This is a genomic window from Pseudomonas sp. p50(2008), from assembly GCF_015351605.1.
Classification (GTDB): Bacteria; Pseudomonadota; Gammaproteobacteria; order Pseudomonadales; family Pseudomonadaceae; genus Aquipseudomonas.
The window spans coordinates 57,480-113,127 of the sequence record NZ_JACMYF010000011.1 but is presented as its reverse complement, the minus strand read 5'-3'; the positions used below and the strand labels follow the sequence as shown (position 1 = coordinate 113,127).

57 protein-coding genes (2 of these 57 only partly in view) are annotated in these 55,648 nt (G+C 60.2%); 32 read left to right on the top strand and 25 right to left on the bottom strand.

Features of this window, described 5'->3' with window-relative positions; genetic code table 11:
• Positions 1-306: the start of a response regulator gene (locus H7698_RS27570; protein ID WP_162439511.1), read on the bottom strand. 435 nt of this gene lie to the left of the window's left edge; 306 of the gene's 741 nt are visible here — the first part of the coding sequence; the start codon lies at positions 304-306; the stop codon falls past the left edge of the window.
• 306 nt (positions 307-612) lie between these two features.
• Here H7698_RS27570 and H7698_RS27565 point away from each other — a divergent pair, with 306 nt between their 5' ends.
• The 3 genes from H7698_RS27565 (at position 613) to H7698_RS27555 (ending at position 2,595) form a co-directional block, all read left to right on the top strand.
• The gene (locus H7698_RS27565) at positions 613-876 is read left to right on the top strand and encodes a DUF2790 domain-containing protein (protein WP_162439512.1); all 264 of its coding nucleotides are present in this window, start codon (positions 613-615) and stop codon (positions 874-876) included.
• A 43-nt stretch (positions 877-919) separates the two neighbouring features.
• Complete coding sequence (locus tag H7698_RS27560; RefSeq protein ID WP_194693484.1) at positions 920-1,216, top strand: hypothetical protein; 297 nt, start codon at positions 920-922, stop codon at positions 1,214-1,216.
• Positions 1,217-1,383: 167 nt separating this feature from the next.
• Positions 1,384-2,595, top strand: a complete 1,212-nt coding sequence (locus tag H7698_RS27555) for a cytochrome c biogenesis protein DipZ (protein WP_194693483.1) — start codon at positions 1,384-1,386, stop codon at positions 2,593-2,595.
• A 118-nt stretch (positions 2,596-2,713) separates the two neighbouring features.
• On the opposite strand, the gene H7698_RS27550 is transcribed toward H7698_RS27555, so the two are convergent.
• Positions 2,714-3,175, bottom strand: a complete 462-nt coding sequence (locus H7698_RS27550; RefSeq protein ID WP_194693482.1) for a GNAT family N-acetyltransferase — start codon at positions 3,173-3,175, stop codon at positions 2,714-2,716.
• Positions 3,176-3,273: 98 nt separating this feature from the next.
• On the opposite strand from H7698_RS27550, the gene H7698_RS27545 reads away from it, so the two are divergent.
• Entirely contained in the window at positions 3,274-3,603 is a 330-nt protein-coding gene (locus H7698_RS27545) for a hypothetical protein (RefSeq protein WP_194693481.1), read from the top strand.
• 25 nt (positions 3,604-3,628) lie between these two features.
• Here the strand turns inward: H7698_RS27545 and H7698_RS27540 are convergent, their stop codons facing one another.
• Positions 3,629-5,197, bottom strand: coding sequence for a polymorphic toxin type 44 domain-containing protein (locus tag H7698_RS27540; protein ID WP_194693480.1), 1,569 nt, complete (start codon positions 5,195-5,197; stop codon positions 3,629-3,631).
• Between the two features lie 65 nt (positions 5,198-5,262).
• On the bottom strand, positions 5,263-6,237 hold the full coding sequence (locus H7698_RS27535; protein ID WP_162439516.1) for an AraC family transcriptional regulator: 975 nt from the start codon (positions 6,235-6,237) through the stop codon (positions 5,263-5,265).
• Between the two features lie 190 nt (positions 6,238-6,427).
• On the opposite strand from H7698_RS27535, the gene H7698_RS27530 reads away from it, so the two are divergent.
• Both H7698_RS27530 and H7698_RS27525 read left to right on the top strand, forming a co-directional pair.
• Positions 6,428-6,697: a DUF4242 domain-containing protein gene (locus H7698_RS27530; protein WP_162439517.1), complete on the top strand. Its 270-nt coding sequence runs from the start codon at positions 6,428-6,430 to the stop codon at positions 6,695-6,697.
• Positions 6,698-6,732: 35 nt separating this feature from the next.
• Positions 6,733-7,545: a class I SAM-dependent methyltransferase gene (locus H7698_RS27525; protein ID WP_194693479.1), complete on the top strand. Its 813-nt coding sequence runs from the start codon at positions 6,733-6,735 to the stop codon at positions 7,543-7,545.
• Between the two features lie 69 nt (positions 7,546-7,614).
• Here H7698_RS27525 and pcsA read toward each other — a convergent pair whose 3' ends face one another.
• On the bottom strand, positions 7,615-8,337 hold the full coding sequence (gene pcsA, locus H7698_RS27520; protein ID WP_162439519.1) for a phosphatidylcholine synthase: 723 nt from the start codon (positions 8,335-8,337) through the stop codon (positions 7,615-7,617).
• A 357-nt stretch (positions 8,338-8,694) separates the two neighbouring features.
• Between pcsA and H7698_RS27515 the strand changes: the two genes are divergently transcribed.
• From H7698_RS27515 to ligD, 4 genes are all read left to right on the top strand, one after another.
• A complete protein-coding gene (locus H7698_RS27515) occupies positions 8,695-9,420 on the top strand; it encodes a tellurite resistance TerB family protein (RefSeq protein ID WP_194693478.1) in 726 nt (241 codons plus the stop codon).
• Between the two features lie 389 nt (positions 9,421-9,809).
• Positions 9,810-11,192, top strand: a complete 1,383-nt coding sequence (locus H7698_RS27510) for an iron-containing redox enzyme family protein (RefSeq protein WP_194693477.1) — start codon at positions 9,810-9,812, stop codon at positions 11,190-11,192.
• Between the two features lie 10 nt (positions 11,193-11,202).
• A complete protein-coding gene (locus tag H7698_RS27505; protein ID WP_194693476.1) occupies positions 11,203-12,195 on the top strand; it encodes a methyltransferase in 993 nt (330 codons plus the stop codon).
• A 3-nt stretch (positions 12,196-12,198) separates the two neighbouring features.
• On the top strand, positions 12,199-14,871 hold the full coding sequence (ligD, locus tag H7698_RS27500) for a DNA ligase D (RefSeq protein WP_194693475.1): 2,673 nt from the start codon (positions 12,199-12,201) through the stop codon (positions 14,869-14,871).
• Between the two features lie 2 nt (positions 14,872-14,873).
• On the opposite strand, the gene H7698_RS27495 is transcribed toward ligD, so the two are convergent.
• A complete protein-coding gene (locus H7698_RS27495) occupies positions 14,874-15,659 on the bottom strand; it encodes a transporter (RefSeq protein WP_235992973.1) in 786 nt (261 codons plus the stop codon).
• Between the two features lie 169 nt (positions 15,660-15,828).
• Here H7698_RS27495 and H7698_RS27490 point away from each other — a divergent pair, with 169 nt between their 5' ends.
• Complete coding sequence (locus tag H7698_RS27490; RefSeq protein ID WP_194693473.1) at positions 15,829-17,091, top strand: OmpP1/FadL family transporter; 1,263 nt, start codon at positions 15,829-15,831, stop codon at positions 17,089-17,091.
• An 88-nt stretch (positions 17,092-17,179) separates the two neighbouring features.
• Here H7698_RS27490 and H7698_RS27485 read toward each other — a convergent pair whose 3' ends face one another.
• The 3 genes from H7698_RS27485 to potE form a co-directional block, all read right to left on the bottom strand.
• A complete protein-coding gene (locus H7698_RS27485) occupies positions 17,180-17,581 on the bottom strand; it encodes a hypothetical protein (RefSeq protein WP_162439526.1) in 402 nt (133 codons plus the stop codon).
• 160 nt (positions 17,582-17,741) lie between these two features.
• Positions 17,742-20,027: an Orn/Lys/Arg decarboxylase N-terminal domain-containing protein gene (locus tag H7698_RS27480; protein ID WP_194693472.1), complete on the bottom strand. Its 2,286-nt coding sequence runs from the start codon at positions 20,025-20,027 to the stop codon at positions 17,742-17,744.
• Positions 20,027-21,433 (bottom strand): putrescine-ornithine antiporter, encoded by a 1,407-nt coding sequence (potE, locus tag H7698_RS27475; RefSeq protein WP_194693471.1) that lies wholly within the window; start codon positions 21,431-21,433, stop codon positions 20,027-20,029. Before potE ends, H7698_RS27480 begins: the two co-directional genes overlap by 1 nt.
• Before the next feature lie 185 nt (positions 21,434-21,618).
• Between potE and H7698_RS27470 the strand changes: the two genes are divergently transcribed.
• Both H7698_RS27470 and H7698_RS27465 read left to right on the top strand, forming a co-directional pair.
• Positions 21,619-21,948, top strand: a complete 330-nt coding sequence (locus tag H7698_RS27470; RefSeq protein ID WP_162439529.1) for a hypothetical protein — start codon at positions 21,619-21,621, stop codon at positions 21,946-21,948.
• A gap of 157 nt (positions 21,949-22,105) precedes the next feature.
• A complete protein-coding gene (locus H7698_RS27465; protein ID WP_194693470.1) occupies positions 22,106-22,759 on the top strand; it encodes a peroxiredoxin in 654 nt (217 codons plus the stop codon).
• Between the two features lie 104 nt (positions 22,760-22,863).
• Here the strand turns inward: H7698_RS27465 and H7698_RS27460 are convergent, their stop codons facing one another.
• The 6 genes from H7698_RS27460 to H7698_RS27435 form a co-directional block, all read right to left on the bottom strand.
• Entirely contained in the window at positions 22,864-23,385 is a 522-nt protein-coding gene (locus tag H7698_RS27460; RefSeq protein WP_194693469.1) for a cytochrome C, read from the bottom strand.
• A gap of 353 nt (positions 23,386-23,738) precedes the next feature.
• Positions 23,739-24,260 carry a methylamine dehydrogenase light chain gene (locus H7698_RS27455; RefSeq protein WP_194693468.1) on the bottom strand — a complete coding sequence of 174 codons (522 nt, stop codon included), beginning with the start codon at positions 24,258-24,260 and terminating at the stop codon, positions 23,739-23,741.
• 18 nt (positions 24,261-24,278) lie between these two features.
• Complete coding sequence (gene mauD, locus H7698_RS27450; RefSeq protein ID WP_194693467.1) at positions 24,279-24,905, bottom strand: methylamine dehydrogenase accessory protein MauD; 627 nt, start codon at positions 24,903-24,905, stop codon at positions 24,279-24,281.
• Between the two features lie 3 nt (positions 24,906-24,908).
• Entirely contained in the window at positions 24,909-25,448 is a 540-nt protein-coding gene (locus tag H7698_RS27445) for a MauE/DoxX family redox-associated membrane protein (RefSeq protein ID WP_194693466.1), read from the bottom strand.
• Positions 25,449-25,460: 12 nt separating this feature from the next.
• Positions 25,461-26,609 (bottom strand): amine dehydrogenase large subunit, encoded by a 1,149-nt coding sequence (locus H7698_RS27440; RefSeq protein WP_194693465.1) that lies wholly within the window; start codon positions 26,607-26,609, stop codon positions 25,461-25,463.
• 226 nt (positions 26,610-26,835) lie between these two features.
• Positions 26,836-28,314: an ATP-binding protein gene (locus H7698_RS27435; protein WP_194693464.1), complete on the bottom strand. Its 1,479-nt coding sequence runs from the start codon at positions 28,312-28,314 to the stop codon at positions 26,836-26,838.
• A gap of 260 nt (positions 28,315-28,574) precedes the next feature.
• On the opposite strand from H7698_RS27435, the gene H7698_RS27430 reads away from it, so the two are divergent.
• The 9 genes from H7698_RS27430 to feaR all read left to right on the top strand — a co-directional run bounded on the left by H7698_RS27430 (position 28,575) and on the right by feaR (position 36,581).
• Complete coding sequence (locus H7698_RS27430; protein WP_194693463.1) at positions 28,575-29,738, top strand: acyl-CoA dehydrogenase family protein; 1,164 nt, start codon at positions 28,575-28,577, stop codon at positions 29,736-29,738.
• 25 nt (positions 29,739-29,763) lie between these two features.
• Positions 29,764-30,135, top strand: a complete 372-nt coding sequence (locus H7698_RS27425) for a hypothetical protein (RefSeq protein ID WP_162441144.1) — start codon at positions 29,764-29,766, stop codon at positions 30,133-30,135.
• Positions 30,136-30,138: 3 nt separating this feature from the next.
• Positions 30,139-30,609, top strand: coding sequence for a nuclear transport factor 2 family protein (locus tag H7698_RS27420; protein WP_194693462.1), 471 nt, complete (start codon positions 30,139-30,141; stop codon positions 30,607-30,609).
• On the top strand, positions 30,606-31,751 hold the full coding sequence (locus H7698_RS27415; protein ID WP_194693461.1) for an amidase: 1,146 nt from the start codon (positions 30,606-30,608) through the stop codon (positions 31,749-31,751). Before H7698_RS27420 ends, H7698_RS27415 begins: the two co-directional genes overlap by 4 nt.
• A 23-nt stretch (positions 31,752-31,774) precedes the next feature.
• Complete coding sequence (locus H7698_RS27410; RefSeq protein ID WP_194693460.1) at positions 31,775-33,058, top strand: aromatic ring-hydroxylating oxygenase subunit alpha; 1,284 nt, start codon at positions 31,775-31,777, stop codon at positions 33,056-33,058.
• On the top strand, positions 33,055-33,555 hold the full coding sequence (locus tag H7698_RS27405) for an aromatic-ring-hydroxylating dioxygenase subunit beta (protein WP_194693459.1): 501 nt from the start codon (positions 33,055-33,057) through the stop codon (positions 33,553-33,555). The genes H7698_RS27410 and H7698_RS27405 overlap by 4 nt, the downstream gene beginning before the upstream one ends.
• 10 nt (positions 33,556-33,565) lie before the next feature.
• Complete coding sequence (locus tag H7698_RS27400; RefSeq protein WP_194693458.1) at positions 33,566-34,306, top strand: SDR family NAD(P)-dependent oxidoreductase; 741 nt, start codon at positions 33,566-33,568, stop codon at positions 34,304-34,306.
• Positions 34,307-34,558: 252 nt separating this feature from the next.
• Positions 34,559-35,509 (top strand): PDR/VanB family oxidoreductase, encoded by a 951-nt coding sequence (locus H7698_RS27395; RefSeq protein WP_194693457.1) that lies wholly within the window; start codon positions 34,559-34,561, stop codon positions 35,507-35,509.
• A gap of 151 nt (positions 35,510-35,660) precedes the next feature.
• Positions 35,661-36,581, top strand: a complete 921-nt coding sequence (gene feaR / locus H7698_RS27390) for a transcriptional regulator FeaR (RefSeq protein ID WP_194693456.1) — start codon at positions 35,661-35,663, stop codon at positions 36,579-36,581.
• A gap of 195 nt (positions 36,582-36,776) precedes the next feature.
• Here feaR and H7698_RS27385 read toward each other — a convergent pair whose 3' ends face one another.
• A complete protein-coding gene (locus H7698_RS27385) occupies positions 36,777-37,406 on the bottom strand; it encodes a response regulator transcription factor (protein ID WP_194693455.1) in 630 nt (209 codons plus the stop codon).
• Between the two features lie 259 nt (positions 37,407-37,665).
• On the opposite strand from H7698_RS27385, the gene hpaC reads away from it, so the two are divergent.
• Together hpaC and H7698_RS27375 are read left to right on the top strand one after the other, a co-directional pair.
• Complete coding sequence (gene hpaC / locus H7698_RS27380; protein ID WP_162440370.1) at positions 37,666-38,178, top strand: 4-hydroxyphenylacetate 3-monooxygenase, reductase component; 513 nt, start codon at positions 37,666-37,668, stop codon at positions 38,176-38,178.
• A 634-nt stretch (positions 38,179-38,812) separates the two neighbouring features.
• On the top strand, positions 38,813-39,127 hold the full coding sequence (locus H7698_RS27375) for a DUF6124 family protein (protein WP_194693454.1): 315 nt from the start codon (positions 38,813-38,815) through the stop codon (positions 39,125-39,127).
• 192 nt (positions 39,128-39,319) lie between these two features.
• Here the strand turns inward: H7698_RS27375 and H7698_RS27370 are convergent, their stop codons facing one another.
• Positions 39,320-40,642 (bottom strand): hypothetical protein, encoded by a 1,323-nt coding sequence (locus tag H7698_RS27370; protein ID WP_194693453.1) that lies wholly within the window; start codon positions 40,640-40,642, stop codon positions 39,320-39,322.
• A 281-nt stretch (positions 40,643-40,923) separates the two neighbouring features.
• Between H7698_RS27370 and H7698_RS27365 the strand changes: the two genes are divergently transcribed.
• Together H7698_RS27365 and H7698_RS27360 are read left to right on the top strand one after the other, a co-directional pair.
• Entirely contained in the window at positions 40,924-41,313 is a 390-nt protein-coding gene (locus tag H7698_RS27365; RefSeq protein WP_194693452.1) for a c-type cytochrome, read from the top strand.
• 47 nt (positions 41,314-41,360) lie between these two features.
• A complete protein-coding gene (locus H7698_RS27360; RefSeq protein WP_194693451.1) occupies positions 41,361-42,851 on the top strand; it encodes an aldehyde dehydrogenase family protein in 1,491 nt (496 codons plus the stop codon).
• Positions 42,852-42,996: 145 nt separating this feature from the next.
• On the opposite strand, the gene H7698_RS27355 is transcribed toward H7698_RS27360, so the two are convergent.
• Both H7698_RS27355 and H7698_RS31970 read right to left on the bottom strand, forming a co-directional pair.
• Positions 42,997-43,437 carry a helix-turn-helix domain-containing protein gene (locus H7698_RS27355; protein ID WP_194693450.1) on the bottom strand — a complete coding sequence of 147 codons (441 nt, stop codon included), beginning with the start codon at positions 43,435-43,437 and terminating at the stop codon, positions 42,997-42,999.
• Positions 43,438-43,441: 4 nt separating this feature from the next.
• Positions 43,442-43,765 carry a DUF4258 domain-containing protein gene (locus tag H7698_RS31970; protein ID WP_194693449.1) on the bottom strand — a complete coding sequence of 108 codons (324 nt, stop codon included), beginning with the start codon at positions 43,763-43,765 and terminating at the stop codon, positions 43,442-43,444.
• 152 nt (positions 43,766-43,917) lie between these two features.
• Here H7698_RS31970 and H7698_RS27345 point away from each other — a divergent pair, with 152 nt between their 5' ends.
• Both H7698_RS27345 and H7698_RS27340 read left to right on the top strand, forming a co-directional pair.
• A complete protein-coding gene (locus tag H7698_RS27345) occupies positions 43,918-45,060 on the top strand; it encodes an alkaline phosphatase family protein (RefSeq protein WP_194693448.1) in 1,143 nt (380 codons plus the stop codon).
• Between the two features lie 128 nt (positions 45,061-45,188).
• The gene (locus H7698_RS27340; protein WP_194693447.1) at positions 45,189-45,410 is read left to right on the top strand and encodes a hypothetical protein; all 222 of its coding nucleotides are present in this window, start codon (positions 45,189-45,191) and stop codon (positions 45,408-45,410) included.
• Between the two features lie 13 nt (positions 45,411-45,423).
• Here H7698_RS27340 and H7698_RS27335 read toward each other — a convergent pair whose 3' ends face one another.
• From H7698_RS27335 to H7698_RS27310, 6 genes are all read right to left on the bottom strand, one after another.
• Positions 45,424-45,801: a RidA family protein gene (locus H7698_RS27335; RefSeq protein WP_194693446.1), complete on the bottom strand. Its 378-nt coding sequence runs from the start codon at positions 45,799-45,801 to the stop codon at positions 45,424-45,426.
• A 34-nt stretch (positions 45,802-45,835) separates the two neighbouring features.
• Positions 45,836-46,537 carry a DUF3726 domain-containing protein gene (locus H7698_RS27330; protein ID WP_194693445.1) on the bottom strand — a complete coding sequence of 234 codons (702 nt, stop codon included), beginning with the start codon at positions 46,535-46,537 and terminating at the stop codon, positions 45,836-45,838.
• The gene (locus H7698_RS27325) at positions 46,537-48,243 is read right to left on the bottom strand and encodes a hypothetical protein (protein WP_194693444.1); all 1,707 of its coding nucleotides are present in this window, start codon (positions 48,241-48,243) and stop codon (positions 46,537-46,539) included. The genes H7698_RS27330 and H7698_RS27325 overlap by 1 nt, the downstream gene beginning before the upstream one ends.
• Positions 48,244-48,269: 26 nt before the next feature.
• A complete protein-coding gene (locus H7698_RS27320) occupies positions 48,270-49,823 on the bottom strand; it encodes a BCCT family transporter (RefSeq protein ID WP_194693443.1) in 1,554 nt (517 codons plus the stop codon).
• Positions 49,824-49,929: 106 nt separating this feature from the next.
• Complete coding sequence (locus H7698_RS27315) at positions 49,930-50,916, bottom strand: dipeptidase (protein WP_194693442.1); 987 nt, start codon at positions 50,914-50,916, stop codon at positions 49,930-49,932.
• Positions 50,917-50,929: 13 nt separating this feature from the next.
• Positions 50,930-52,372, bottom strand: a complete 1,443-nt coding sequence (locus H7698_RS27310; RefSeq protein WP_194693441.1) for an aldehyde dehydrogenase family protein — start codon at positions 52,370-52,372, stop codon at positions 50,930-50,932.
• Positions 52,373-52,464: 92 nt separating this feature from the next.
• Here H7698_RS27310 and H7698_RS27305 point away from each other — a divergent pair, with 92 nt between their 5' ends.
• The 4 genes from H7698_RS27305 to H7698_RS27290 all read left to right on the top strand — a co-directional run.
• Positions 52,465-53,346 (top strand): LysR family transcriptional regulator, encoded by an 882-nt coding sequence (locus H7698_RS27305; protein ID WP_194693440.1) that lies wholly within the window; start codon positions 52,465-52,467, stop codon positions 53,344-53,346.
• 711 nt (positions 53,347-54,057) lie between these two features.
• A complete protein-coding gene (locus H7698_RS27300; protein WP_194693439.1) occupies positions 54,058-55,023 on the top strand; it encodes a Bug family tripartite tricarboxylate transporter substrate binding protein in 966 nt (321 codons plus the stop codon).
• Between the two features lies 1 nt (position 55,024).
• Complete coding sequence (locus H7698_RS27295) at positions 55,025-55,519, top strand: tripartite tricarboxylate transporter TctB family protein (protein ID WP_194693438.1); 495 nt, start codon at positions 55,025-55,027, stop codon at positions 55,517-55,519.
• 13 nt (positions 55,520-55,532) lie between these two features.
• Positions 55,533-55,648 carry the start of a tripartite tricarboxylate transporter permease gene (locus H7698_RS27290; protein WP_194693437.1) on the top strand. The gene runs 1,393 nt beyond the window's last position, so 116 of the gene's 1,509 nt are visible here — the first part of the coding sequence; the start codon lies at positions 55,533-55,535; the stop codon falls past the right edge of the window.

Genomic DNA, 55,648 nt, shown 5'->3' with positions numbered 1-55,648 from the left:
ATCGTCGGCGCCCATTTCCAGACCAATGATGCGGTCGGTTTCATCGTTGCGGGCGGTGAGCATCAGCACCGGAGTGGCCTTGTGTTTACCGGCGCGCAATTCGCGGCACAGCGTCAGGCCGTCGTCGCCCGGCATCATGATGTCGAGCACGATCAGGTCCACCGGCGTGGACTCGAGGAACGAGCGCATCTGCCGGCCATCGGCGACGACGGTGGTGCGCAGGCCGTTCTTCTTCAGGTAGTTGCCGACCAGCTCGCGAATCTCGCGGTCGTCGTCGACGATCAGAATGTGATCAACGTGTTCCATGGGGCCAGGCCTCTGTGAATAGGGAATATCGCGCAGTCTATCGAGCCTTCGCGCGCGCGACTTCTGCCCTTTGTATTGCAGTGTATCCGGCCTGTGGACGGATACACGCGGACGTAAAAATCCCGATTTTCAGGGGGTTTGTATCGCTGTGTATCAAGAGGCGGTCCTGATACACAGCGATTTACCCGCGGTAATTTTCGACACAGAGGGGATACCTCACGCGCTTTTAATGGGTTCCATCGAGGCAAACCAAACCGCCTCGGCTCAATAGAACGATTGACCCATTGAAGCCTTGAGGAAACCGCCATGAACACCAAAGCCATCTACGCCGCTTGCCTGTTTGCCGCCCTGAACATCTGCACCCTGTCGGCCCGTGCCGAAGCCGATGTCACCCCTGAAACTTACACCTACGGCACCCACCTGGACATCAAGAAAGTGATCTCGATGAAGCAGGACGCCACGCCTTCCTGCGGGATCGTCAATGCCCAACTGACCTACCTGGATTCCCAAGGCAAAACCAAGGTCCTGGACTACCGCAAATTTGCTGACGGCTGCCAGGAAGACAACTGAGTCTCGCGATCACCCATTACCCTTTTTCAACAGGAAGAACGCCATGAACAACTTCACCCGCTATTTGACCGCAATTGCCTTTTCCGTCGCCGGCGCGGCAGCTCACGCCAACGCGTCGGTTGAAGAAAACACCTGTGGCAGTGCCACCTGCTTTCAACTGACGCCAGTGGCCGAGAAGGGCGGTAGCGCCTTGCTGGCCGCAGATGGTTCAAGTCGTACACCGCAAGGCCAGATGGTCGCCGCAGACGGTTCGAGCCGTACGCCGCAAGGCCAGATGGTGGCTGAAAATGGCGGGAGCCGGACACCTCAGGGGCAATTGCTGGACAGCCAGACGGCTTAGGCCCGACTCATTTATGCAGCCCACACCGACCACTGTGGGAGCGAGCTTGCTCGCGATGGCGGCTTATCAGCCAACGTTGATGTCGACTGACACGGCGCAATCGCGAGCAGGCTCACTCCCACAGGGGAATGTGTTAACCCGACTTGCTCAGTTCCAAGGTGACTCCCATGTTCCTCATCGCTTTCCTGGGCGGCATTCTGACCGTCCTCAGCCCCTGCATCCTCCCGGTCGTGCCGTTCCTGTTTGCCGGTGTCGAACGCACACGCTCCTCGATCCTGCTGACCCTCGGCGGCATGGTCCTGACCTTCGCCCTGATCTCCAGCCTGGCGGTGGTCAGCAGCGAATGGGTAATCCAGGCCAACAACACCGGGCGCCACGTGGCACTCGTGGTGATGGCGCTGTTCGCCCTGTCGCTGATTTCCGCCCGCGTCGGCGGATGGCTGGCCCGACCTTTTGTGCTGCTGGGTAACCGTCTCGACCCCAACACCCGAAAAATGTCCGGACCGCTGGGCTCGATCATGATCGGCGTTGCGACCGGCCTGCTGTGGGCACCCTGCGCCGGCCCGATACTCGGAGTGATTCTCACCGGCGCCATGCTGCAAGGCGCCAACGCCGGCACCAGTCTGCTGCTGGTGGCCTACGGCTTGGGCAGCGCATTGTCGTTGGGAGCGTTGATCTTTGCCGGTCGCGGCCTGGTTAACCGCCTCAAAGCGTCGATTCCAGTGACGGGCTGGCTACGCCGAGGTGCCGGTGTGGCCGTGCTTGCCGCTGCCGCAGTGATCTCCACCGGCGCGGACAAAACATTGCTGGCGGGCACCTCGTCCGAAGGTGTCGCTAGTGTCGAAAAAAGCGTGCTGGAAACGGTGCCAAAGGTTGTCGATTACTTCGTCAGCAAGGTCAAGGCCGACACGATCATGGATAACGCCACAGGCGCCATGCCATCGCTTTCCGGCGCAGTGGAATGGCTCAACTCGCCTGCACTGACCACCGACTCCTTGAAAGGCAAAGTGGTGCTGGTGGACTTCTGGACCTACGACTGCATCAACTGCCAGCACACCTTGCCGTACGTGAAGGACTGGGCGAAGAAATACGAGAAGGAGGGCCTGGTGGTGATCGGCGTGCACACCCCGGAATACGGATTCGAACGCATCATCGATAACGTCAGGGATCAGGTAAAAAAACTCGGTATCACCTACCCGGTAGCGATCGACAACAACTACGCCATCTGGCGCAACTTCGACAACCAGTACTGGCCGGCGCACTACCTGATCGACGCCAAGGGCCAGGTGCGATACACCCACTTTGGGGAAGGTCGCTATGAGACACAGGAACAGATGATTCAACAGTTGCTGCAAGAGGCAAAAGCACCCGCAGCATAAATTGGTGGGAGCCGAGCTTGCTCGCGATGGCGGTGTGTCAGTGGATGCATCTGTGGCTGACACACCGCCATCGCGAGCAAGCTCGGCTCCTACAGGGGATCGCGTTGACAGCCTTGGCTCACAGCTCCCGCGCCATAAGCCATTGTTGTTTTTCCCATGCCTCAAAGCTTTCCAGCACCGTCCACCCGCGTTTGGCGTAGTAGTCGCGCTTGTCCTGGGTGTGCAGATAAATCCTCGCCACGCCATTCGCCTTTGCCTGCGCACAAATGCCCTCGATCAAACCTTCCGCCAATCCCTGGCCGCGCGCTTCAGGCGTCACGAAAACGCAGGCGAGCCATGGCCCGAGCTCCGGCCGGTGCGCGAGATCCGCCTTGGCCAGCGCCGCCCCGCCCAGCAGGCGATCGTTGTCGAGAGCTATCAGGCATTTCCAGTCGCCATTGGTTTGGCCATAGGCAAACTCCCGTTGCCAGTCGGGCAGGGGCTGCTCGGCGTATTCATAGTGGAACTGCTGGTGGATCCAGGCGGCGTAGGTGTCGCTGTGGTGCGGGTGGTGGATGAGCCAGTCGAGGGTTGGTTGCACGGGGTGAGTCCTTTCAATGGTTGTTGGTGTGGTTGAACACTAACTGCCTGTGTCTACGGTTTCGCAGAGTCATATACGCATTCTTTCAAGCGATCCGTATGGGTGCCGCTTCCTTCGCGCATATCAATATTGCCCCATACGTCGAGGTAGATATCCGTGGTTGGCCACTTTGGGGTGATGCTGATGCAGTGATTTCGACCTTCTATTTTGCTCCACCACGCGAATTCCATGAAAAAATTGTCGTCAGGAAAGAGATGGCCCCAATCGACTGCTCCACCACCGGGTGTCATCCCTCCCTTGTAGATCCGGTCTTGGACGTTCCAGATGTATCGGAATTCTCGCCAGCCTTCCTTGGGGTAGTAAACGTTAACCGTCGGGAGTGCAATGTGCCATTTGGTGATCGCGAAAAGGGTTACCGGAATCCATAACCACTTACTGAACCTTAATCTGCGTTTACTTACATTCGTGGACACGAACTCCATCCCCCCAGTGCTGTGGTTCTATGGCTAACACTCCTCCTTTAATGATCTGCGCGGTGATACCACCGTTGGGGTACAAGCCAGCGAACTTGATGCCCATGCCTATCGATACTCTGTCAGCGACATCGTCCCATGATCGCAACTTCGTCCATGGTGTGGCCGTGGGCCGAGGACCAGGAAGTACTTTTACTTGTTTGGGATTTGTCATCTCTTCAATTTTGCTAAGGGAGTCCGACACGATTTGCTCAGCTCCGGCACCATCTAGCAATACGCTTTCAGAAAACCCGGCAATTATTCCAACGTAGCCGTAATGAATATTCGACCAGATGTCGTAGAAATAGTCATAGGCACCCTGTTTGTGCCGAACTTTTCCACCCGTAAGGACGCGGATTTTTGGTTTGTGGTCCCACTCCTGATTCTGAGCGACTTTTTTCGTCCAGATAACTGCCGCTGCTGCCTTCTTCGCCATTGCTATATGTTCAAAGTTTGGTAGTCCGTTTACACGTGCATAGAGGGGAAGATTCGCGAATTTTCGCGATTCCAATACAGGGTCATATTCGATTAGTTGCCTCATCTCTCTGACCGCTGGATCATGAATATTCCGGTTCATCTCCCCCGCAATGTATTCCGCCAGTTCCTCCATCATGTCCGGGTGGTCGCAGACTTTCTTCACGCAGTAAGCGATATAAAACGGAGGAATCACGGATTCAGGAAACCACACAACCGCATCCCGATAAGCCGGTGGATGCACCGGATTTACCAGAATCTGATCGGCGATTTTCGTCGGGGGATACACCCATACTGGCATGAGCGGCGGAGCATCTTTCAGCGTGAGTGTTTTTGAGGTTTCACCGGGGCTCAATATCAGCTTCAGGCCCTGTTCCAGTTCCACGACAAAGCGCTCGCCGTCCGCTATCGCAGCCACCACCGGCACATTTTCCCAATCCCGATTCTTGCCGGTGTAAAACCCATAGGCGCGAATCGTCCCGTCGGTCAGGCGTTCAAGATGAAGCCGGACCCGGGTAGTAGCAGTGGTAAGTGTCGGGTATTGATCGAGGGTGTACAGCGCACTGTCTGGCGGAGTGGTATTGGGCATGAGCACGATGGCGAGCACATCCAGCTCAGCCGATGCCGTCGCCAGCTTCCCACCTAATTGGCTGGTCAGCGCGATGGCACTGCTGGAACCGCCGGTCCAACCCAACGATGTGTCCGTGTCAGTCAAGGCGATGTCACTGCCCAGCACGGCAAACGCTCCATACCGCGTCAGCAACTCCGGGGGCACGAAGCCGCCGGGGTTGTTGTAATCAATCAAGCCGTCGGGCAGATCGCAGGATTTGGCAAACACGCAGCCTCTGATTTCCGGTTTTTCGGTGGTCGGCAAGGAACGCTGATCAAGCCAGGCTTTATCGCGAGCGAGCATCTGCTCATAGCGCTGATTGTCGGCTTCCTGGCGACGCCGGTCGGCCTGTGTCGGTGGGCGGGGATTACAGGCGGGGCAGCTGCACATGAAAAAAGCATCCTTACTTTCGTCGAGAAAACGCACCCTAACGGCAAGTTCAACGCCCGGATGTAGGGCTATTCCCTAAAGCGCAGATGAAACCTCGTTACTCAATGCCGTTGCTGCAACGCGGCAGCCTGGCACCGGCGCCACGCCGCTGGCGGCGATCCGAACTCACGTCTGAAGGCGCGACTGAACGCGGTGTCCGTCTGATAACCCACCTCTTCGGCGATACGGGCCAGCGAGGTATTGCTGCGGCTCAACAGATTGGCCGCCAACAACATCCGCCATTGCGTCAGGTACTGCATCGGCGAGCTGCCCACCAGTAGCTGAAAACGCTCGGCCAGCACCGACCTAGAAGTGCCGGCCGTGCGCGCCAGCTCTTCCAGGGTCCAGGCGTCTGCGGGGCGTTTGTGCAAGGCATTCAGGGCTGCGCCGACGATGCGGTCACTGACCCCCGCCAGCCATCCGGTGCGGCCTTCGCCATGTTCGTTCATGTACAGTCGCAGCACTTCGATGAACAACACTTCGGCCAGTTTCGCCAGCACACCTTCGCCGCCGGGCCTGGGCGACCGGGCTTCCGCCAGCGCGTAGCGAACCGAGGATTCGAGCCAGATGCCGGCGTTCGATCCGCGTACGTTGACCCTGACCACTGCCGGCAACCCGGTCAGCAGCATCCCCGCCAGTCGCGTATCGCACGCCAGGTACCCGCACACCAGACGCGTGACGGCGCCGCCTCCGCCATAACTCAATTGCCGCGGACGGCGCGCCAGGACCGCATCCAGCCGCGCACCACTTGCCGGTGGAAGGCCTGGTCGGGAGCTCATGCGATGGGCATCGCCCTGGGGGAAAACCACCACGTCGCCCGCGGTCAGCAGCAACGGTGGGTCATCACCGAGCTCGACGTAACACTCGCCTTCGGTGATCAGGTGGAAGATCACCACCCGCTCGGCACTGGGTTCAAGAAAGGGCGCAGCGGTATCAGCGCTCGGCGACTGATAGCACCAAGGCGCGGTGAACCTGGCGTTGATGAAAATCGCGCCGACCAGGCGGACGACGCGCAGGGTCTGGGACAGGGCGTCCATGGTGAGTTTCTCGTTAAAGCGCCCATGCACGAAGGGTGGTTTAAGTGTGGCCCCCTCACCGCGCAATGTGAATTCTCCGGACGATCGGGCAAGGCTGGCCGACGATCGGGCAGGACGGCGCCGTCTGTCAGCGCGATAGTTTGCACACAGGGCGTCAGACCCTGTCCCAAAACAAGAATGAGAGGTTGTCATGCCAAAATTCGTTATTGAACGGGAGATTGCAGGCGCAGGAGCACTGTCGGAACGGGATTTGAAAGCCGCTGCGCAAAAGTCCTGCAGGACCTTGCGCGACTTGCCGCAGGTGCAGTGGCAGCAGAGTTATGTCACTGGTGACAAGCTCTATTGCGTGTACATCGCGCCGGATGAAGAGCAGATCAGGGAACACGCCAGGCTGAGCGGCTTTCCGGCCAATCGCATTTCCCAGGTGATGAACATCATCGATCCCACCACGGCTGAATAAGCCGCTGCGTTTCAACCCGTATCGGAGCGCAATTTATGAGTACACCCATTGATCTGACTGCCTTGAAAAACCGTCAAATGGCCTCGTGGGCCAGTGGCGACTACGCCGTGATCGGCACCACCTTGCAGATCGTCGGCGAGCAACTGGCGGAAGCCTGCGATTTGCTGTGCGATGAGCGCGTGCTGGATGTCGCGGCGGGCAACGGTAACGCGACACTGGCCGCCGCGCGTCGGGGCTGCAATGTCACCTCCACCGATTATGTGGCCGCGTTGTTGGAGCGCGGCGAAGACCGGGCCAGGGCGGAGCGGCTGGACGTGACGTTCCAGGTCGCCGACGCCGAAGCGTTGCCCTTTGAAGACGAGAGCTTCGACGCCGTGCTGTCGACCTTCGGGGTGATGTTCACCCCGGACCAGGCCAAAGCGGCCTCGGAGCTGGCGCGCGTCTGTCGCCCCGGAGGACGGATCGGCCTGGCCAACTGGACGCCCGAAGGCTTCGTCGGCCAGGTGTTCAAAACCCTGGGCCGGCACATGCCACCGCCTGCGGGCGCGCAACCGCCTTCGCTGTGGGGAACCGAGGCCTGGCTGCATTCGCACTTCGACGAACGCGACTTTCTGGTCCAGGTCACGCGCCGCACGTTCAACTTCCGCTACCGGTCGGCAGCGCATTTCATCGACACCTTCCGCACCTGGTACGGCCCGGTACACAAGGCCTTCGCCGCATTGCCGCCGGAGGGGGCCAAGGCGCTGGAAAGTGACCTGACCGAGTTGTTGAAACAACTGAATCGGGCGGGGGAGAAGTCGTTGGTGGTGCCGAGTGAATACCTCGAGGTCGTGATCACGAGGCGTTAAGGAAAAACGCGGTTCCCTGTTCCTACAGGAGACCGCGTTCAGGCAAGATCGGCGAGGGGCCTCAAGCGATTACTTGTGACGCGCCCCGTCAAACCACTCCAGCGCCGTACGCCAGATGCAGATGCCCAGGAAGTACGCCGACATCAGCAGCCAGAGCCCCATCACCAACGGGTTGATGACCGGGTGATTGATGACCAGCGACAAGCTGCACAGCAACCAGATGGCGGTGACGGCGATGTTGATCGGCATGAATTTGCGCACGCGGAACGGGTGCAGGAATTTCATCCGGGTGACCGTCAGCAGTGCCAGGCCAATCACCGCGAGCAAGGTGATCCACGGCGACGGCGCAATGATGTACAGGCACAGCGCAACGACGTTCCAGGCGGCGGGGAAGCCCTGGAAATAGTTGTCCTTGCTCTTCATGTTGACGTTGCAGAAGCAGAACAGCGACGAGACCAGAATCAGTGACACCGTCAGCAGCAGTGTGTATTCCGGCAGCGGGATGTAACGGTAGATAAACAGTGCGGGGATAAATACGTACGTCAGGTAATCGATCACCAGGTCGAGGATCGAGCCGTCGAAGCTCGGCAGCACCGATTGCACGTTGACCTTGCGCGCCAATGCGCCATCCAGACCATCGACGATCAGGGCGACGCCCAGCCACAGCAGGCAACTGGTCGGCTGGTTTTCCAGCAGGGCGAGGGTCGCGAGGAAGGCGGTGACCACGCCAGTGGCGGTAAAACCATGGGCGCCCCATGCTTTGAGCCTGGCGATGTGTAGGGTCGATATCACGGGGGCGTTCTCCAAAAAGTGAAGCAAGCCAGGCATCACCCTCAAGAGTGAGGGCGGCGGCAAACCGGTTCGGGTTGCAGGTATCGACCGGAAATCCGGGAATAAGGTTCACCCACTGTAAATCTTAGCTGCGCCGCCACAAAATACGCTGGATAAATCCACGGGTTTTCGCCCGTCTCCATTGGCACACCAAATGGCTTCGACGCATCGCATCCTGTGGCCAGGGAGCTCGCTCCCGCTGCCACAGGAATCTCCATGGTTTTTCGTATTAGTCAGACAGCCAGACGGTGGTGGCGAATTGGCCGGTGAGTACTATCTTTTCTTCACCGAATTACTCCCTTTATATAGGACGACGTCATGAACACCAGCGATCTGCTCGAACAACTGTTGCGGGCCGGTCAAGGCTCGGCGCAGCAACGTGGTGCCGCTCCGTCACAAGGCGGGATCGACGGCGGTCTGGGTGGATTGCTCGGCGGCCTGCTGGGCGGCGGTGCCGGTTCCAGCATGGGGGGCGGTGGCTTGGGCGGTTTGCTCGGTGGATTGCTGGGCGGTGGATCACCTGCGTCCACATCACCCCGGAATCGGTCGAGCAGTGGCGGCATGAATTATGCTGCGCTGGCGTCATTGGGCATGATGGCATTCCAGGCGTATCAGGCCTGGCAGCGTAACCAGGCGTCGGCACCACAAGAGGCGCCACGCACCGTGGATTTATTGTCCGGCCCGGAAGTCGAGGACCACAGCCACGCGATCCTGCGCGCATTGATCGCAGCGGCAAAGGCCGATGGCCGGATCGACGACAGCGAGAAACAGTTGATCAGCAATGAACTCGCCCGCCATACCGACGATCCGCAATTGCAGCAATGGCTGGACGACGAAGTCGCGCGCCCACTGGACGCCGCCGATGTTGCGCAATCGGCGAAGGACATTGGCATGGCTGCGGAAATGTACCTGGCCAGCGTCATGCTGGTGGATGACCAACAGGACGCCGAGCGCGCCTATCTGGATGAACTTGCCGCGGCGCTGAAAATAGAGCCCGAACTGCAAGTGCACCTGGAGCAGCAGGCCAAGGGTGGCGTGGCGTAACCATAAATTACCCTGTGTAGCTGGTGAAGCCGGGCCCTGTGGCGAGGGGATTCATCCCCGTTCGGCGACGTAGTCGCCGCTAAACGAGCGCACGCGGTATGCCTGATTCACCTGTTTGATTCATCTTGGGGTCACTTCGTAACCCAACGGGGATGAATCCCCTCGCCACAGGGGGCCGGCTTCGCTAGCTTCTACCGTGGGTGGGAGATCTAGGAGGAGACCGAGAATCCTCGGTATCTACGCCAAACACCTCACGTTCACCGCCACAAGCCCGTTTGTCCGGGCAATTTCAACGCCGATTGAATTTTTTTCCCGGCGCATCGCTCTGCTGAAGTAGAGACGTGTTGATTCAGCGTCCTGCCACTGGCCATAGACCGAGAGATGCGCCCATGACTGCCCTGACAAGACTTGAATCGCAACCCGCCCGCGAACACCTGATTCCGACAGCCGGTTGCCTCAAAAACACCTACGAACAGCTGCTGCTGAGCACCGACGAAACGCAGCGTCGCGCGCTGGCTGAGACTTTCCTGACCGAGCAACTCGAACACGCCGCTGGCCTGCCCGGAGAGATGCCTCAGGACCTGTGCGCCCTGCAGGACTTCGTCGACCAACATTGCGTCGAAGTGGCTCACCAATACGCCGACTATCTGCAACAACGCAAAGCCGGCGGGCCGCGTAAGTTTTTCAGCAACAAAGCTCATGCGTTGTTTTTCCTGCAGGCGGTGGGCCCCACCAAACTGGTGGACGGCGCGTGGCTGTACGGCCTGCTGCCACACTGGCGCGATCCGCGATTTGACGGACTGATCTGCACCTATCTCGAAGAATTGGGTGACGGTAATCCTGCGCAGAATCATGTGGTGATCTACCGAAAACTGCTTGCAGAACACGGTCTGCAGGACACCAGCGCATTACCTGACGAGCGTTACCTGCAAGGCGCGATTCAACTGGCGCTGGGCGAACGCGCCGACAGTTTTCTGCCGGAAGTGATTGGCTACAACCTCGGCTACGAGCAGTTGCCGCTACATCTGTTGATCAGCGCCTATGAGCTCAGCGAGCTGGGGATCGATCCGTATTACTTCACCCTGCACGTCACCATCGACAATGCCAGCACCGGTCATGCGCAGAAGGCCGTCCAGGCAGTGTTGGACCTGCTGCCGGTAGAAGCTGATCGCGAGGCGTTTCTGCGCCGGGTTTCGGCGGGCTATAGGCTTAATGATCTGGGGCAGGGCAGTCGCGCAATTATCGAATCCTTCGACCTCTACGACGAGCTGCTCGGCATGCTCGAACGCAAACGCCCGTTTGGCCAGCACATGCATTCCGACTACTGCCGCTTTGAAGGCAAGACCGTCAATCAGTGGTTGTCATCGCCGGAACAGTTGCCCGGTTTTCTCGAGGCCATGGAAAACAAGGGCTGGATCAAGCGCCATCAGGACCCGCAAGCCAGTCGTTTCTGGCAGATGATCGTCGGTGACGGCGCGGCGATGTTCGGGGTGTTCAGCCCTTATGAAAAACAACTGTTGCACGACTGGATCGCCGGCGACTGGACGCCCGAACGAACCCCCGCTTATCGACGCGTCACCCGAGTCAATACCACCCCGGCGTTGCCCGTTGGCGATCCGGATGTCCAGACCCTGCAAGCGTCCCTGGAAGGGTTGGACGATCACGCCCGGATGCAGGTTTTGATTCCGTGGTTGTCAGCCCATCGACATGCTCATCCGGCCGGCCTGTTGGCTACCCGGCGCTTCATCGAACTCAAATCCAGTCTGCGCTAGGGAGCCGCTCATGAATCAGGAAGAACAGCTGGGCGCTGACGAGTTGGTGCTGCTGCAACTCGGGCGGCGATTGCAGGCAGACGGTTATCGATTCATTACACCTACGCCAGTGACCCACCAGCGGGTCAATGATCGTGTGGCCGGGCAACAGGCTCGAACGATGCGCGACGTATTTGGTTGGTCGCGGCCATTCGAGCCCGGGCTGTTGCCGGCAGAAGAGCAAAAGCAATTGCAGCAGGCCGGTGTGCTCGAAGCAAACCACGGGCAGCTGAAAAGCCGCGTGCGCTGGTCCAGCCTGGATGACCTGCTGTTCGTGCATTCGGGCTTTCCCACCGAAGCCGCCGATTCGGTGTTCTTTGGTCCTGACACCTATCGTTTTGCGCAATTGATTCATAGCCATCTGCAGCACAGTTTCGCCCCGATCAGGCGCGCCGTGGACATCGGCTGCGGCGCTGGCGTCGGGGCGATCGTGATTGCCCGCGCACGCCGTGAAGCCGAGGTGCTGGCCGTCGACATCAACCCGGCAGCCCTTCGACTGACGGCGGTCAACGCGGCGCTCGCCGAGGTCGCCAACGTCACGGTCGAGGCCAGTGATGTGCTGCAGGACGTTGACGGCAACTTCGACCTGATCGTCGCCAATCCGCCTTACATGGCCGATCCTGCCGAACGTGCCTATCGCCACGGGGGCGGCGCGTTTGGCGCGCAATTATCCCTGCGCATCGTCGAACAGGCCCTGTATCGACTGGCACCCGGTGGATCACTGGTGTTGTACACCGGTGTGGCGATGATCGACGGACGTGATCCGTTTCTTGAGGAACTGAGCTCACGCCTGGAATCACCGATGTTCGGCTGGACCTACCGCGAACTGGACCCCGATGTTTTCGGCGAAGAATTGTTGACGACCGGGTATCAGCGTGTGGAGCGCATTGCCGTGGTCGCGCTGATCGTTACGCGCATCGGCCCAGGTATCGGGGGCAGCGTTGAGTCGGTAGCGGGGGAATGAGCCATGAACAAGAATCTGGACGATTACAACCGCATGCGCGATTTTTCGGCGACCTCTGAACCGGCGGCGAAACGCTCACGCAAGAACAGCGCAAAAGACCATGCCCTTCAGTTCTGCATCCAGAAGCATGACGCCTCACGCCTGCACTATGACTTTCGCCTGGAACTCGATGGCGCGCTGAAAAGCTGGGCGGTACCCAAGGGGCCGTCGCTGGACCCCAAGGTCAAGCGTCTGGCGGTGCATGTCGAGGACCATCCGATCGACTACGCCACGTTCGAGGGCAGCATTCCCGAGGGGCATTATGGCGCAGGTGACGTCATTGTCTGGGACCGTGGGGTGTGGATTCCCCAAGAGGATCCGGCCACCGCCTATGCCAAGGGCAAGCTCAAGTTCGAACTGCAAGGCGAGAAGCTCGCGGGGTTGTGGAACCTGGTGCGCACGCACATGCCGGGCAAGCAGGAGCAATGGTTTCTGATCAAGCATCAGGACAATGCAGCCAAGCCCGAGAGTGATTACGACGTCGTCGTCGCCGAGCCCGACAGTGTGCTCAGCGACCGGACTATCGTGGCGAAAAAAGCGAAAGCGCCCGCCAAACCCAAACCGGTCAAGAAGCCTGCCCCCAAGGTCGCCACCCAAGCGCGTTCGGCGCAGTTGACGGGCGCCCACAAAGCCAAATTGCCCGACCTGATCAAACCCGAACTGGCCACCCTGGTCGAAAAGGCGCCAGGGGGCGAATGGAGCTACGAGATCAAGTTCGATGGCTACCGGATCATGGCGCGCGTCGACCACGGCACCGTCACGTTTTTCACGCGTAATGGCCATGACTGGACCCACAAATTGCCAGCCCAGGCCGAGGCGGTGGCGGCGCTGGAACTCGAATCGGCCTGGCTCGACGGTGAAATGGTGGTGGCCAATGAGCAGGGCGTGCCGGATTTTCAGGCGCTGCAGAACGCGTTCGATTCGGGTGCCAGCGCCAATATTCTTTACTACCTGTTCGACATGCCTTACCTCAACGGCGTGGATTTGCGCGAAGTGCCGGTCGAGGAGCGGAGGGTGGCGCTGGCGACGGTGCTCAAAACCAGTAAAAACCCTTTGCTGCGCTTCTCAGATTCCTTTGGCGAAGCACCGGAGGCACTGCTCAACAGTGCGTGCCAGATGCAGATGGAGGGTTTGATTGGTAAGCGCCTGGGGTCGCCCTATGTCTCGCGTCGCAGCAGTGACTGGATCAAGCTCAAGTGCAAGCATCGCCAGGAGTTTGTGGTGGTCGGTTTCACCGATCCGAAAGGCTCGCGCAATGCCTTCGGCGCCTTGTTGCTCGGTCTACATGACCGCGACAGCGGTGAATTGCGCTACGCCGGCAAGGTCGGCACCGGGTTCAATGAAACCACGCTGAAAAGCATCTACGAACAGCTCTTGCCCTTGAAGGCGAAAAAGCCGTCGGTGGTGAATCCTCCCACCGGATTCGACGCCAAGGGTGTGCACTGGCTCAAGCCCGTCCTGCTCGCGGAAATCGCCTTTGCCGAAACGACCAAGGATGGCTCCGTGCGCCATGCCGTGTTCCATGGGCTGCGTGAAGATAAGCCTGCCAAAGACATCACCGAGGAGCGTCCGACCGTGGTGAAGAAAACCGCTGCAGAAAAACCGGCTGCGAAGGGTAAAAAGACAGCTGAAAAACCCGCTGCGGCGAGTAAAAAGACCGCTGCAGAAAAACCTGCACCTGCTGGAAAAAAGACGGCCAGCAAAAAAACATCTGACGAAAAGGCTGCCCCCGCACCCTCACAGGCTGGCCTGGCAGAGGGCAAGGTACGTATCACTCATCCGGACCGGGTCATCGACGCCAGCAGTGGTACCACCAAGATGCAGTTGGCCGAATACTACGGTCGCGTCGCCGAATTCATCCTGCCCGAACTCAAGGACCGCCCGGTCGCGCTGGTCCGTGCACCGGATGGGATCGCCGGCGAACTGTTCTTCCAGAAAAACGCCGAACGCCTGGCGATTCCGGGTATCACCACCCTGGACAAGGCGCTCACGGGGCAGCCGGTGATGATCATCAACAACGCCGAAGCGCTGATCGGTGCCGTGCAGATGAGCACCGTGGAATTGCACACCTGGAACGCCACGTCGGACAACCTCGACAAGCCGGACCGCTTCGTCCTCGACCTCGACCCGGACCCGGCGCTGCCGTGGAAAAGCATGGTCGAGGCGACGCAGCTGACGCTCTCGGTGCTGGATGAACTGGGGCTCAAGGCGTTTCTCAAAACCAGCGGCGGCAAAGGCATTCACCTGGTGGTGCCGCTGACTCGCAAACTCGGGTGGGACGAGGTCAAGGACTTCAGCCACGCGATTGTCAGCCACATGGCCAAACTGCTGCCGGAACGGTTTTCCGCCGTTTCCGGGCCGAAGAACCGGGTTGGCCGGATCTTCATCGACTACCTGCGCAACGGTCTGGGTGCCACCACCATTTGCGCTTACGCCGTGCGCACCCGGGAAGGATTGCCGGTGTCGGTGCCGATCTTTCGGGAGGAAGTGGGCGAGTTGAAGGGCGGCAATCAGTGGAACGTGAACAACGTCCATGAGCGGTTGGCTGAGGTGGGGCATGAGCCGTGGGCGGACTTGAAAAAGACCCGTCAGACGATCACGGCCGAGATGCGGCGGCGGGTGGGAAACCTGACTTAAATCTACTTGGGAAACAACAGCGTGAACGCTACCCGAAATCCCCAGCCTTCAGCGCCGTCTTTCGGGCTGTCAGCCCAGTAGCGCGGTCCGGCCTGCAAGCTCATGGGTTGATGACCCACTTTGAGCAACTGGGTCACGAACAGATTGATCGGCACCGACCATTCGCGGGTTTGCCAGTCATAGGTGGACTCGGTGTTGATGCCAAAGGTTGTGTAGGTATGGGTGGTGTAGCTGAAGAATGGTTGCAGAAACGTCTGATTGATCTTGTCCTTGTCGTCGGGTGGGCTGCTTTCCAGGGACCAGATGTGGTTGGCCAGAATGCCGCGAGTCCAGCCATGGCTCTGTTTAAGCGCCACCACCGTAGGCCCGGCGCCCCATTGCTCGGCGCTCAGCAGATCATCACTGCCGGTTGGCACCAGAATCACCGGGCCGGCCCCCAGAATCCAGCCGCTGGCGGTGGGTTCCTTGGGTGAAAAGAAGAAGCTCTGAGTGATATCACCCATACCGGATTTGTCGGCTTGCCCGCCGGGTACCAGGCCATGTTGGTCAATGACCGGCAGGATGGTTCGGGAAATCAGATTCCATTGATCATTAAGGCTGAATGGCAACACAGGCTGGATATTGGTGACGCTTTGATAACCCTCGCCGCTGGGCCCGAGCTTCTGGTTCCAGTTGTATTGAATGGGCACGCTGTAGAGCGCCGCCACCGGGTTTAGCGACTGTTTGGCCAATTCCGCCTGGCTGTCTGCCGAGAACCCGATGTCGGACCAAGTGGTTGCCAACGCCATCACGGGTATGAATTGAAGAGTTTTATTCATTCGCACACCTTTCCGATTGCGAAAACATGAACTACCACTTAATGGTCTGTTCCCCCCCGGCCCTGTTCAGCGTAGTTCAGACTTTATTAATCAGGACTAATTGGGGTATTCGAGGAAGCTTTCTTGTCGAGATAAGTCCATGCAGCTAAGAAAATCTGCGATTCCGGCTGTGCTTGTTCTGTTCTGCCATGAAGTGCAGGCAGGCGGCATCATGCTCTACGAAATCGGCACCGATAATGCTGGCCTGGCCAACGCCGGTGCCGCCGCCCGAGCACAGGGCCCCTCGACCATTGCCTCCAATCCCGCGGGCATGAGCTACCTGCCGGGCACGCAAGTAACCGCTGGCTTGCAGGTACTGTACGGCCACATGGAATTCGATCGCGACGAGAATACCAACGTCGCGGGCAGTAGCAGTGGCAACGCCCTGGACCCCATTCCCGGGGCCAGTTTTTTCGTCAGCCATGAACTGGACGATCACTGGAGCGTCGGCTTCGGTCAGTACGCCGACTTCGGCCTGGCGGTCAATTACGACAACGAATGGTCTGGCCGCTACTTCTCCCAGAACGCCAGCCTCGGTGGTGTGTCTTTCGTACCGAGCGTGGCGTATCGCCTTAATGAACAGTGGTCGGTCGGTGTCGGCGTCAAGGCCATGTACGGCATGCTGCAAGCACAAACCGCCATTGACCGGGCGCCGTTCGGTTTCACCGATCGCAGTGACGGACAATTCAAGTACAAAGACCAGGATTGGGGGTTCGGTGCGAACGTGGGCGTGATCTATGCCCCGCAATCCGGAACCCGTATCGGCCTGACGTATACCAGCAAAGTCGATCTGGATTTCGAGGACGGCCTGGACATCAAAGGCAATGGCCCGGCGCTGGATCGCCTGGATGGCGCCAAGACCAAACTGGACATGACGGTGCCGCAAACCGTCACCCTTAGCCTGTTTCAGCAACTGGACAGGCAATGGGCCTTGCTGGCATCGGTCAACTGGCAGGACTGGTCAGAGTTCGGCGAGATTGCCGCCCAGGTCGACACCACAGCGGGCAACGCCCGTTCAACCACCGTGGATGCCGACTTCAAGGACACCTGGCACCTCTCCCTTGGTGCGCAATACCAGGCCACACCGCAACTGCTGTGGAACGTCGGCGTGGCTTACGACAGCAGCGCCGTGTCGGACGGCAATCGAACGTTCACCGTGCCCATGGACGAATCCTGGCGCGTTGCGACAGGCGCCACCTATGCGTTGAACAAAGAGACGGACATCAACGTCAGTTGGGCCATGATCTGGATCGGTGACATGTCGGTGGACCAGACCAAATCCGTGTCCGGCAATCGAACTTCCGGTCAGTTTGACAATGCATGGATTCAAGCGCTGACCGGGAATATGACCTGGCGATTCTAATGACCTGCCATGATGCGCCACTCCGACTCCTTCGGGGTGGCACCGGAGGCGCTGCTGGCGCTTACCGGAATCTTAAATCTCCAGCCCTTCAAGCATCCCGCAACAAGTCATTGGCATTGAGCAGCTCGTAAGCCACTTCAGGGTTCTTCTCCAGTCCCCGCCGAATCGCCGCCGGGATCGACGCCCGCGTCTTGCGGCACAAGCCTGGCAGTTCGTTGATGGCGATGGCGATACCGCGCATGGTGCGGACTTCGTTAAAGCCAGGGGCGATGTCGACACGGATACCCAGTTGTTCATGCATCCGCCGCTGCAGGCGCTCCAGATCGCTCAGACTCTGGAGGTTTTCCAGACGCTCGATCAGGCGCTTTTCCTCGGCACGGGTCAGAAACAGGATGCGCACATCCGCGCCCGGCGTTTCCAGCAGCGGGTCGCGCCCGCAATCGCAGGCGCCGGGCGGGCAGGGTTGGCGGATCACAGGTGTGGTCGTCATGGGGCAATCATAGAGCGGCGCGGTCGGATTTGCCCATAGGGTCTTGAGGCCGCCCAGTAAAATGTCAGCTGACACACCGTAATCAACCGATCCCACAACGAAAAAGGCCGTCGCATCACACGGTGATGGACGGCCTCGTTCACTGGGGGAAAGCGTTACCTCACTTCAACACCAGCAAGCTATAAACCCCATCCTCCGCTTCAATCCCGTGGGTGTCATGGGTGAAGCCCGGGAAGGATTTGTCGAAGTTTTCCAGTGCCTTCAGATAAGCCAGCAACGGCCCGTCCGCAGGCCCTGCGTTTTCACCGGGCATCAGCAATGGAATGCCAGGTGGATACGGCACGATACCGGTGGCGGCGATGCGGCCGGCGGCCTGGTCGAGGGTCACCAGTTCGACTTCGTTGCGGACCAGTTTTTCGTACGCTTCCACCGGGCTGAACTCGGCTTGCGGAAGCGTGCCGAAGGCCTGGGCCATGGCGGCCGTGGTCTTGTTTTTCTTCATGGCGGCGAAAATTTCGTTCGCGAGGTCCTTGAGGCCCATGCCCGCGTAGCGCTGCTGGTTGGCGGCCAACAGATCCGGCAGGCACAGCTCGAGTTCGACGTTGTCATCGTAATCGCGCTTGAAGTCGAGGAGGGCGTTGACCAGCGTGCCCCATTTGCCTTTGGTGATGCCGATGGAGAACAGGAAGAGGATGGTGAAGTCGGTGGTCTTCTCGACCACGATCCCCTGGCGTCCGAGGTAAGCGGTGAGCACGCAGGCCGGAATGCCGAAGTCGAGCAAGTTGCCGTCGTCGCCCATGCCCGGGCTCAGGACCGATACCTTGATCGGGTCGAGCATGCAGTAGCCTTCTTCGATGTCACCGAAGCCGTGCCACACGTCGTTCGGGTGCAGGACCCAGCAGTTCGGCTCGGTTTTCAGCAAGACCGGATCGACTTCATGGAAAGGCACGGCCGCCGCGCCTACCTGCACGGTCGGTGGCTGCCAGCAGGTGAAGAACCACTGGTCGTTGCTCGCCATCTCGTGGTGCATGCGCGAGATGACCTGACGGAAGCTGATGGCTTCTTCGATGGATTCAGTGGTGAGGATCTGCCCGCTTGGCGCTTCCATCATCGCCGAGCTGACGTCGCAGGACGCCATGATCGCGTAGTTGGGCGAGGTCGAGGCGTGCATCATGTACGACTCGTTAAAGCGCCCGTGCGGGATCGGATTGCGGCCATTGCGCACGTGAATCATCGATGCCTGAGAGAGCGCGGCCAGCAGTTTGTGGGTCGATTGCGTGGCGAAAACGGTCGGCCGCGATTCGTCGTGATCCTCCGGGTTGCCGTGCATGGCGAAGCGTTCGCGGTACAGCGGGTTGAACCGCGCATAGCCGTACCAGGCTTCATCGAAATGCAGGCGGTCGACACTTTCCCCCAGCAGTTCTTCGACGCGGGTGACGTTGTAGGTCAGGCCGTCATAGGTGGAGTTGGTGACGATGGCGTGGACCGGCGTCGGGTCGATGCCTTCCTTGACCAGCGGGTTGTTGGCGATGGCAGCTTTGACGCCTTCAGCGCTCAGGGTTTGCGGCAGGATCGGACCGATGATGCCGTAGCGGTTGCGCGTCGGAACCAGGTAGGTCGGAATCGCACCCGACAAGGTCATCGCATGCTCGGCGGATTTGTGACAGTTACGGTCGCACAGGGCGATCTGATTGCGCGTCACGCTGGCCATCAGAATCACGCGGTTGGACATCGACGAACCGTTGGTCACGTAATAGGTGCGATGCGCGCCAAACACCTTGGCGGCGTAACGCTCGCCCTGGCCGATCGGTCCACTGTGATCGAGCAGCGAACCGAGTTCACCGACCGAAATCGACAGGTCGGAACGCAGCAGGTTCTCCCCGAAGAATTCGTAGAACGCACGGCCCGCGGTACTTTTCAGAAAGGCTGTACCACCGGCATGGCCTGGTGTGTGCCACGAGTACTCATAGGACCGGGAGAACTTGACCAGCGCGCCGAACATCGGCGGCAGTGCAGCCTGGCGATAGCGTTCGATGGCGGCCATGATGCGGCCGCTGAGGAAGCGGCTGGTGTCTTCTGGCAGCCAGATAAAGTCGTCGGCGTGCTGCATGACCACCAGCGGAATGCTCGACGCGGTGCTGCGGTCGCTGATCAGGAAGACCGGTACGCGGGTGTTGCGCTCGCGCAGGGTGGTCAGCAGCTTGATGCACTCCTCGTGGCCTTCGCTTTCGTCCATTTCCCAGCTCAGCAGGACGCACTGGATGGCCGAGTCCGAACGCAGGATCGACGTGGCGTCGCTCAGGCTTTCAGACATCAGCACGCTGATGGAGCGTTGTTCCACGTCGTGGATCAACTGGTCCAGGGCACGACCGAAAACGGTACGCTTGTCCGGTGGTGTACCCACCACCAGCGCGAGCATCCCGAGTGAGTGTTTATATTCCGTCATTATCTAACCTCCACAGTGGCCGTTTGCAGATTGTTCACCGGCACAGCTACGCCAGTGATGTGCTGAGCGCTGACAGTTTGCGTCGGTACGCTGTTGTTGTGCGCTTCAAGTGCGATCAGGCGGTTGTTGACGAAGCTGAACAGGGTGTAGCCGAAGATGGTTGCGAGGCCGCCGAGCATGAGTGCCTGCTCGCCGGAACTGTATAGCGCCAGGTAGCTGTAGGCCGTGGCGACCCACGCGATGATGTTGGTCGCCAGCGCCTTGCCTGCCGGTACGTTGGAGACCTTCTGAATCGTCATCAGGGCTGCCATGGACAGGATGTACGGCACCAGATTGGTCACAACGGCCAGGTTGACCAGGATGTCGAACTGCTTGCTCAGGTCCGGGCTGATGGTGAGCAGGCCGATCGCGGTCTGCAGCGCCAGCAGGATCAACATGCCGACAATCGGCGTGCCGGTTTTGGTGGCCTTGGCGAAGATCGGCAGGAAGTAACCGGTGTCCGCCGAGCTTTTGAACACCTGGGCAATGGTGAACTGCCAGCCCAGCAGCGAACCGATGCAGGCGAGGACCATCGCCCCCATCACGATGTCACCGATAACCGGGGTAAACATCTTGGCGAAAACCAGACCGAACGGCGCGGTGGAGGAGACGAGTTCCGGGTTGCTGACGATGCCGGCAATCACGTTGGTGGACACGATGTAGATCACCGCCGCACCGAGCGTACCGCCCAGCACCGCAATCGGTACGTTCTTCTCCGGGTTTTCCACAGCGTCGGTGTTGGCGCACGCTGATTCAAGGCCCAGGAACGCCCACAAGGTGATCGCCACCGAGGCGCCTGCCGCTTCCAGATACCCCATGTTGTGCGGGTTCCAGCCGGCGGCGTAAACGCTGCTGTCGAACCAGAACCAGCCGATGGTGGACACCAGTACCACAGGCGCAATCACGCCCCAGACGGTGATCGAACCGATCCTGCCGGTGATCCGCGCGCCGCCGAAGTTGGCGAACGTGGTGATCCAGAGCAGGGCGATGGTCGCCAGGCCTACTTGCAGCGAATCAAGCTTTATGTCGAACAGCGTCTGTATGTAGCCGACTGCCGTGATACTGATCGCCACGTTGGCAATCAACAGCGAGACGCCGTAGGTGTAGTTCGTGAGGTAGTTACCGGCTTTACCGAAGGTGTACTCGGCATAGCCGCCCATGCCGCCTGTCTTGCGACTCAGCATCCCGCAGCGCGCAAACGCATAGGCCAGAGCCAGGGAACCGGTGGCTGTGATCAGCCAGGAGAGGATTGAAATACTGCCGACCTCGGCGAGTTTGGTTGGCAACAAAATAATGCCTGAGCCCAACATGTTGACGGCCGTCAACATTGTCAGTTGCCCCACCGTCATCTTTTTTGCGACTGACATTCCGTTGCCTCTCATTTACAGAACCTAGGGATTATTAGCTATAGCTAAGAATTTAAATGTAGCAAGAAATGTAATGCGCCTATCGAGAAGTAATCTCATATGACTGTAAGGCATTTTACTGGCCCCGAAACCTGCAACATTTGATCAAAATCAATGAAATTTCAGGTTGTTAGGATCGAATCTAAATGCGCAATGTGATGATTGGGCTACTGTCGTGCGGTTTGATGGGCATGGCAGCGCAAGGCGAGGCGAGAGCGCTGGTGCAGAATGATCGTTATATGTGCAGCTGGGGCGCGGGGACGGCTGCCAAGGCCCAGGAATTGAAGCTGGCGGGCGTCTCGCTGTATGCCGCGCGACAGAAGTTGCAAACCTACAAATTCAGCAAGCCGTGGATGCGTATGTTGGCGATGGGCATTACGGAGCAGACCTACGACAGTCCGTCACGCATCAAACCGGCGGCGATCAAGCAGAGTTTTTACGACGATTGCCTGCGCTACAAGCTGGCGCGTAAATAGGCGCGCAGTTTGAAGGGACCGATTCTGTAGGAGCAAGCTTTGCTCACCCAGAGGATCGGACTCTCAGAGGTAGTCCGGGTAACCGCCGTATCTTGATGCGTCTCCTATACTGATTCGTCCAACAGTTTCCCAACCCTTCACAGCGAGGAGAATGCGCATGACCATCCGTATTGGCGACGAAGCACCGGATTTCACCGTCGAGAGCACCGAAGGCACCCTGCATTTCCACGAATGGATCGGCGACAAATGGGCCATCCTGTTTTCCCATCCCAAGGATTTCACCCCGGTGTGCACCACCGAGCTGGGCTACATGGCCGGACTGAAGCCCGAGTTCGACAAGCGCAACACCAAAATTGTCGGTCTCAGCGTCGACCCGGTCGGCAACCACCAGAGTTGGGCCAAGGACATCGAGGAAACCCAGGGGCATGCGGTGAACTACCCCATGATCGGCGACGAGAACCTGGTGGTCGCCAAGCTCTACGACATGATCCATCCCAATGCCAGTGGTGGCACCCGGACTGCCGTCGATAACGCCACGGTACGCTCGGTGTTCATCATCGGTCCGGACAAGAAAATCAAGGCAATGCTGGTGTATCCAATGAGTGCCGGGCGCAACTTCGACGAAGTGGTCCGCCTGCTCGACGCCATTCAACTGAACGCCAAACACACCGTGGCAACCCCGGTGAACTGGCGTCCGGGCGATGACGTGATCATTCCGACGTCGGTCTCGGATGAGGACGCGAAAAAGAAATACCCGGACGGCTTCAAGACGGTGAAACCGTATCTGCGCACTGTGGCGCAACCCAAGTAACGTTCACTCAATGGTGTTGATCAACTCGGCGCAGGTTCTGTCTTTGCAGAACGGCGCCGAGACTTTTTCTGCCATCCCTTCAGGCCAGTGGCGAAGCTTTGGCCTCAGTTGTTCATCCCGTCTTCAATCGCAATGCCTTGTGCGCGCATCGCCCTGATCAGCTCGGCACGGGTGCCGGGCAGGTTGAGCATGGTTTTTGCGCGCAGCTGCGTGACTTCTTCAGCGCTGTAGGGCTGGTAGTCGTCGGGCAGGCTTTTGCCGGCCATGCCGTCTTTGCGCATCAGCCAGTTGAGCAAATCCGCCAGCTGGGCATTGTTCAGCGCGGACTGTGACATACCCGGCACGCGCACGAGGAATTCGCGACCGCCCGGTACTTTCAGGAAATTGCCGACGAACCCGGTCATCCGTGGCGTGTCATTGGCCGGGGAACCCATGCCGTTGCCCAGGTGACACCCGGCGCATTGCAGCTGGTAATTCACACCGACGCTGTAACCGGCGTCGGCGATGGGTTTTTGCGCTTCTTCGTTGCCCGGTGCGTGGCGTTGCGCCGGGTTGGGAATGGCGCGGGCGTAGGCCTGCGGCGCGGTCATGACGCAAACGAGACTAAGAAACAGCAAACTACGCATGAAAAACACCTCTGCAATTAACCTCGCTTTATGTAGCAGCTGGCGAAGCCTGCGTCCGGCTGCACTGTGGCGAGGGGATTTATCCCCGTTCGGCTGCGCAGCAGTCGTGAAGATTAGGGGGCCGCTGCGCGACCCAACGGGGATAAATCCCCTCGCCACAGGGTTCTGCAGGTGCTACGGGGATAAATCCTCTCTCCACAGGGTTCTGCAGGTGCTACGGGGATAAATCCTCTCTCCACAGGGTTCTGCAGGTGCTACGGGGATGAATCCTCTCTCCACAGGTTCGCCAGCTACTACAGGAGACTCTGTCCATCAGTGCCGTCGATTGGGGAAGCAATCGACGGCCGCGCGCCCTAAACAGCGACGCCGCGGATGATCGAAACGGTGCAGTGATAGATGTGCGATTTGGCGGCCAGGCACCAGTTCACATCGTTGTTGTTGAACGGGCGGTAAGCCGGTTCTTCACTGTCGTTACGGGTGCAGGCGCATTGGGCGCAGCTTTGTTTACCGCAGCAGTCGTTGTACGAAATGATGTAGTCCTTGCCATCCGCCGGGTTGCGGCAGGTGCCGATCCAGGTGACTTGCGACGCTTCAGTGCCCGGCGGGCACGACGTCACCGAACCACCGCAGCAGCTGCACAGAAAGCCGTCGATGGAGCAGTAGCGCCAGTAGTCGCAGCTATTCGGATCACCGGGATCGCCGGCTTTCGGGTTATCGGCGGCCAGGGCCTTGCTGGTGCGATCCAGCGGCAACAGCAGAGGCAGCGCAGCCCCGGCGACCATCAGCGAGCCCATGCGCGCCAGCAGTTTGCGACGTGACGTGGTGTCAGCGACGCGGCGCGACGAGCGTTCAAACAACAGATCCAGCAATCTCATAACAGTCTCCCTGCCTTATCAGTGGCTATGGCCGTGGCTGTGGTCATGCGCATGGGGATGCGGCTGGCTGTTCAGGTAGTCCTGCAGCGTGGCGCTTTTCAGATGCTCGACTTCGAACAGGCTGTCCAGATGTTCCCGGGAATTGACCAGGCCCTTGGCGCGCAGGGTGCCGGCCTTGTCGATCAGCGCGGCGTACGGCAGCTTGCCGATCTGGTAGGTCATACCCACTTCCGGCCCGACCACGTAGGTGACGTCGTCCAGTTTGTGTTCGCGGATCAGTGCTTGCTGGGCCTCCATGTCGCCGTCACTGATGAACACCACGTCGAGACGATCAGCCTGTTCCTTCGCGATGGATTTGATGGCCGGCAACAGCGACTTGCAGATCGGGCAGGTCGGCGAGAGGAAGAACAGCAACTGAGATTTTTCACCGGCGTAACCGAAGTTCACCGGGCGCCCGTTACGGTCGGAGGCCGTGACTTGCGGCGCAGGCTCGTTGACGGCCACGCCTTTGTCGACCATCAGAGCGCCTGCCGGGGCGATACGGCCGTGCAGTACGCCAATCTGACGCACCAGACCCATCACGGCGAATGCCAGGGCCAACAACAAAATCCAGAGCAACGCGTTGGAAACGATTAAGCCTTCCATTGATCACCTACCAATCAGTTTGTGCAGAAGAGGGGAGTTCGCCAGCAAGCCATCGGCTGCGGCGTATATCAGCAGTGCGACGGCGCTGGCGAAGAGGGTCACAAAGCCGTCGAAAACGTTCAGGTCGCGGACAATCGGCGCCACGCTGGCAAGCAACGCAAGGCCGACCAGCACGCTGTTACGCAGCAGCAGGACAGGGCGCAACGGTTGCGCCTGGTCCGGGCCGGCACAGCCGCAGTCGATGTCGCGACGACCGCGCCACAGGTTGATGCCGATAGCGGCGGCGTACAGCGCGATCAGGCTGGCGGCCGTCAACGCCGCCCATGACCGGCTGACCGGCACCAGCAGCGCGAAGGCGATTGCCAGTTCAACCGCCGGAATCACCCGTGCGCTCGGACGCACCAGCGCCTCGGGCAACAGCTGATAGTCCGCCAGCTGTTTGGCAAAGCGTGCCGGCGCACGCAACTTGTGGGTCGCGGCGCTGGCCAGCAACACCGCGATGGCGAGTGCGCTGGCAATGATGAAGATCGGATCGATGTGCATGGCCGAACCTCGTTAGTAGCTCATGACCTGAGTCGCCGTCTTCGCGACTTTCGGCATGCTGCCAGTGAGCGTGTTGGATGTGAGGTCGAAGATCTGCAAGCCGCCTTCAACGTCGGCACCGAGCAACAGCGGTTTGTCGTCGCCGGTCGCCTGCATGCTCCACACCGGAACCGGGGCTTGCAGGGTCGCCACTTTTTTCCGGGTGTTCAGATCGAAGACCCAGATCAGCGGGCTGGGGTCTTCCCACTTCATCGGTTCATGGGCGTCGTGCATCAGCACGTACAAGCGGTTGAGTTTTGGAGCGACTGCCATCAACTGCCAGCCACCCGGCGCCCAGCCGGCTTTCTTTTCTTCATCGTTGGTCAGCGACCAGGACGGCAGGATCTTCGGCGCGTCGCCGGCGAAATCCACCGGGCGGACGGTGCCGGTCGTGGTGGTGAAGTAGTAGGTGTCGCCGACGTTGACGGCGCGCTCTACCAGCTTCTCCGCATTGGGGTCGAAGAACGGCGTGCGGCTGCGCGCGGTTTCCAGGCCCTGATCATTCAACGTGACCACCTGCAAACTGCCGTCGCCGCACAACGAGGCGAAGCGGCGGTTACCAACCGGGTAGTTGAGAACGCAACCGGGAATGGCGATCTCCGAGGTCACAGCCTTGGCCTGGGTGTCGACCACGGTGACCGAGGTCGATGGGGTGAAGTTGTAGACGTAGACGAAGCGGTCATCGCTGCTGGTCTTCAGCCCGTAACGCTGGGTCAACGACTCGGCTCGCTTGGTCGGAATCAACAGTTCCCAGGCCGGCGCGAGGGTCGAGCTGTCCCAGGCGGTCAGCACGTCGGTCCGTGTTCCACGGGTGCCACGGGAGTAGAAGATGTCGGCGCTGTAGAGGGTTTTCTGATCGTGGCTGAGCGTCGAGGGCGCCGCAAAACCGGTCGGGACCATGCCAAGGATGCGTTTTTTGTCGGGGTCGACCACGGTGACACGGCCGACCACGAAACTTTCGAATTCGACATCGACGACAAAGGCCCGGTGGGCTTGCGGCGGAAATGGCAACACAGTCTGGCCGATCGTGTCAGCGGGCAAATCCGCGCTGGCATTGTTCAAACCGAGTACGAGCAGGCTGATACTCAGCGCTGACTGTACGGTGATCCTGGTGGCTCGCATTAGGGGGAACTCCCTGAATTATTGTTCACGCGAATCGCGGGTGCAGAGGCAGATTTTTGCAGTTCGATTCTGCCCTGCCGGGGAAACGGGAGAATTGCTGTGGCTGCCAAGTGGTTGTGTGTCTGTGCCAGTCTTCAGGGCCGCCTTTCGCCGAGCCGAAATTGCACCGGCTTCGCGAGCTCGCCACATGGGCAGTGCAGGGTGAAAGGGGGGGCGGTGCGGGACGTCAGGGAGCGGCGAGGGGAAGGGAGAAGGTGAATACCGCTCCGCAAGGTGTCAGGTTCTGTGCCCAGATGTCGCCGCGGTGGCGCCCGATGATGTTTTTGCACAGCGCCAATCCAATGCCATTGCCACTGACCTTGGACGAGAAAAACCCGTCGAACAGCTTTTCCTGCGCCTCGGCCTGGATGCCCCGGCCGCTGTCTTCGATGCGCACCAATGCTACGTCATTACCCTGGCTGGCCTGGATGCGCAGCAGGCGGCGCTCGACGGGCAGGTCGCTCATTTCTTCAATCGCATTGAACGCCAGGTTCAATATCACCTGGCCGATCAACACTTTCTCGCAACTCACCCACAGCGGCCTGTCGCTGGTGACAATCTCCACCCGGACGGCACTCGGGTCCGCCCGCAAGCTGATGAAGTAGCGGGTCTCGCATAACAGTCCATTGAGGTCGATCCGCTCTTCGCTTTGCTCCAGTTTCACCACGTAATCGCGCACGCTTTTGATGATCAGCGACGCATGCTCGATCTGCCTGACGGCGTTTTGCAAACCCCAGGCCACGCCCTGGTCGCCGGATTGATCCTTGCCCAGCCGAATCACCGCGCCCTCGATGAAATTGCGGGTTGCCGCCAGTGGCTGACTCAGTTCGTGGGCGATGGCCACGGCCATTTCACCCATGGCGTTATAGCGGGCCAGGTACTCGAGTTTTTGCTCGCTCACCCGCCGGGCCTCTTCAGCGCGTACCTGTTCGGTGACGTCGCGAAACAGCAGCAGGTGGCCCACCAGATCGTCTTCAATCTCGATAAAACGGCACGTTGCCTCATGCCAGCGCCATTCACCGTCGCGCCGTTGCACGTGGTAATGCACGCTGAACGGCGCGTGCTCCGGCGTTTCGCTGGCCAGTTGCGCGAGCAGGCGTTGATGCGAGGCATCGTCACACCAGTCGAGGAAGTTCTTGCCGATCAACTGGCGCTCTTCGCCCTTGAGCAGGTGCGCGCCGGAGTCGCTGATAAAACGGATATCACCCTGCGGACCGAGCACGGCAACGCCTTCGGCCAGGTCCTGCATGAACGCCTTGAGCCGGCTTTCGAAGCGCTTGAGATCACGCTTGACCTTGTCTTCCCTGGAAATGTCGCGGAACTGCACCATCAACACATCGCGCCCGTCCAGATGGACCAGGGTGGCGACCGCCTCGGAAAGAATCTCCACCCCTTGCTTGGACCGATAACACCATTCAATGGCGCGCTGGCCGGTGCGTGCGGCGCCTTCCAGCCAGCGTAAGCCCACCGAGCGCCGGTACTTGGGCGCATCACGGGTCATGTCCGGCGCTTTGAGCGGCGTCAGTTCTTCGAGGGTGAAACCCAGCGCGTTCAAGGCAGCGGTGTTCGCCCACAGAATCTCCTTGTTGTGGGCATCGTGAAGAATGATGCACAGCGGCATGGCTTCAATGAGGGTGTAGAAATCATTCGGTTTTGGCAGGTACATCGCGCGGCCCTTGGAGGCGGAAGGTTCCACTACGGGTGAACGTGGAAGTATGGCTTTTTATACCGGCTTGCGTGTGGGGATGCGCTCAGAGGTTATCGGGGGAGGGCTAGGGGATTTCTTTAGCCGGGGGGTGACACGCACCAATAGTGGCGGCCCAAGGTGGTTTTTACACTGAGCCTCAATGCAAGGCATCACACACCTCGGTGCAAGACGGAGGTGCGGCGTGGCCCCACCAACAATAAGCAAAACGGAGAAAGCCCATGCTGCGTTCAGCGGTTGCGCAACAAGACGCTCTGATCGGCATTGACGAGAATGTCGTCGACAGCCACGCCTTTGCCAAGGTGCTGGAGGAAGTGCGCCAGCGTCGGGATGAATTCGACGCCGGCTCCCATGTGCCACGGGATATGATCGAGCGCTTCAAGCAGGTCGGCATCTACCGTGCGGCGACGCCCAAATGCTTCGGTGGCGACGCGTTGGCGCCGGCGCTTTTCCTTAAGATGATCGAACGCATCTCCGAAGCCGACGGTTCGGCGGGCTGGGTGGCCAGCTTCGGCAGCGCCGGTGTCTACCTCGCCGCTTTGCCGCGGGAAACCCTGGCGGAACTCTACGCAGAAAGCCCTGACCTGGTATTCGCCGGCGGGTTGTTTCCGTTGCAACCGGCCGAGACCGCCGAAGGCGGCTGGCAGGTCAACGGCACCTGGAAATTCGCCAGCGGTTGCAAAGGCGCTGACCTGCTGGGTGTTGGCATCGGTGCCGCTGGCGGCAAGCCTCGCACCGCCGTATTCCGCCCGGAGCAGGTCGAGATCGTCGAAAACTGGGAGGTGGTCGGCCTCAAAGGCACCGGCAGTCACGACCTGCGCGTCAGTGATAAACGCGTCGATGAACGCTGGACCTTCATCCGTGGCGGTGCCGCAACCATCGACGAACCGCTGTTCCGCTACCCCTCTATTGCCTATGCCGCGCAAGTGCTGGCAGTGGTCAACCTCGGCCTGGCCCGTGCGGCGCTGGACGAAATCAGCCGCATGGCGGGCGGCAGCGGCATCACCGGCGCGCCGAAATTGTCGGACCGCGCTTATGTGCGCATCGAAATCGCCAAGGCCGAAGCGCAACTGGCTGCCGCACGCAGCTTTTTCTACGGCGCCACCGAACAGGTGTGGAACTCGATCGTCGCCGGCAACCCGGTCACGCCTGAACAGACCAGCCTGTTGCGCCTGTCTGCGATTCACGTGTCCCAGGCCGGTGCGCAAGTGGTGCAAAGCGCTTACAGCCTGGCCGGCACCACCGCCATTTACCTGCGCCATCCACTTCAGCGCTACCTGCGCGATTCGATGGTGGTCACCCAACACGCCTTTCTCAGCGAAGGCCTGTACGACGGCGCCGGCTCGGTGTTCCTCGGCGTACCACCGTTCCCTGGTTACATCTGAATTTTCCATTCAAGGATAAACACCCATGTCCCAGACCACCCAAGAACCGTTGCGCGTCGTTTTTTGCATCGGCATCACCCAGAACTTTTTTGACCTGCCCACCGGCGAAGGCCTGAGCGTGTGGAAGGGCTTCAGCCAGATGATGGGCGATCTCGGCGCCATGCCGGGCATCACCGTGCTCGGCGCCATGGACGATGACCGCCTGATGGTGGGTCCGTCCACGACGTCGCCCTGGACCGTCTACATCATGGCCGACGTCGACTGCCACCAAACGGTGATCGACGCCTGCAACCTGTTCCGCACCACGCCGGTGAACGAGTACAGCCTGTGGCGCTATGCCAAGGTTGAAGCGCGTATCGGTCGCCCATTGACCATCCCTGAAGCAGCCCGGGTCTGAGCCATGAACGAGGCCTTGCTGCAGCGTCTCGAGACGCTCGAAGGGGAAAGCCAGGTGCGCCGGTTGATGGCGCGTTATATGGACCTGTGCGATGTGCCGAGGGCCGAGACCCAGGTTCATGAACTGGCGCAATTGTTCGCCGTTGACGCGATCTGGGAAGGCGTCGGCAGCCAGACTGCACAGACCTTCGGCCAACACCGGGGGCGCGACGCCGTGGCCGCGTTTGTCGGGGGGTACCTGCCACCGTCGGATCACTTCCGGCTGAACCTGCATTACCTCACCAGCGAGTCGATTGTGGTTGACGGCAGCGGGGCGCAAGGGCAGTGGATCATGCAGCAGATCTCCACCTATGCCGATGGTCGCAACGAGTTGTTCGGCACGCGCTTGAACATCGATTTTCGTCGCGTCGACGGTGTCTGGCTGATTGCGCATTTCCGCACGCAACGCCTGTTCAATACGGAGCTGGGCGCATGAGCATCTTTATCAGCGAATTCCTCCTCGGTGGCAGCGGCAAGCGCGTCGCCATCAAGGATTCCATCGACATTGCCGGCCACGCCACCCAATCCGGCAGCCGGGCCTTTGCCCACGCGTTGCCGGCCCTGCGCAACGCTGAGGTGGTCGATGCGATCCTCGCGGCGGGTTGGCAAATCGTCGGCAAGACCAACCTGCACGAACTGGCGTTTGGCGTCACCGGCATCAACGACTTGACCGGCACACCGATCAATCCGCAAGCGCCGGACCGGGTGCCAGGCGGTTCGTCCAGCGGTTCGGCTGCCGCTGTTGCCGCGGGGTTGGCGGACATCGCCATCGGCACCGACACCGGCGGTTCGGTGCGGGTGCCAGCGGCGTGCTGCGGCATTGCCGGGCTGAAACCGACCTACGGCCGCGTCAGCCGCGTGGGTGCACATCCGGCCGCCTCCAGCCTCGATTGCGTAGGGCCTTTTGCGGCCAGCATGGATGACCTGATCGCGGCAATGGAGGTGATTTGCCCTGGTTTCCAGGCTCAGGGTTTGCCGTCGAGCAACGCCTCGGTGGGCTTTCTCGACGTGGCCTGCGATGCGCAGGTGCGAGCGTGCCTCGTCGCAGCCGCCGACCGTGCCGGCTGGCGCCGCAGCAGCCTGCAATTGAGTGAATTCGAAGCAGCGTTTGCCGCCGGCTTGACGGTGATCAATGTTGAAAACTGGGCCGCGTTCGGCCACCTCACCGGCCAGGGCCTGATCGGGGCGGATGTCGAGATGCGCCTGTTGGCCGCCAGCCGCACCAGCGCTGCCGACCTGGCTGCAGCCGAACAGGTTCGTACGCGCTTCAGCCACCAGGTGGATGCCGCGCTGGAGCAATTTGAAGTGTTGCTGTTGCCGACGATGCCAAGCCTGCCTCCCACGCTGATCGAAGCCCGCAGCGCGAGCAAAGCCGTGGCCGGCATGACCCCGCTGGTTCGACCTTTCAACCTCAGTGGCCATCCGGCGCTGACGGTGCCGGTGGAACTCGATGGCGGCGGGTTGAAAGTCGGCCTGCAAATCGTCGGACGAAAAGGCCAGGACGAACAGGTCTGCGCCTTCGGTGCGCAGCTGCAACAAAGCATGGCCGGCGAACGTCCAGCCTCCCAAAAATCATAAAAACAAGCCATGAGGAGAACCACATGAGCACTCATGAATATCGGCTGATCGCCTCGTCGAAAAGCCCGGATGACCTGGTCCAGCATGACCGCGTCGACGTCTCGCTGTACAACGATCCCGCGCTGTTCGAGGCCGAGCTGGAGAAGATTTTCTACCGCACCTGGGTGTGGGTTGCCCACGAAAGCGAAGTGCGTAACAGCGGCGACTTCAAGACCGCGACCATCGGCCGTCGTCCGGTGATTGTGGTACGCGACAAGAAGAACACCATCAATGTGCTGGAAAACCGTTGCCGCCACCGTGGCGCCACCGTGTGCGAAAAGCACAAAGGCAATGCCACCGGTTTCACTTGCCCGTACCACAGCTGGTCCTATGGCCTGGACGGCAAGCTGCGTGCGCTGCCGTATCCGGATGGCTATGAAGGCATTCTGGAAAAGTCCGAGCTGCCACTGACCAGCCTGCGCGTGGAAAGCTACGCCGGCATGGTGTTCGCCAGCTACAACGACGAGATCGAACCGCTGGAAGACTTCCTGGGCGGTGCCAAACACTGGATGGACCTGTTCATGAAGCAGGGCGCCGGTTACCCGATCAAGACCCAGGGCGAACACAAGTTCAGCTTCAAGGGCAACTGGAAGATCCAGCTGGAAAACACCACCGACGGTTACCACTTCCCGATCGTGCACAAGTCGTTCATGTCGTCGGTGGATGAAGAAACCTCGGAAATGCTCTCGTTCATGACCGATGAACAAGCGGTGACCCATTCTCTGGGCAACGGTCACAGCGTGATGGTGATGGTGCCGGAGCACGTCGATCTGGATCACGACGACGGTACCGAACAGTTGCAGGAGCGCTTCGCCCACGTCACCGAAGAACTGTCGAAGACCATGCCGGCGGATCAGGTGCGGCGCATCGTGCGTTCGCTGCACGGCGCGGGTTTCAACCTGAACCTGTTCCCGAACGTGGCGATGTCGATGTCGTTCTTCCGCGTGCTGCGTCCGGTGTCGGTCACTGAAACCGAGATCCGTCACGTGGCCCTCGGCATGGACGGCGGCCCGGAAATCGCCAACCGCGAGCGCATGCGCATTCACGAACACTTCCAGGGCCCGTTCGGCTTCGGCAGCCCCGACGATGCCGAAGCCTGGGATCGCGTGCAGCGCGGCTCGTATGCCGGCGTCGACGCGCCAATCCTGGTCAACCGCGGCCTGAACCGCGAAATCACTGCTGAAAATGGCGACAAGGTCAGCCACGCCACCGACGAGGGCGGCATGCGCGGTGCCTACGACATGTGGAAAAGGATGATGAGCCAATGAGCAATCACGACACCCTGAACGGTTTTTCCGGCCCGCTGGCCCAGGCCATCGAATTCATCTGGCGCGAAGCCGAACTGCTTGACCGCAAGCACTACGCCGAGTGGGCGACCTTGTGGAGCGAGAGCGGCCTGTACATCGTGCCGATCGACCCGGAGACCGAAGACTTCGAGGCGAACCTCAACTACGCCTACGACGATGCGCGCATGCGTGACCTGCGCATCGAACGCCTGACCGCTGGCTACTCGCCGTCGGCCGTGGACGCGGCGAAAACCATTCGCAGTGTCTCGCGCTTCCGTCTTGTGGAAGCGGCGGGCGACCTTGTCGAGGTCAACTCGGCGCAGCTGCTGTACGCCTACAAGCGCGGCGTGCACACGCCGTTCGTGGCGGACCTGAACCACCGCATCCGCTTCACCCATGGTGTGCCGACCCTGGAACGCAAAGTCGTGCGGCTGATCAATTCCACCGACAGCCTGAGCGCGCTCGGCTTCCTTCTGTGAGGGCACCATCATGAGTCGAGTAGCCCTCGTAACGGGTGCTTCACGCGGACTGGGCGAGTGCATCGCCCGGCGTCTGCACGCGGCAGGTTATCGCGTCGGTCTGGCCGATGTGCGCCTCGACGGCGTGCGGCGTCTGGCTGCCGAACTGGATAGCAGCGGCGCGAGTGCCGTCGCCATCGAACTGGATGTGCGCAACAAGGCCGATTTCGTCCGGGCGCGTGACCTGCTCACCGAGCGTTGGGGCGGTACGGACATCCTGGTGAACAACGCCGGCGTATCGAAGGTGGCGGCGCTGATGGACATCACGCCCGAAGAGTTCGATGAGTCGATGGCGATCAACCTGCGCGGCACTTTCGTGGCGTGCCAGGTGTTCGGCGCGCATTTTGCCGAGCGTGGGTTTGGGCGCATCGTCAACATCGCCTCGCTGGCCGGGCAGAACGGCGGCACCGCCACCGGCGCGCATTACGCGGCGGCCAAGGGCGGTGTTGCGACGCTGACCAAGGTGTTTGCCCGTGAACTGGCGGCACACGGCGTGACGGTCAACAGCCTCTCGCCGGGTCCGCTGGATTTGCCGGTGGTGCGTGAAAGCGTGGCGCCTGAGCGTCTGGAACAGATTCTGAAAATGATCCCGGCAGGCACCCTCGGTGACCCTGGGTTCATCGCCGACGGCGTGTTGCTGTTGATCGCCGATAACGCTACCTCTGTCACGGGCGCGTGCTGGGACATCAATGGCGGGTTGTTCATGCGCTGAACATTAATGTTGACCGCCCCACGAACCCTGTAGCAGCTGCCGAGCCTGCGAGGCTGCGTCCGGCTGCGAAGCAGTCGCAACCCGGTTTGCACAGTCTTTATGAAAAATCGCATTGTCTGGTTTTACGACTGCTTCGCAGCCGGACGCAGCCTCGCAGGCTCGGCAGCTGCTACAGGGACCGTGGGGGTTAGCAAGGCCGTAGTGGTTAGCAGGTTTTTCATTCACAAAAACAACCGTATTTCAGGTGACTCAATGATGAAGGTGAAGATCGAAAGGATCGTCGACGAAGCGCTGGATATCCGTTCCTTTCGCCTCGTGCGCAGTGACGGCCAGCCGCTCGACACTTATGAACCGGGTGCCCATGTCGACCTGACCGGACCGACCGGGGTCACGCGTCAGTATTCGCTGTGCAGCCCGCCACAGGATCGCCGTGCGTACCTGGTGGCGGTCAAGAAAGAGGCACAATCGCGAGGCGGTTCGCTGGCGCTGCACGAAAATGTGCAGGAAGGCATGGAGCTGGAAATGGGCTCGCCGCGCAGCCTGTTTCATCTCGACCCGAGTGCCACCGAGCACGTGCTGTTCGCGGCCGGGATCGGTGTCACGCCACTGTTGAGCATGGCCTATCGATTGACAGAAAGCGGTCAGCCGTATCGCCTGCACTACTTTGCTCGTTCGCCGGAGTACGCCGCTTTTACTGATCTGTTGGCCACCACGTTCGCCAACCACGTGCAGTTTCACTACGGCATCGAGCCCGCTGATCTGGACGCCGCGTTAAGTGAGTGCCTGAACCAGGCGGGCAGCGCCGCCCATGTCTACACCTGCGGTCCGGCGCCGTTCATGAACAAAGTGGTGGAAGTGGCGGCTCGCAGCCGCGGCGATGACGCCATTCACCTCGAACACTTTGCCGCCGATCCGGCCGCCAATGCCGGCCCCAGCGGCGGTTTTGAAGTCGAACTGTCCAGTTCCGGCGTGGTGCTTCAGGTGCCCGCCAACACCAGTCTGGTCGATGTGCTGCAGGCCCACGGCTGCGACATCGATACCGAGTGTCGCGAGGGTATCTGTGGCACGTGCATCGTCGAGGTGCTGGACGGCGTACCGGAGCACCGCGACAACTGTCTGTCGAACAAGGAAAAGGCCTCCAACAAGCAGATATGCGCCTGTGTTTCCCGCGCTGTTTCCGCTCGTCTGGTATTGGACCTGTAATTGCATTGAACACTGGCAAGCGTAAGCCTGAGCCGGAAGAATAGCGCTCCGGCGGCCGTCGAGGGAGGAGACAGCCAGGTACGACTATTTGCCGAACCGCTCGACGAAGCGGTCGAAAAATAACAATAAATACGCGTGAGGCTTTGCAGTGATGATGACTTCTTCGGCGGTTCGCAACGAGGCGTTCGAACATTGGTTAAGCCAGGTCAACCAGGCGTGTGGGCGCTTCGATGCCCGCGCGCTGGACACGGATTTCTACGGTGAACTGGCGGAGTTTCGCAGTGGTGCGATCAACCTCAGTGTCGTCGATATGGCGCACGTGCACCTGTATCGCACCAGCAAGGACGTCAGTGTCAGCAGCGATGGTCATTACTACGCGGTGTTCCAGATGCGCGGCAGTTCGCAGCTGGAGCAGGGCGGCAACCGCGCTCAGCTGGGGTGTGGCGACATCGCCCTGATCGATGCCTGCCGCCCGAGCGACATGACCTACAACGACGACTCCCGGCAGTTGTCATTGATCCTGCCACGCCAGGTGGTCGAGCGTAGCTCGCACCTCAAAGCGCTCAACTGCGCCACCCGTATCTCGGCCAGCACACCGCTGGCGGCGATGGCCAACAAACTGGTACTGGAAACCCGGCAGCAGGAAGGCCTGGACATGCAGGAAAGCGAGGCGGTCCTCGATGCGCTGGTCAGCCTGTTGTTACCGGGGATCAGTGCCCACGACATTGGCGGGGACGCCCATGAACGGCAGTTCCGCAAGATCATCGCTTACATCGACGAACACATCAGCACCGAAGAACTGTGCCCCGAACTGATCGCGCGCGAGGTGGGAATATCGGTGCGCGGTTTGTACCGGATGTTCTCCAAGCGCGGCCTGGTGGTGGCGCAATACATCAAGCACCGCCGCCTGGATTTCTGCGCGGAAAACCTGCGCCGCTCCCGCGATGAACAGAAGCTGTCGGCGCTGTGTTACGCCTGGGGTTTTTCTGATTCCAGCTACTTCTCTTCAGCGTTCAAGTCACGCTTTGGCGTGTCACCCGGCGTGTATCGCAAGCGGTATAGCCAGAACTGACCACACATCCTCTGTAGGCGCTAGCCTGCTGGCGATGGCGGAGTGTCAGGCGGCATTGATTTTGGATGTGATGGCCTCATCGCGAGCAAGCCCGCTCCCACATTGGGATGGGGTGAACACTAATCTTGTGACGTCCCCATCCCTTGTGGGAGCGGGCTTGCTGGCGATGGCGGCGTCATGATCGCCGCCAATCACTTAGTGCCGCACAGGCTCATCAGCCGGCAGATGCAGCACTTCTCTCACCAGCATGGCGATGCTGGTCACGCCCATTTTTTCCTTGATTTTGGTCCGGTGTACATCAACGGTTTTCACGCTGATGTTCAGTTCCCGGGCGATGACTTTGCTGGCCTTGCCATCCACCACCAGCATCAATACTTCGCGTTCCCGGCTGGTCAGCAGCGCCAGCTTGCCTTGCATGTGCTGGCGCTGCTGCTGATCGGCCTGGGCATGCACGGCGACCTTCAACGCGGCCTGGATGCGGTCGATCATCTGCTGCGGGTTATAGGGTTTTTCAACGAAGTCCAGCGCGCCGTTCTTCATGGCGGTCACCGACATCGGAATATCGCCATGGGCGGACACGAAGATGGTCGGCAAGGTGCTGCCGCGCTGGTTGAGGATTTCCTGCAGTAGGAAGCCGCTGGTCTCGGGCATGCGCACGTCCAGCACGAGGCACGCGGGCTGTTTGGGATCGTATTGGCTGAGGAACTCTTCAGCGCCGGCAAAGCATTGCGCCTGCACGCTCACCGACTCCAGCAACCACGCCAGTGAGGTGCGCAGGTCTTTGTCGTCATCAACGATGTAAACAATCGGTTTGCGGTTTTCCATCAGGGACTGCCACGAGAATTTCTAATTATTGTTTTCGCACGCGAGCACGCTGCGGCGGACATCAGCTCTCATCGGAGCCAGTCTGCAGAATACCCACTGCGAAGGGCTGTGACGATAAAGAAACCACCTAGTCGACTAGCGGAAAGCCAACCTCGTCATGGGGATCGTCAGGATAGTTGTGCACGCCGTCGGGCTTTAGTCTTGTTCCATCACCTACGGGCCGCGAACGGGCGGTCCTCCTGAAGGAAGGGGCATCGACATGGCCGACCTGAGCCAGCAGCAAATCGACTTTCGCAACGCCATGGCGCAGTTGCCTGCCGCGGTGAACATCATCACCACCAACGGCCCCGGCGGACGCTGCGGCATCACCGCCAGCGCGGTGTGCTCGGTGACCGATTCGCCGCCGACCGTGTTGGTGTGCGTGAACCGTGGCAGCGCGACCCACGATGTATTTCGCGCGAACGGGCGCCTGTGCATCAACGTCCTGTGCGGCGAGCAGGAAGAGCTGGCCCGGCACTTTGCCGGGATGACTAAAGTGTCGATGGAGGAGCGGTTTACCTGGGATTTGTGGGACGGCGGTGAAACGGGTGTGCCGGTGCTGCGAGATGCGCTGGTGCAGCTGGAAGGGCGGATCAGCGAGTGCAAGGAAGTGGGGTCGCATTCAGTGATGTTTGTGGAATTGTCGAAGGTCGGCATGCGTGGGGAAGGGGATAGCCTGGTGTATTTCAATCGGCTGTTTCACCGATTGGAGCATGCGGCTGCGGCCTGCTGAATCCACCCCGATCCATGATTCAATGCCGCTGAACCGCTGAACCGCTGAACCGCTGAACCGCCGCACGCCTAATCGCCGCACGGCGACATCGCTCTATGTAGCAGCTGGCGAAGCCTGCGTTCGAGTGCGAAGCAGTCGCCAAACCAGACAACGCGGTGTTTCAGGTGAGCCGCGTGCTCAGGTTTTACGACTGCTGCGCAGTCGGACGCAGGCTTCGCCAGCTGCTACATAGAGCGGGTCGGTGGCGGGAAAAAGGGGTGGTTCGGTCTGGGTGAAAATGAGTGTTTTAAGTGCGTGTTTAATTGCGTTTAAGGATACGTCCTGAAAGCTACGCCAGCTTGCGTAACGACCTACGACTACGCCAGAATCCGCCGGCTTGTGCGCCTTGGGCACCCTCGGTAACTTGATTCGCGTCACTGATTTCCAGTGATCGGGTTTAGCAGCCCGTGGTGATACGAAGTGCATTTAGCGGTTCATGCAGTCAGGTGATTTTGTACCTGCATTTCATGGTGGCTATGTGCAGGGCGCCTCAGGGCGCGCCGGTTTCGTGTCTCCCCGGTCTGCTAACCTGCGCATAGCTGCCACCCTTCGTTTAGCAGCGATTTGGTGACGGCTCCAAGACCGGAGCACGAACATGATCAAACCAACACCCAATCCGCCAGACACCGGCCCAACCCTCAACCACGCCTCATTCGCCGACATCAAAGCCACCCCACGCACACTCCCCACCATGTTCATCGTCAACCCCGAGCTGGACGTCGAAACCCTCCTGGCTCACGCCTGCGAATCGCTGGCCTCGGCCAATGTCATGGCCATCGACCTGGCCGATCATCTGGAAGGACCGAGCCGCAACTCCCTGCTCGGCATCGCGCAAGTCATCATGCTGGGGGAGCTGGCGGTGAACCGGGCGCTGGATCGATTTGAACCGCCCGAAGACTTGAATACCTGAACGCAACCCTCACGGCAAAACCCTTGTAGCAGCTGGCGAAGCCTGCGTTCGGCTGCGTAGCAGTCGTAAAACCTGAGCACGCGGTTCAACTGATACACCGCGTTGTTGGGTTTTACGACTGCTTCGCAGCCGAACGCAGGCTTCGCCAGCTGCTACAGAGGGGTGTGGTACGCCTTCCATGTGGCGTCGGGCTTAGAACGTCGTGGCGAAAATCACCTGGCTGTAGAGGTTCTTGTCGTTGTTGCCCAACTGCGTACCACCCTGATCGGCGCTCTTGTCCGGCTGGAACAGGCCGATCAGCGGCATCACGCTAAGGTTTTCATTGACGTGCCACTCGGCGTACAGGTCGGCTTCGTGGCCATCGGCGTTGCCCAGGTTGCGATCGATGGTGTCGAAATTGAAGTACATCGCACCTACCGTCAGGTTCTCCAGTGGCGAGACGCTGAACTTGACTTGCTGGATGCGCGCGTTGCTGTTGAACGGACCGGCATAGTTGCCCGCCACTTCACCCTGGAACCAGGTGCCGAAGCCACGGCTGAAACCGTAGAACAGCGTGTCGTAGCCTTCCGAGAAACGGCTGTAGCGGTAGCTGACATAGGGCGACCAGGCTACGTCGGAAAAGGTCCAGCCGGCTTCCAGGTACCAGGCGTCTTCAGTCGAGGTGTGAGGCTTGTCCTGTTTGGCGTATTCGCCGGAAAGGAACAGGTCTTTGACGCCGGCATTGCCGGTAGCGCGCAGGCTGTAGGTCTTCATGCCGTCGCGTTCGAGTTGAGTCGGCGAGGCGTACTGCTCGTCGGCGTCGGTGGTGTCGATGTAGGTCAAGCCGACGGTACCGACGTCGGACACGTGTTCCAGTGTGCCCACATACATCTGCGTCATGGCCTGGGCGCGGTTGTTGGATTTCAACCACATCAGGTCGCCACGCCAGCCTTCCTTGCCACCGATGCGCAACACGGCGGTCTCATCGAACGCCTTGCGCGCGGCCAGCCAGTAGGCGCCGCCACGGTTGAACTCACCGTCGGCCAGGCCCTTGCCCATGTTCAATGCGTCGCCATCAATCAGGAAACCGTCACCGACCACGATGTTCTGGCGGCCGAAGGACAGGTCGATACCGTCGTCCCCCAACACCGGGAACAGGTCTTTCGAACGCCAGCCCAGGTAAGCGTCTTCGAATTTTGTGGTGCGTTCCGAACCATCGCTGAAACCCGCGGCATCGCCGTCGCCCCAGGTGCCGGAGCTGAGCAGGTTCGCGGCGCCATACGCGGTACCTGCGCCAGCCAGACCCTTGTCAAAACTCAAACGGTATTTGAGATAGCCCTCGCGCCATGACGATGAGCCTTCGTCGAGACGGCCCGACAGCGCATAGTTTTCCTGGCTGTGGAAAATGCCGAAAACCGCTTCCAGGGTGGCGTTCAGGTGGGTGTCGTCGTCGGCGTACAGTTCATAGGCGCCGGCGTGACTGGCGCTGATCATCAGCGCGAGCGTCGAGAGGCGAAGCAAGGGGGACTTGAGCATCGTGTGGCATCCGTTCTTGTTCTTGAACGCAGGGTTGCGGTCTCTTTCGATACTACGGCCGTGAACTTTTCCACCCTTTTGTGTGGTTGCCAAAGAGTTGGTTGTGCTTGCCAAAATGCCTGGTTTGGCAGCCCCGCCAATACGACTGGCACGCAGGGAAAATCCTGCGCATCGATGACCATCGACAATCCGTACCAACCCAGCCGATGCCTCCCGCACCGGCCTTATCAGTGTTGGTGTTCGTCGCCTGACGAGCACGCGGATTTCAAGGTCGTTTTCTTATGTTCACCTCGCTGCGATTGCCTCTTTTCGGTCTGCTGTCACTCACCCTGGCCAGCGCCGCGTACGCCGCTGACTGCACACCGGACCAGGGCCACGGTGCCCAGGTGTTTGCCAATGAATGCGCGGTCTGCCACTCGGTCGCCAAGGGCGAGGCGGGCATGATGGGGCCGAATCTGGCGGGCGTGGTCGGGCGCAAATCCGGTTCGCTGGCAGGCTTCAACTATTCCCAGGCCATGCGCAACAAAGACATCAACTGGCAAGCCGAGAACATCGCGCAACTCATCACCCAACCCCAGGCATTCGTGCCGGGGACTTACATGCCTTACATGGGGCTGGCCTCGGCGGAAGACCGTCAGGCGGTCGTGTGTTTCCTCAAAGAACAACAGTAATCAACCGGTTTTCCGGTTGAACCACTCGACTGAGTCAAAGGTGATTTATGAGCAACGTTGAAATTCTGCCGCAAGTGGCTGCATTCCTTGAGCGTCGTCATGGCTGCTTTATCGATGGCCAATGGGTGTTTGGCGAAGGGCAAAGTATCGCCGTGGTCAACCCGGCTACCGGACAAACCCTGTGCGAAACCCTCGATGCGCCGCTGGAAATCGTCGAGCAAGCCGTGCAGTCCTCCCACAAGGCTTTCAAGTCCGGCGTCTGGTCGGGTTTGCGCCCGGCCGACCGCGAACGCATCCTGCTGAACTTCACCCGTCTGGTAGAAGAACACGCCGAAGAACTGGCTCAGCTGGAAACCCTCAGCCAAGGCAAGTCGATCAACATGGCCCGCGCGCTGGACTTGAATGCCACGGTCGAGTTCATGCGCTACATGTCCGGTTGGGCGACCAAGATCGAAGGGCAGACCTTTGACGTGTCGATTCCGCTGCCACCCGGCGCCAAGTTCACCGCCTTCACCAAACGTGAGCCGGTGGGTGTGGTGGTCGGGATCGTGCCGTGGAACTTCCCGCTGTTGATCGCCGCCTGGAAACTCATGCCGGCCCTGGCCACCGGTTGTACGGTGATTATCAAACCCGCGATGGAAACCCCGCTGACTGCCATGCGCCTGGCCGAGCTGGCGCTGGAAGCAGGTATTCCAGCGGGCGTGTTCAACGTTGTGACCGGTGGCGGCGCCTCGGTGGGCGGCGTGCTGACGGCGCATCCGCTGGTGAGCAAAGTCTCTTTCACGGGCTCTACCGCCGTGGGCAAAAGTGTGGGGGTGGCATGCATGGCAAACATGACGCGCTTCGCCCTGGAGCTGGGCGGCAAGAACCCGATGATCGTGCTCGCTGATGCCGATATCGAAAAAGCCATCCAGGGCGCAATCCTCGGCGGCTTGCTGAACAACGGCCAGGTCTGCGCGGCGGCTTCACGTTTTTACGTGCACCGCTCGATCCACGACCAGTTCGTCGAGGGCCTCGCGGCAGCGGTATCGGCCATGCCGATTGGCGCGGGCATGAACTGCAGTGCGGCGATCAACCCGCTGGTGTCGCGCAAGCAGCAGCAAGGCGTGCTCAAACACATCGAACTGGCTCGACAGGAAGGGGCGCGGGTGGTGTCCGGGGGCGAGTTGATTGAAGGCGATGGCTTCTACGTGCAGCCGACGATCCTCGCCGACATCGACCACAGCATGACCGTGGCGCGGGAAGAAGTGTTCGGCCCGGTGTTGGGCGTGATGCCGTTTGACGATGAAGACGCCGTTATCGCCCTGGCCAACGATAACCGCTACGGCCTCGCGGCGAGCTTGTGGACCAACGACCTGAGCAAAGCGATGAACCTGGTACCGCGCATCGAAGCCGGTACCGTGTGGGTCAACGCTCATGTTCTGCTCGACCCTGCGATGCCCTTTGGCGGGGTCAAGCAATCCGGCATGGGCCGCGAGTTCGGCCGTGCGGTGATCGAGGCGTACACCGAGTTGAAATCGGTGTGTATTGCCCATTGATCTGGCTGCAGACAGAAGGCAGCGTCAGTTGTTGTGAGTGAGGTTGTGGCGAGGGGGATAACTCCCTCGCCACCGTTTATCTGTGAAGTTGATACTCGTCTGAATCAACAGTTCTGCTGTCGTCGCGCAGCGATTTACCTCTCGCTCAGGCACAGGTTTTATCTTGTTCGTGCCAGCCATTTGCAAACTCGAGGTTGAGTTTATGAAGTTCATGGTCCAGGTCGTTGATCGTGTTGATGGCAGTCAATAAATCTGCCCCCCCAGTTTTTGCTTCGAGGTAGAGCCCGCGCAAGTAGCGATCATTGACGGTCGGAATCTTGTCGGTCTTTTCCCATATCGCCACCGCCTGGGAGGTGAGCCCGACAATATTGGCCAGCCGTTCCTGAGACAGGCCCAGTTCTTTGCGAAGGAAGCGAAACTCAGCGCCGGTCAGCGCTGTGGTTTTTTGCGCAATTATTTTGCCGATAAAGTCGTGAAGACCCTCGACATCCGTGATGGCAACAGACTCGCCGTAGGCAGTCTCTTTCACCACGTAGCCGTTGCTGAGCCAGATGTTCGGCAGGCCGCTTTCAACGTAGTGGTACATAAAATCATCTCTCCTTTTGCATCGCGGTCACTACGACAAGAAATCTTCCGGATTCGTCGACATCAATCGCGCCGACAATCTGGAGGGGTGACCCAGCCCTGAACCAGGAAACAGTAAATCTCCAATCACCCCCAGGTGCTCGATAGGGGCCGTCAGTGATCTGTCCTCTGCGCAGACAATCCATGACATCAGGCATGGATATCTCCCGCTCGATCATGCGTGAACGTGCGTGCCTGGAGTAAAAGACACGCTCGGACTTCTCCGAAATCTCTCTGATTATTTCCCGGGCTTTCTTTTTCGATAGCGGAAACGGCAGTAGGTGGGTCATGGCTTATCTATAGTATTTATAGGTTTCGCCAGACTAAAGCTCAAGGGTTAATTGTCAAAGCGCGGAAATAAAATGAGACACGTGGCAGAGTGAGGGGAGGACGCCCGAGCCGTAATCGGGCAAACGCGAGCGCTTCATCAAGGAGATCCTCCATGCTTCAGCCAACAACGTCCGGTTTGGCTGTTTTGACTCAGTCAATTTTCAGATCACTCGGTGTCGGCGCTGATTCGGCTGGTTTTGCCTTGCCTGCATGTCGACATGCGGTGGTGTGCCTTGTCGACGGGCTGGGTGCTGATCTGCTGAGTCGTTATGCGCACCGGACGCCATATCTCGGGTCGTTGTGGAACATCGCACAAGGGCAGGTGTTGCCCTCGGGCTTTCCGTCGACCACGGCTGCCAGCCTGGCTTCGCTGGCCACGGGGATAGATAGCGGTGGCCATGGGTTGGTCGGCGCGGCTTTTAATCTGGATGAGGGCCAGTTCAATCCGTTGTCCTGGCAACTCTGCGAGCCAGGCACGGGTGTGCTCCGTGGGCCAGCTGGCGAGGATGACGTCGTGTCAGGTCGTTCGGCCTGGTTGGAGGGCGTGGCGAGCGGTGTGTCGATCAATGCGTTTTTGCCTGCTGCCATTGCGGATTCGTCTTACACCCGCAGGGTGTTCAATGGCGCGGAGGTGATTCCGGTTCGTGGCACTGACCATTTGATTAAGTGTTTTCGGTCCCTTCCCAAGCGCACTCAACCGCAGATGTCGTATGTGTATTTCAGTGAGCTCGACCATGTCGGGCATTTGCACGGGCCGGGCTCTGAGCCGTGGCAGGTTGCGCTTCAGGACATTGACCGCCGAATTCAGCGTTTGCGCGGGTGTATTGATCAGGACACGGTCCTCATCGTGACCGCTGACCATGGCATGACGACGCTGGATCCGGTCAGGGTGGTGGATTTCGATTTGAGCCCGGACCTGCAGACGGGCGTGTCCAGTGTGTGTGCGGATATTCGCGCCAGGCATGTTTATCTGGACACTGATAGGGCCGCTGAAGTGTTGATGCGGTGGCGCGATGTTCTGGGGGCCCACTTCAGTGTGCACGCGCGAGAAGAAGCGGTTGCCCTCGGATTGTTTGGGCCACAGGTGGCGGAGTCGGCTTACAGGCGCATCGGCGATCTGGTGGTGATTGCGGGTGAGGGCGCAGGGTTGGTTCGGTCCGTGCGGGAACCGTTTCAGACATCGTGGATCGGTCACCATGGGGCGCTGACGGATGCAGAGCAGGTTGTGCCATTGATCGTCACGACGGGGGGATAGGTCTTTGCGCGATAAAGCCGTGTATTGAACCAACAGTTTCCGGGCAAAAAATGGCTGCCGTATGTCGGGACTGAGGAACCGCGTCGAGTGGCAAACGCCCAACCTTTACTACTGTTGGGAGTCTGGCCATGAGTGACGATCGAAAGAAGCAAGCCCTGGAAGCCTGGTACCAACTCCTCAAAGAGCCTGGAATCCGCATGGACAGCGAGGAGCAGTATGACGAATTGCTTAAAGCCGCCGATGAGATGGAACGTGCCGGGCTCATTACCAGCAGCGAATGGCGCCGACTGGTGCGTGAAGCAGGAACGGCGTTTGCGCAAGCGACCGAGGGCGTCGGCGGGGGCACCTGATCGCTGTACGTATTTACGTTTCTACGCAGGCATACACCACCAACTCCACCAACATCTCCTCCCTGGCCAAACCTGCCACCACCACGGCAGCCCGGTTAGGGTAGGGCGCGTTGAAGTAGTCGGTGTACAGCGCATTCACCGTCGCCAGATAACTGCGGTCCGTGACGTAAATCAGCACCTGAGTCACCGCATCAAGCGAGCTGCCAGCGGCTTCAAGCGTATGACGCAGATTATCCAGGGTCTGTCGGGTCTGGGCTTCGATGCCGCCCGTCACCACCTGGCCTTCACGGTCGATGGGGATTTGCGCGGTGTACAGCGTGCCGTTGCCGACTACGGCCCATTCCATCGGTGCGCGGGAGGCGAAGAGGTCGGTCTTGATCGCATATTTCATTGATGAATTCCTGAAGCGTTTTTAAAAAGTTTGATCAAGCGTCGCTGCTTTCACCGGCGCCCCGGCGCCGCGATTCTTCGGTGCTTTCCACCAGCACCCGTTCCCCCAGCTTTTTCAACATCCCCCATACCTCGTCATCCACCTCCAGACCGTCCGCGAGCGACTGGCTGTGTTTGCCAGCCAGGCTGAGGCGTGGCAGCAGGGTGAAGTGGCGTGATATCAGCACATTGATGCTCTGCTCATCGCTCATGGCCGGTTGCGGCAGCTCATGCACCCGCAGTGAAGGCTGGCTGTCGCCGGCACTGAATGTCGCGACCAGCTCCTGACGCGCATCCCGCCAGTACACGCAAAAATTCAGACCCTGATCGGCGCAGCGGGCTAGGTAGCCGAGCAGCAGGATGCGGTTATGGCAGTGACGAATACGGATAAACGCGCTGCCGCCACGCAAGGCTTTGCTCACACCCAGCTCGACGGCCTGGGCGGCGCAGCGCAACACACTCTGGCCGTGAGCATCGAGGGTCAGTTGCGCGGCGTCTTCGTAGCAGGTTTCGATCGGTCGATCGACCTCGTCGTGAAGGAAGGCGAGGGCTTTTTTCAGCGCGCCGATGCCGTCGAGCCCTTGTTGTTGCAGGCGGGCGATCATGTCGGCGGCGTCGTCGCAATCGCCGGGCGCAAAACCCAGCCCTTCGAACGCCTTGCGGCTGATCACCTGCACTTCGTTGAACGAAACACGCATCAGACTTCTCCGCTCAGTGTGGGCATGACGGCAAAATTCCAGTCATCGCTAAAAGGCTGGCCGATTTCACTCACTAAGGGGGCGCCCTGGAACAAGGTGATCCGTACCCAGCGGCTGGATTTCGGATCGAACTTGCCCGCGCCGAAGAACGCCAGCTTGCAGCGCAGCAGGTCAATCGGCAGCATGCTGCGGCCCATCAGGTTGGCGCGGATTTCCCCGTAGGCGCAGCGGGCCATGCCTTGCAAGCGGCAGACCGTGCCCTTGAAGTGCGGTCGTGCCAGCAGAAAATGTGCGGTCTGCTGCTGCGGATGCTGCTCCATGTAGGCGAGCAGCGCAGCGTGGCAGCGCTGGATATTGTGCGCAATGCCCAGCTGCATTTCCTTTTCGGCGCCGGGCTCCATGGCGCGCTCGCCCAATCGCGGCTCTTCTTTTTCCGCCGAGCGATACCAGAAAAAATGGTTGGCTTCGGGGTCGTTCAAATCGAAATCCAGCGCCCAGCGGTAGTGGTCTTCGATCAGTGCGCGCAGCTCGGCCAGGGGCATGTCGGCGTTGAGTCGAAAGCCTTCCTTGACGGCCATCTGTTCGGCCAGCGGGTCTACCTGTTCCGGGTACAACTCCAGCAGCAGGCTGACCAGCAATTCCTGACAGCCCTGGCTGGCATGGGTCTGGGCCCAGGCCTGGACGCGCGGCCAGAGGTCGGCGCAGACCGGCTGACTGTCGAACCACTCGACCAGCAAATCCAGATCCGCCAGGGTGCGCTGATCGATCACGCTTTGGCGCTGATCGTCAGTGACGCTCTGCTGCACATGCCGGTGTGCCCGCTTCAACAATGCCCGCATGCGCTGAACCTCGGGAAGATCGGCAGCTTGCTCCATGACCCGCGCCAAGGCGGTCTCTCTGGCCCATACCCATTGATTGACCAATTGCGGGTGATTAACCAGAAACGGCGCCATGCCCAGCCCGGTGGAGTTGCCCACCCCAAGATAACGCTGCAGGGCAACATCCAGCCCGACCGCTCGTTGCGGATTGCGCGCCCGTGCCATGTGTTCGATCTGCTCGATGCTGAAGTGCCTCAGCAAGTACACGGTGAACATCTGAGCGCTGAACGGTTGCGTGAAATCCGCAGTGCCTTGCAGGCAGCTGAAATCGGCGATGCCGAACTTGCCGTTGCCGTACACGGCGGTGGTGCGATACAGGTAGCCCACTTCGGCGAGCTGTTGCGGTTGTGGCTGTACACCCTCGGCGAGGGCATCGAGGAAACGGTCGAAGTTGCGCAGGCTGCGGTTGGCCCGGGACAGCACCAGCACGCGGGCATCAAACCGGCCGGCTTCCTGCAGCGGAACGTTGCGTCGCAAGTCCGCCAGTTGTTGCTCATCCACATCACCGGCGACCAGCACAAAACTGACGTCCCACTGATCAGCGATCACCCGGTCGCTGCGTTTTTCCGGCGGCAAATAGGCAGAGAAGATCACGCAATGGTAGTGCGCGTGAGGGGTGTCGATTCGATAGATCGCAGTGCCGAAGCCGTCGGCATCCAGGTCGAAACAGCTGCGCTGGATGCGCCATTGCTCGTTCATCATGCGGCGCATGCTGCTGCGCACGAAACTCAAACGACTCTGGAAATGGCTGCCCAGCCGATCAAGGTCCATGACCTGATCAGCAGGGCGCAGGGCCGGCGGCGTGGCTTCGGATGGGGAATACGACATCGGGGTGATTCCTGAACGATTCATGGTCAGACTGCCTGTTCACGGGCCATGTGCCGGGCGATCTTCAGCGCATCCCACAGGGACGGCAGGATCAGCAGCGACACCGGAACGGCGGTGATCACGATAAACGATTGCAGTGCGGTGACGCCGCCCGAACCGATGGTGATCAACACGACAGCGGCCAGGCCCATGCCAATCGCCCAGAACGCCCGCAGCCATTTTTTCGGTTTGTCATTGCTCGACATCGCCATCGCCACGGTGAACGCCATGGCATCACCGTTGGTGGCGACCGAGATAAAACTCAAGAACAGGAACAGCGCCGAGACCAGGCCGCCCAGGGGCAGGTTCTGCGTGACGCCCAGCAGCAGCGACTCGGGTTGCGCGCCGTTGGCGGTGACGATGCCCGGTGTTTGCAGTTCCATGCCGATGCCGGTTCCGCCAACCACGGTGAACCAGAACATGGTGACGATGGGCGCGATGATCGACAGGGTCATGATGACTTCGCGGATCGTGCGGCCACGGGAGATCTTGGCCACGTAGAGCGCCACCATCGGCGCGTAGCCAATGAACCAGCCCCAGTAGAACACCGTCCACCAGTCGAGCCATTTCGGATCGGCGCGGAACAGCGTCATCGGGATGAACTGCTCCAGGTGCAAGGCGAACGCGGTGGGGAAGCCGCCGAGGATGAACGCGGTCGGACCGAACACCACCATGAAAATCGCCAGGCCGATCATCAGCCATACGTTGATTTCACTGACGAAGCGGATGCCCTTGAGGCCTACCAGGCAGGACGTGGTGTACATCACCGTCACCAGAATGATGGTGATGGCCTGGGTGGTCAGATCGTTCTGGATGCCCCAGACCGAGTGCAGCGCGCTGCTGATTTGCAGGCCCAAAAAGCCAATGGGCCCGATGGTGCCGGCGACCACGGCGATGATCGAGGTAGCGTCTGCCAGCGTACCGATCGGGCCTTTGAGTGCGCGTTCACCCAGCAGCGGGTAGAGCAGGGTGCGTGGCGCCAAGGGCAAGCCTTTGTCGTAATGCAGGTGCATCAGGACGATCGCCAGCAGGCTGCCCAATACCGCCCAGGCGAGAAAACCCCAGTGCACGAAAGATTGCGCCAGTGCGACATGCGCTGCGGCTTCGGTGTGCGGCTGCACCCCGGCGAACAGTGGCGGCGGGCTGGCGAAGTGCATCATCGGTTCCGCGGCCGCCCAGAATGCACCGCCACCGGCGAGCAGCGCGCACATGATCACGGCGATCCAGTTGAAGGTGCTGGTGTCGGGTCGCTGGTCAATGCCACCCAGACGCACACGTCCGCACTTGCTGAAGCAGATGAACAGGCTGACAGCGAAGGTCAGCAGCATCAGGATCTGCCAGTACAGGCCGAAGAACTTCGTCGACCAGGCGAACAGTGTGTTCACCAGATTCGAGGTGCCTTCGATGTCGACCAGCGCGGCAATCAGGAAGGCGCCCAGGAACCCGCCACTGATCAGGAACAGCGGCCAGTCGATGTCTTTTTTCGGCGTTGCAAGGGCCAGCGGCTGGCCGTCGGCTTGCAGTGTGGTGGATGTTTTCATGATGCCTCCAAAATACGCGCTTGAGGCTGTGCATCGCCGGTCGGGGAGATGAACGGGAGGCTATTGTTTTTGTTGTTCATGGTGTCCTCACGGTGGATATCAAGGGTCAGACGATTGCAGAAGTGGCGGTTTCCAGCAGACGCAGCCAGTTGAGTCCCATGATGTTGCGCACATCGTCCTCGGTGAATCCGCGCGCGCGCAGGCCCTGGGCGATCACCGGGAAATCCCGGCTGTCGCGGAACCATTGCAGCGGTGACGGCCAGTTGGCGTTGTCGGCCGATCCTTCGCCGTAGTCCTTGTCTTTGCTCCAGCGTCCATTGCGCATCCATTCCAGTACGCTCAGGGGTTGTTGCTGGCACAGGTCGGTGCCGATGCCTATGTGCTCGACGCCCATCAGGTCGGCGGTATTGGCGACCATGTCGCAGAACGACTCGAGGGTGCAGCCCGAAGCGCCCTTGAGGTGGAACGGATAGGTACTGAAACCGAGCAGGCCGCCGGATTCGGCGATACCGCGCAACACCGCGTCGGATTTGTTGCGCTTGGCCGCGTGGAAACTCGACGGGTTGGCGTGGGACACAATGACCGGCCGGCTCGACAACTCGATCGCTTCCAGGGTGCTGCGCTCGGCGCTGTGGGACATGTCGATCAGCATGCCCACACGGTTCATTTCGCTGATCACCTGGCGGCCGAAGCGGCTGATGCCGTTGTCTTCAGCCTCGTAGCAGCCGCTGGCCAGCAAACTCTGGTTGTTGTAGGTGAGCTGCATCACCAGAACGCCCAACTGACGGAAGATCTCCACCAGGCTGATGTCGTCTTCGATGGGTGAGCAGTTCTGGAAGCCGAAGAAGATCCCGACGCGGCCCTCCTGGTGCGCCAGACGAATATCAGCCGCCTCGCGGACCGGACGGATCAGCTCGGGCCAGGTCTCGAAACGGCGGTTCCATTCACCCAGTCGCGAGAGTGTTTCCCGGGCGTTCTCGTGGTACGCGATGGTCGCGTGCACGGCGCTCAGGCCACCGGTCTGCATCTGGCGAAAGATGTCTTCGCTCCAGTTGGAATATTGCAGGCCATCGATCATCAATAAGTCGTGCATGGTGATCTCCGGTTCAGGGACGCACGTATGTGGTCTTGACCACGGTGTAGAACTCGCGGGCGTACTGCCCTTGTTCACGCGGGCCGAAGCTCGAGTTTTTGCGACCGCCGAAGGGCACGTGGTAATCAGTGCCGGCGGTGGGCAGGTTGACCATCACGCAGCCTGTGCGGGCGCGGCGCTTGAAGTCACTGGCATGGCGCAGCGACTGGGTGATGATCCCCGCCGTCAGGCCGTACTCGGTGTCGTTCAGCGTGGCGAGGGCTTGTTCGTAGTCGCTGACCCGGATGACACAGGCAATCGGCCCGAAGACTTCTTCGCGGTTGATGCGCATGTCGTTGCGGCTGTTGATGAACAGCGCCGGGCGCATGTAGTGCCCGGCAGGTTCCAGTGCCAGCAACTCACCGCCTTCGACCAGCGTGGCGCCTTCGGCCTTGGCCAGTTCCAGGTACTGCAGGTTCTGCTCCAGCTGGCGGGCTTCCGCGACCGGGCCGATGTGCACGCCTTGTTCGAGGGCATGGCCGACTTTCAGTTGGCGCATGCGTGCGGTCAGTGCCGCGACGAAGCGATCGTGAATCCCGTCGCAGACGATCAGGCGTGATGAGGCGGTGCACTTCTGACCGGTGCCGAAGAAGGCGCCGTTCAAGGCACATTCAACGGCAATTTCCAGGTCGGCGTCATCGAGCACGACCAAAGCGTTCTTGCTGCCCATTTCCAGCTGGCAGCGCACCAGGTTGGTGGCCGTGGCCACGGCGACGCGACGGCCGGTTTGCAGCGAGCCGGTGAACGTCAGCGCATCGATATCCGCTGACTGGATCAGGCTTTCACCCACGACACTGCCGCTGCCCATGACCAGATTGAACGTGCCCGCTGGCAGCGCCTGGCGGCTGATGATTTCGGTGAGTGCCCAGGCACTGGCAGGGACCAGGTTTGCCGGTTTGAACACCACCGCGTTACCGAAGGCCAGGGCCGGGGCGATCTTCCAGGCGGCGGTGGCCAGGGGGAAATTCCAGGGGGTGATGATGCCGACCACACCTATCGGTTCGCGCTGCACTTCAATGTCTATACCAGGGCGCACGGACGCGGCGGTCTCGCCCATCTGGCGAAGCACTTCGGCGGCGTAGTAATGGAAGAACTGGGCCGAGCGATTGACTTCGCCGATGCCCTCGGCGAGAGGTTTGCCTTCTTCCCGGGAAAGCAGGTGACCGAGCTCTTCCTTGCGCGCCATCAGCTCGTTGCCGATGGCCATCAGTACTTGTTGGCGTTGTTCCAGGCCGGTTGCTGCCCAGAGCGGCTGAGCGTCGCGGGCGGCGGCGATGGCGTTGTTGGTTTGTTCGGCGCTGGCTTGCTGGTATTCACCGATCAGGTCGGCGACGTCAGAAGGGCTGCGGTTGGCGATGACGCCCACACCTTCGCACCAGTCGCCAGCGATGTAGTTTTTATGAGTTTGCGTTGCCATGGGGAACCTCCGATTGCGTGGTTCCCATCTTGCGAGTATTAATCTGCAAATAAAAATTAATAATAGAAATGAAACGATAAGGAAAACTTACCATGCTGCCCGAGCTGAAAATCACCCAGCTGCGCTATTTCGTACTCGTCGCGCAGCTCAAAAGTTTCCACGGCGCGGCTAAACAGGCCTATCGCACGCAGCCTGCGTTGTCCCTGGCTGTTCGTGAACTGGAGCAGAAGCTGGGTCAGGCGTTGTTCGAGAAGGGCGGCAAGACCGAGTTGACGCCTTTTGGCGAGCATTGCTTGCCGCTGTTTCAGGACCTGCTCGCACACCACGATCGCATCGCCAGTGAGGTGAGCTTGCTGGCCCGGCACGAAATCGGCCAGGTCAGCATCGCTACCGTGCCTTCGGTAGCAAGCCGATTATTGCCGCAACTGCTGGCGCGGTTTGTCAGCGAGCACCCGAAGATCCAGATCAGCATTCAGGACGGAAACGCGGACAGCGTGCAGCAACTGTTATCCCAAGGTCAGGTGGATTTCGGCATCAGCAGTGTCTGGATGCCGGATGAAAACATTGAATTCGTGCCGATCCTGAGCGATCAGGTAGGCGTGGTGTGTCGCAAGGATCACCCGCTGGTTGCCCAGGGCGGAGCGCTGCATTGGTCTCGCTTGCAAGATTACCCGCTGGTGCGCAACGGCACCTCGCGTTTGCTCGAAGGCACGCAGGCGGCGGGGTTGCTGGAGAGCAGTCTGTTGTTTGTCTCCAACATGATTTCGCTGATCGCAATGCTTGAGGAGGGGATCGGGATTACCACGTTGCCTTCGTTGGCGTTTCCGGTTGGCAATGAGCAGCTGGTGTTCTTGCCGTTGGCGGAGCCGAAGGTCGAACGGCAGATCGGAATCCTGTGCCGCAAAGGCCGCAGCCTGTCGCCGGCGGCGGCGGAGTTGATGGGGTTTCTGCGGGGGAATATGCAGGTGAAATGAGAGAGGGTTGATAGCCTGCGGTGGCGGTGTATCAGCCGACATTGGTGCTGGATGACAGTCCGTCATCGCGAGCAGGCTCACTCCTACATGGGGATGTGTGGCCGTACACAAATTTTGAGCCCGCTGTAGTTCACTGTAGGAGCGAGCCTGCTCGCGATGAGGCCCGTACATTCAACATCATCATCGTCTGACACACCTCCATCGCTGGCAAGCCAGCTCCCACAGGGGGTTTGTGGATTACCCGGATTTTGTGATCGCCGCAGTTCACTGTGGGAGCAGGCTTGCTCGCCATGGGGCCGGCACATCCAGCATCATCATCGCCTGACACACCGCCATCGCTGGCAAGCCAGCTCCCACAGGGGGTTTGTGGATTACCCGGATTTTGTGATCGCCGCAGTTCACTGTGGGAGCGGGCTTGCCCGCGATGGGGCCTCTACATTCAACATCTCCATTGCCTGATACACCGCCATCGCTGGCAAGCCAGCTCCCACAGGTGATGTGTGGTGTGCCCAGATTTTGCCTCCGCCGAAGTTCACTGTAGGAGCGAGCCTGCTCGCGATGAGGCAGGGACATCCAGCATCACTGTGACTGACACCCCGCCATCGCCGGCAAGCCAGCTCCCACAGTTGATTTGTGGTGTACCCAGATTTTGTGCCCTACGCTGTCTGAAACCGGCTCGCCATAAAAACAACAATCCAGGGAGAATCCCCCATGTTTGCTTCGGTCCATTCATTCCGCCGCTGCGTCGCTGTAGCCCTGACCGCTGCCGTTTTCGCCACACCGGCCTTCGCCCTGGACACCGTCAAGTTCATGGCCCCAGGCTCTGTGGGCGGTGGCTATGACCAGACCGCCAGGGTGCTGGGCAAGGCCATGGTGGAAGCTGGCACCGCCAAGTCCGCGACCTTCGAGAACAAGGGCGGTGCGGGCGGGACGTTGGGGCTGGCACAGTTTGCCAACAGCACCAAGGGTGATCCGAATGCGTTGCTGGTGGTCGGTGCGATCATGGTCGCGGGCATTGAGCAGAACAAACCGCAGATCAGCTTGAAGGACGTGACGCCGATTGCGCGGTTGTTCACCGAGTACAACGTGATCGCCGTGCGCAAGGAGTCGCCCTACAAAACCCTGGATGACCTGACCAAGGATTTCAAGGCTAAGCCGACCAGTGTGACCTTCGGAGGCGGCTCCAAGGGGTCGATCGATCACATCGGCATTGCCGAGTTGGCGAGCAAGCTGGATGTGCCGGTCAACAAGGTCAATTACGTAGCCTTCGCCGGTGGCGGTGAGGTGGTGGCGCAAGCCTTGGGTGGCCAGATCAAGGTCATCACGGGCGGCTATGCAGAGCTGGGTCAGTACATCAAGAACGGTCAGTTCCGGGTCCTGGCTATTGGCGCGCCGAATCGGGTCGAGGGCATTGATGCGCCGACGCTGAAAGAGAGCGGCTACGACGTGACGATCGGCAACTGGCGCGGTGTCTACGGTGCCGCGAACCTCACGCCCGAACAGCGCCAGGCCGTCATCGAAGCGGTGGTAGCGGCCACTAAAAGCAAAACCTGGCAGGACAACATCCAGACCAATGCCTGGTCGCCAAGCATCCTGACCGGTGACGATTTCGGCAAATTTGTCGACGAAGAACACGTGCGGTTGCGCGCGATGCTGGTCAAGGTCGGGCTGCTTTGAAATGGCCGGGACTCGCTCGATAGTGCCCGCGCAACTGGCGATCGGCGTCGGCCTGATTGCCCTCTGTGCAACGCTGGCGCTCGGTGCCTATCGGTTTCCCGCCGAAATGGGCTTCGTCATTCTGGCGGCGTACGTCTATCCCTACGCGCTGGCGGCCTTCGTCGGCGTTGTCGGCCTGGTGTTGTGTTATCAGGCGCTGACCGGCGGCTTTCGCGATCTCGCCGACCATGAGGATGAATCGGCCCGCGCGCTACCCGGTGGCAAGGCGGGGGTGGCGTGGGTGACGGCGGGGCTTGTCGCCGTGGCCTTGCTCATTGATGTCATTGGTTTTGTGTTGGCGGCCGCGTTGCTCTTTGCCTGTTCTGCCAGGGGATTCGGCAGTCGTCATCCGCTGCGAGACCTGGCCATCGGCATGGCCCTGACCTTGCCGATTTACTGGCTGTTCAACGCCGGACTCGGGGTTTCCCTGCCGCCGCTGGTCAACGCCTGGATCTGAGGAGATCGACAGCATGGACATTCTCTCGAGCCTGGCGATGGGGTTTTCAGCGGCGCTCACACCGATCAATCTGATGTGGGGTTTTATCGGATGTTTGCTCGGCACCGCCATTGGCGTGTTGCCGGGTAT

Excerpts from the sequence above, each read along its gene's own strand:
- H7698_RS27565 (WP_162439512.1), top strand. The coding sequence starts at position 613 with ATGAACACCAAAGCCATCTACGCCGCTTGCCTGTTTGCCGCCCTGAAC.
- H7698_RS27560 (WP_194693484.1), top strand. The coding sequence starts at position 920 with ATGAACAACTTCACCCGCTATTTGACCGCAATTGCCTTTTCCGTCGCC.
- H7698_RS27555 (WP_194693483.1), top strand. The coding sequence starts at position 1,384 with ATGTTCCTCATCGCTTTCCTGGGCGGCATTCTGACCGTCCTCAGCCCC.
- H7698_RS27545 (WP_194693481.1), top strand. The coding sequence starts at position 3,274 with ATGGGTGCCGCTTCCTTCGCGCATATCAATATTGCCCCATACGTCGAG.
- H7698_RS27535 (WP_162439516.1), bottom strand. The coding sequence starts at position 6,237 with ATGGACGCCCTGTCCCAGACCCTGCGCGTCGTCCGCCTGGTCGGCGCG.
- H7698_RS27530 (WP_162439517.1), top strand. The coding sequence starts at position 6,428 with ATGCCAAAATTCGTTATTGAACGGGAGATTGCAGGCGCAGGAGCACTG.
- H7698_RS27525 (WP_194693479.1), top strand. The coding sequence starts at position 6,733 with ATGAGTACACCCATTGATCTGACTGCCTTGAAAAACCGTCAAATGGCC.
- H7698_RS27515 (WP_194693478.1), top strand. The coding sequence starts at position 8,695 with ATGAACACCAGCGATCTGCTCGAACAACTGTTGCGGGCCGGTCAAGGC.
- H7698_RS27510 (WP_194693477.1), top strand. The coding sequence starts at position 9,810 with ATGACTGCCCTGACAAGACTTGAATCGCAACCCGCCCGCGAACACCTG.
- H7698_RS27505 (WP_194693476.1), top strand. The coding sequence starts at position 11,203 with ATGAATCAGGAAGAACAGCTGGGCGCTGACGAGTTGGTGCTGCTGCAA.
- ligD (WP_194693475.1), top strand. The coding sequence starts at position 12,199 with ATGAACAAGAATCTGGACGATTACAACCGCATGCGCGATTTTTCGGCG.
- H7698_RS27495 (WP_235992973.1), bottom strand. The coding sequence starts at position 15,659 with ATGGCGTTGGCAACCACTTGGTCCGACATCGGGTTCTCGGCAGACAGC.
- H7698_RS27490 (WP_194693473.1), top strand. The coding sequence starts at position 15,829 with ATGCAGCTAAGAAAATCTGCGATTCCGGCTGTGCTTGTTCTGTTCTGC.
- H7698_RS27485 (WP_162439526.1), bottom strand. The coding sequence starts at position 17,581 with ATGACGACCACACCTGTGATCCGCCAACCCTGCCCGCCCGGCGCCTGC.
- H7698_RS27480 (WP_194693472.1), bottom strand. The coding sequence starts at position 20,027 with ATGACGGAATATAAACACTCACTCGGGATGCTCGCGCTGGTGGTGGGT.
- potE (WP_194693471.1), bottom strand. The coding sequence starts at position 21,433 with ATGTCAGTCGCAAAAAAGATGACGGTGGGGCAACTGACAATGTTGACG.
- H7698_RS27470 (WP_162439529.1), top strand. The coding sequence starts at position 21,619 with ATGCGCAATGTGATGATTGGGCTACTGTCGTGCGGTTTGATGGGCATG.
- H7698_RS27465 (WP_194693470.1), top strand. The coding sequence starts at position 22,106 with ATGACCATCCGTATTGGCGACGAAGCACCGGATTTCACCGTCGAGAGC.
- H7698_RS27460 (WP_194693469.1), bottom strand. The coding sequence starts at position 23,385 with ATGCGTAGTTTGCTGTTTCTTAGTCTCGTTTGCGTCATGACCGCGCCG.
- H7698_RS27455 (WP_194693468.1), bottom strand. The coding sequence starts at position 24,260 with ATGAGATTGCTGGATCTGTTGTTTGAACGCTCGTCGCGCCGCGTCGCT.
- mauD (WP_194693467.1), bottom strand. The coding sequence starts at position 24,905 with ATGGAAGGCTTAATCGTTTCCAACGCGTTGCTCTGGATTTTGTTGTTG.
- H7698_RS27445 (WP_194693466.1), bottom strand. The coding sequence starts at position 25,448 with ATGCACATCGATCCGATCTTCATCATTGCCAGCGCACTCGCCATCGCG.
- H7698_RS27440 (WP_194693465.1), bottom strand. The coding sequence starts at position 26,609 with ATGCGAGCCACCAGGATCACCGTACAGTCAGCGCTGAGTATCAGCCTG.
- H7698_RS27435 (WP_194693464.1), bottom strand. The coding sequence starts at position 28,314 with ATGTACCTGCCAAAACCGAATGATTTCTACACCCTCATTGAAGCCATG.
- H7698_RS27430 (WP_194693463.1), top strand. The coding sequence starts at position 28,575 with ATGCTGCGTTCAGCGGTTGCGCAACAAGACGCTCTGATCGGCATTGAC.
- H7698_RS27425 (WP_162441144.1), top strand. The coding sequence starts at position 29,764 with ATGTCCCAGACCACCCAAGAACCGTTGCGCGTCGTTTTTTGCATCGGC.
- H7698_RS27420 (WP_194693462.1), top strand. The coding sequence starts at position 30,139 with ATGAACGAGGCCTTGCTGCAGCGTCTCGAGACGCTCGAAGGGGAAAGC.
- H7698_RS27415 (WP_194693461.1), top strand. The coding sequence starts at position 30,606 with ATGAGCATCTTTATCAGCGAATTCCTCCTCGGTGGCAGCGGCAAGCGC.
- H7698_RS27410 (WP_194693460.1), top strand. The coding sequence starts at position 31,775 with ATGAGCACTCATGAATATCGGCTGATCGCCTCGTCGAAAAGCCCGGAT.
- H7698_RS27405 (WP_194693459.1), top strand. The coding sequence starts at position 33,055 with ATGAGCAATCACGACACCCTGAACGGTTTTTCCGGCCCGCTGGCCCAG.
- H7698_RS27400 (WP_194693458.1), top strand. The coding sequence starts at position 33,566 with ATGAGTCGAGTAGCCCTCGTAACGGGTGCTTCACGCGGACTGGGCGAG.
- H7698_RS27395 (WP_194693457.1), top strand. The coding sequence starts at position 34,559 with ATGATGAAGGTGAAGATCGAAAGGATCGTCGACGAAGCGCTGGATATC.
- feaR (WP_194693456.1), top strand. The coding sequence starts at position 35,661 with ATGATGACTTCTTCGGCGGTTCGCAACGAGGCGTTCGAACATTGGTTA.
- H7698_RS27385 (WP_194693455.1), bottom strand. The coding sequence starts at position 37,406 with ATGGAAAACCGCAAACCGATTGTTTACATCGTTGATGACGACAAAGAC.
- hpaC (WP_162440370.1), top strand. The coding sequence starts at position 37,666 with ATGGCCGACCTGAGCCAGCAGCAAATCGACTTTCGCAACGCCATGGCG.
- H7698_RS27375 (WP_194693454.1), top strand. The coding sequence starts at position 38,813 with ATGATCAAACCAACACCCAATCCGCCAGACACCGGCCCAACCCTCAAC.
- H7698_RS27370 (WP_194693453.1), bottom strand. The coding sequence starts at position 40,642 with ATGCTCAAGTCCCCCTTGCTTCGCCTCTCGACGCTCGCGCTGATGATC.
- H7698_RS27365 (WP_194693452.1), top strand. The coding sequence starts at position 40,924 with ATGTTCACCTCGCTGCGATTGCCTCTTTTCGGTCTGCTGTCACTCACC.
- H7698_RS27360 (WP_194693451.1), top strand. The coding sequence starts at position 41,361 with ATGAGCAACGTTGAAATTCTGCCGCAAGTGGCTGCATTCCTTGAGCGT.
- H7698_RS27355 (WP_194693450.1), bottom strand. The coding sequence starts at position 43,437 with ATGTACCACTACGTTGAAAGCGGCCTGCCGAACATCTGGCTCAGCAAC.
- H7698_RS31970 (WP_194693449.1), bottom strand. The coding sequence starts at position 43,765 with ATGACCCACCTACTGCCGTTTCCGCTATCGAAAAAGAAAGCCCGGGAA.
- H7698_RS27345 (WP_194693448.1), top strand. The coding sequence starts at position 43,918 with ATGCTTCAGCCAACAACGTCCGGTTTGGCTGTTTTGACTCAGTCAATT.
- H7698_RS27340 (WP_194693447.1), top strand. The coding sequence starts at position 45,189 with ATGAGTGACGATCGAAAGAAGCAAGCCCTGGAAGCCTGGTACCAACTC.
- H7698_RS27335 (WP_194693446.1), bottom strand. The coding sequence starts at position 45,801 with ATGAAATATGCGATCAAGACCGACCTCTTCGCCTCCCGCGCACCGATG.
- H7698_RS27330 (WP_194693445.1), bottom strand. The coding sequence starts at position 46,537 with ATGCGTGTTTCGTTCAACGAAGTGCAGGTGATCAGCCGCAAGGCGTTC.
- H7698_RS27325 (WP_194693444.1), bottom strand. The coding sequence starts at position 48,243 with ATGTCGTATTCCCCATCCGAAGCCACGCCGCCGGCCCTGCGCCCTGCT.
- H7698_RS27320 (WP_194693443.1), bottom strand. The coding sequence starts at position 49,823 with ATGAAAACATCCACCACACTGCAAGCCGACGGCCAGCCGCTGGCCCTT.
- H7698_RS27315 (WP_194693442.1), bottom strand. The coding sequence starts at position 50,916 with ATGCACGACTTATTGATGATCGATGGCCTGCAATATTCCAACTGGAGC.
- H7698_RS27310 (WP_194693441.1), bottom strand. The coding sequence starts at position 52,372 with ATGGCAACGCAAACTCATAAAAACTACATCGCTGGCGACTGGTGCGAA.
- H7698_RS27305 (WP_194693440.1), top strand. The coding sequence starts at position 52,465 with ATGCTGCCCGAGCTGAAAATCACCCAGCTGCGCTATTTCGTACTCGTC.
- H7698_RS27300 (WP_194693439.1), top strand. The coding sequence starts at position 54,058 with ATGTTTGCTTCGGTCCATTCATTCCGCCGCTGCGTCGCTGTAGCCCTG.
- H7698_RS27295 (WP_194693438.1), top strand. The coding sequence starts at position 55,025 with ATGGCCGGGACTCGCTCGATAGTGCCCGCGCAACTGGCGATCGGCGTC.